This window comes from Vibrio sp. CAU 1672 (assembly GCF_029223195.1).
GTDB lineage: Bacteria > Pseudomonadota > Gammaproteobacteria > Enterobacterales > Vibrionaceae > Vibrio.
Window position 1 is genome coordinate 50,044 of record NZ_JARHUF010000014.1, and the last position, 57,671, is coordinate 107,714.

Annotated in this window: 49 protein-coding genes and 4 tRNA genes; 34 read left to right on the forward strand and 19 right to left on the reverse strand. The window is 51.9% G+C overall.

What is annotated here, in order from left to right; translation table 11 throughout:
- Positions 1 to 35 precede the first annotated feature (35 nt).
- The 5 genes from P2G85_RS13645 to orn form a co-directional block, all read right to left on the reverse strand.
- Positions 36 to 112 (reverse strand) — tRNA-Met (locus P2G85_RS13645).
- A gap of 42 nt (positions 113 to 154) precedes the next feature.
- Positions 155 to 230: transfer RNA gene (locus tag P2G85_RS13650), tRNA-Gly, on the reverse strand.
- Between the two features lie 30 nt (positions 231 to 260).
- A tRNA-Met gene (locus P2G85_RS13655) sits at positions 261 to 337 on the reverse strand.
- Between the two features lie 42 nt (positions 338 to 379).
- Positions 380 to 455 (reverse strand) — tRNA-Gly (locus P2G85_RS13660).
- Positions 456 to 610: 155 nt separating this feature from the next.
- Positions 611 to 1,156, reverse strand: a complete 546-nt coding sequence (orn, locus tag P2G85_RS13665; protein ID WP_275864632.1) for an oligoribonuclease — start codon at positions 1,154 to 1,156, stop codon at positions 611 to 613.
- A gap of 126 nt (positions 1,157 to 1,282) precedes the next feature.
- On the opposite strand from orn, the gene rsgA reads away from it, so the two are divergent.
- The 5 genes from rsgA (at position 1,283) to P2G85_RS13690 (ending at position 8,066) form a co-directional block, all read left to right on the forward strand.
- Positions 1,283 to 2,347, forward strand: coding sequence for a small ribosomal subunit biogenesis GTPase RsgA (rsgA, locus tag P2G85_RS13670; protein WP_275864633.1), 1,065 nt, complete (start codon positions 1,283 to 1,285; stop codon positions 2,345 to 2,347).
- 99 nt (positions 2,348 to 2,446) lie between these two features.
- Positions 2,447 to 3,304, forward strand: a complete 858-nt coding sequence (asd, locus tag P2G85_RS13675; protein ID WP_275864634.1) for an archaetidylserine decarboxylase — start codon at positions 2,447 to 2,449, stop codon at positions 3,302 to 3,304.
- A gap of 168 nt (positions 3,305 to 3,472) precedes the next feature.
- Entirely contained in the window at positions 3,473 to 4,888 is a 1,416-nt protein-coding gene (locus P2G85_RS13680) for an SLC13 family permease (RefSeq protein WP_275864635.1), read from the forward strand.
- A gap of 284 nt (positions 4,889 to 5,172) precedes the next feature.
- Positions 5,173 to 7,053 carry a methyl-accepting chemotaxis protein gene (locus tag P2G85_RS13685; RefSeq protein ID WP_275864636.1) on the forward strand — a complete coding sequence of 627 codons (1,881 nt, stop codon included), beginning with the start codon at positions 5,173 to 5,175 and terminating at the stop codon, positions 7,051 to 7,053.
- A 125-nt stretch (positions 7,054 to 7,178) separates the two neighbouring features.
- Entirely contained in the window at positions 7,179 to 8,066 is an 888-nt protein-coding gene (locus tag P2G85_RS13690; RefSeq protein WP_275864637.1) for a DMT family transporter, read from the forward strand.
- A gap of 143 nt (positions 8,067 to 8,209) precedes the next feature.
- On the opposite strand, the gene gpmM is transcribed toward P2G85_RS13690, so the two are convergent.
- Positions 8,210 to 9,742: a 2,3-bisphosphoglycerate-independent phosphoglycerate mutase gene (gpmM, locus tag P2G85_RS13695; protein ID WP_275864638.1), complete on the reverse strand. Its 1,533-nt coding sequence runs from the start codon at positions 9,740 to 9,742 to the stop codon at positions 8,210 to 8,212.
- Positions 9,743 to 10,198: 456 nt separating this feature from the next.
- Between gpmM and P2G85_RS13700 the strand changes: the two genes are divergently transcribed.
- From P2G85_RS13700 to P2G85_RS13720, 5 genes are all read left to right on the forward strand, one after another.
- Positions 10,199 to 10,633 (forward strand): rhodanese-like domain-containing protein, encoded by a 435-nt coding sequence (locus P2G85_RS13700; protein ID WP_275864639.1) that lies wholly within the window; start codon positions 10,199 to 10,201, stop codon positions 10,631 to 10,633.
- A 206-nt stretch (positions 10,634 to 10,839) separates the two neighbouring features.
- Complete coding sequence (gene secB, locus P2G85_RS13705) at positions 10,840 to 11,304, forward strand: protein-export chaperone SecB (protein WP_275864640.1); 465 nt, start codon at positions 10,840 to 10,842, stop codon at positions 11,302 to 11,304.
- Positions 11,305 to 11,511: 207 nt separating this feature from the next.
- Entirely contained in the window at positions 11,512 to 12,549 is a 1,038-nt protein-coding gene (gpsA, locus tag P2G85_RS13710) for an NAD(P)H-dependent glycerol-3-phosphate dehydrogenase (protein WP_275864641.1), read from the forward strand.
- 77 nt (positions 12,550 to 12,626) lie between these two features.
- Positions 12,627 to 13,448 carry a serine O-acetyltransferase gene (gene cysE, locus P2G85_RS13715; protein ID WP_275864642.1) on the forward strand — a complete coding sequence of 274 codons (822 nt, stop codon included), beginning with the start codon at positions 12,627 to 12,629 and terminating at the stop codon, positions 13,446 to 13,448.
- A 29-nt stretch (positions 13,449 to 13,477) separates the two neighbouring features.
- Positions 13,478 to 14,626 (forward strand): murein hydrolase activator EnvC, encoded by a 1,149-nt coding sequence (locus P2G85_RS13720; protein ID WP_275864643.1) that lies wholly within the window; start codon positions 13,478 to 13,480, stop codon positions 14,624 to 14,626.
- Positions 14,627 to 14,692: 66 nt separating this feature from the next.
- On the opposite strand, the gene P2G85_RS13725 is transcribed toward P2G85_RS13720, so the two are convergent.
- The 3 genes from P2G85_RS13725 to epmA form a co-directional block, all read right to left on the reverse strand.
- Positions 14,693 to 15,649, reverse strand: a complete 957-nt coding sequence (locus P2G85_RS13725) for a DHH family phosphoesterase (RefSeq protein WP_275864644.1) — start codon at positions 15,647 to 15,649, stop codon at positions 14,693 to 14,695.
- Between the two features lie 153 nt (positions 15,650 to 15,802).
- Positions 15,803 to 16,438 (reverse strand): TetR/AcrR family transcriptional regulator, encoded by a 636-nt coding sequence (locus P2G85_RS13730; RefSeq protein ID WP_275864645.1) that lies wholly within the window; start codon positions 16,436 to 16,438, stop codon positions 15,803 to 15,805.
- A gap of 189 nt (positions 16,439 to 16,627) precedes the next feature.
- Positions 16,628 to 17,599: an elongation factor P--(R)-beta-lysine ligase gene (gene epmA / locus P2G85_RS13735; RefSeq protein WP_275864646.1), complete on the reverse strand. Its 972-nt coding sequence runs from the start codon at positions 17,597 to 17,599 to the stop codon at positions 16,628 to 16,630.
- A 442-nt stretch (positions 17,600 to 18,041) separates the two neighbouring features.
- Between epmA and frdA the strand changes: the two genes are divergently transcribed.
- Genes frdA through frdD form a run of 4 tightly spaced genes read left to right on the forward strand, consistent with a single transcriptional unit; the run spans position 18,042 to position 21,396 of the window.
- A complete protein-coding gene (frdA, locus tag P2G85_RS13740) occupies positions 18,042 to 19,862 on the forward strand; it encodes a fumarate reductase (quinol) flavoprotein subunit (RefSeq protein WP_275864647.1) in 1,821 nt (606 codons plus the stop codon).
- On the forward strand, positions 19,862 to 20,620 hold the full coding sequence (locus P2G85_RS13745) for a succinate dehydrogenase/fumarate reductase iron-sulfur subunit (RefSeq protein ID WP_275864648.1): 759 nt from the start codon (positions 19,862 to 19,864) through the stop codon (positions 20,618 to 20,620). The genes frdA and P2G85_RS13745 overlap by 1 nt, the downstream gene beginning before the upstream one ends.
- Before the next feature lie 2 nt (positions 20,621 to 20,622).
- Positions 20,623 to 21,006: a fumarate reductase subunit FrdC gene (gene frdC / locus P2G85_RS13750; RefSeq protein ID WP_275864649.1), complete on the forward strand. Its 384-nt coding sequence runs from the start codon at positions 20,623 to 20,625 to the stop codon at positions 21,004 to 21,006.
- Between the two features lie 12 nt (positions 21,007 to 21,018).
- Entirely contained in the window at positions 21,019 to 21,396 is a 378-nt protein-coding gene (gene frdD, locus P2G85_RS13755) for a fumarate reductase subunit FrdD (RefSeq protein ID WP_275864650.1), read from the forward strand.
- A gap of 109 nt (positions 21,397 to 21,505) precedes the next feature.
- Here frdD and efp read toward each other — a convergent pair whose 3' ends face one another.
- The gene (efp, locus tag P2G85_RS13760) at positions 21,506 to 22,072 is read right to left on the reverse strand and encodes an elongation factor P (RefSeq protein WP_275864651.1); all 567 of its coding nucleotides are present in this window, start codon (positions 22,070 to 22,072) and stop codon (positions 21,506 to 21,508) included.
- A gap of 32 nt (positions 22,073 to 22,104) precedes the next feature.
- On the opposite strand from efp, the gene epmB reads away from it, so the two are divergent.
- Positions 22,105 to 23,127 (forward strand): EF-P beta-lysylation protein EpmB, encoded by a 1,023-nt coding sequence (gene epmB / locus P2G85_RS13765; RefSeq protein WP_275864652.1) that lies wholly within the window; start codon positions 22,105 to 22,107, stop codon positions 23,125 to 23,127.
- Positions 23,128 to 23,212: 85 nt separating this feature from the next.
- Entirely contained in the window at positions 23,213 to 23,716 is a 504-nt protein-coding gene (locus P2G85_RS13770; protein ID WP_275864653.1) for an MgtC/SapB family protein, read from the forward strand.
- Between the two features lie 183 nt (positions 23,717 to 23,899).
- On the opposite strand, the gene P2G85_RS13775 is transcribed toward P2G85_RS13770, so the two are convergent.
- The 3 genes from P2G85_RS13775 to P2G85_RS13785 form a co-directional block, all read right to left on the reverse strand.
- Entirely contained in the window at positions 23,900 to 24,463 is a 564-nt protein-coding gene (locus P2G85_RS13775) for a phaC PHA synthase (protein ID WP_275864654.1), read from the reverse strand.
- 254 nt (positions 24,464 to 24,717) lie between these two features.
- Positions 24,718 to 26,364 (reverse strand): chaperonin GroEL, encoded by a 1,647-nt coding sequence (groL, locus tag P2G85_RS13780; RefSeq protein WP_275864655.1) that lies wholly within the window; start codon positions 26,362 to 26,364, stop codon positions 24,718 to 24,720.
- A gap of 52 nt (positions 26,365 to 26,416) precedes the next feature.
- On the reverse strand, positions 26,417 to 26,707 hold the full coding sequence (locus P2G85_RS13785) for a co-chaperone GroES (RefSeq protein ID WP_107351003.1): 291 nt from the start codon (positions 26,705 to 26,707) through the stop codon (positions 26,417 to 26,419).
- Between the two features lie 328 nt (positions 26,708 to 27,035).
- Here P2G85_RS13785 and P2G85_RS13790 point away from each other — a divergent pair, with 328 nt between their 5' ends.
- On the forward strand, positions 27,036 to 28,415 hold the full coding sequence (locus P2G85_RS13790) for an MATE family efflux transporter (protein ID WP_275864656.1): 1,380 nt from the start codon (positions 27,036 to 27,038) through the stop codon (positions 28,413 to 28,415).
- Between the two features lie 60 nt (positions 28,416 to 28,475).
- On the opposite strand, the gene pfkA is transcribed toward P2G85_RS13790, so the two are convergent.
- The 3 genes from pfkA to P2G85_RS13805 all read right to left on the reverse strand — a co-directional run bounded on the left by pfkA (position 28,476) and on the right by P2G85_RS13805 (position 31,249).
- Entirely contained in the window at positions 28,476 to 29,438 is a 963-nt protein-coding gene (gene pfkA, locus P2G85_RS13795) for a 6-phosphofructokinase (protein WP_275864657.1), read from the reverse strand.
- 282 nt (positions 29,439 to 29,720) lie between these two features.
- Positions 29,721 to 30,629: a CDF family cation-efflux transporter FieF gene (fieF, locus tag P2G85_RS13800; RefSeq protein ID WP_275864681.1), complete on the reverse strand. Its 909-nt coding sequence runs from the start codon at positions 30,627 to 30,629 to the stop codon at positions 29,721 to 29,723.
- A gap of 116 nt (positions 30,630 to 30,745) precedes the next feature.
- Positions 30,746 to 31,249 (reverse strand): CpxP family protein, encoded by a 504-nt coding sequence (locus P2G85_RS13805; protein WP_275864658.1) that lies wholly within the window; start codon positions 31,247 to 31,249, stop codon positions 30,746 to 30,748.
- Between the two features lie 217 nt (positions 31,250 to 31,466).
- On the opposite strand from P2G85_RS13805, the gene P2G85_RS13810 reads away from it, so the two are divergent.
- From P2G85_RS13810 to trmL, 3 genes are all read left to right on the forward strand, one after another.
- On the forward strand, positions 31,467 to 32,153 hold the full coding sequence (locus tag P2G85_RS13810) for a response regulator (protein ID WP_275864659.1): 687 nt from the start codon (positions 31,467 to 31,469) through the stop codon (positions 32,151 to 32,153).
- Entirely contained in the window at positions 32,153 to 33,556 is a 1,404-nt protein-coding gene (cpxA, locus tag P2G85_RS13815; RefSeq protein ID WP_275864660.1) for an envelope stress sensor histidine kinase CpxA, read from the forward strand. The genes P2G85_RS13810 and cpxA overlap by 1 nt, the downstream gene beginning before the upstream one ends.
- 78 nt (positions 33,557 to 33,634) lie before the next feature.
- Positions 33,635 to 34,114, forward strand: a complete 480-nt coding sequence (gene trmL, locus P2G85_RS13820) for a tRNA (uridine(34)/cytosine(34)/5-carboxymethylaminomethyluridine(34)-2'-O)-methyltransferase TrmL (protein ID WP_275864661.1) — start codon at positions 33,635 to 33,637, stop codon at positions 34,112 to 34,114.
- Positions 34,115 to 34,181: 67 nt separating this feature from the next.
- Here the strand turns inward: trmL and P2G85_RS13825 are convergent, their stop codons facing one another.
- Positions 34,182 to 34,694 (reverse strand): FxsA family protein, encoded by a 513-nt coding sequence (locus P2G85_RS13825; RefSeq protein WP_275864662.1) that lies wholly within the window; start codon positions 34,692 to 34,694, stop codon positions 34,182 to 34,184.
- 305 nt (positions 34,695 to 34,999) lie between these two features.
- On the opposite strand from P2G85_RS13825, the gene aspA reads away from it, so the two are divergent.
- The 8 genes from aspA (at position 35,000) to P2G85_RS13865 (ending at position 45,292) form a co-directional block, all read left to right on the forward strand.
- A complete protein-coding gene (aspA, locus tag P2G85_RS13830) occupies positions 35,000 to 36,451 on the forward strand; it encodes an aspartate ammonia-lyase (protein ID WP_275864663.1) in 1,452 nt (483 codons plus the stop codon).
- 177 nt (positions 36,452 to 36,628) lie between these two features.
- On the forward strand, positions 36,629 to 37,936 hold the full coding sequence (locus P2G85_RS13835; protein ID WP_275864664.1) for an anaerobic C4-dicarboxylate transporter: 1,308 nt from the start codon (positions 36,629 to 36,631) through the stop codon (positions 37,934 to 37,936).
- A 150-nt stretch (positions 37,937 to 38,086) separates the two neighbouring features.
- On the forward strand, positions 38,087 to 39,898 hold the full coding sequence (locus tag P2G85_RS13840; RefSeq protein ID WP_275864665.1) for a protein-disulfide reductase DsbD: 1,812 nt from the start codon (positions 38,087 to 38,089) through the stop codon (positions 39,896 to 39,898).
- Positions 39,899 to 40,093: 195 nt separating this feature from the next.
- On the forward strand, positions 40,094 to 40,729 hold the full coding sequence (locus tag P2G85_RS13845) for a response regulator transcription factor (RefSeq protein ID WP_275864666.1): 636 nt from the start codon (positions 40,094 to 40,096) through the stop codon (positions 40,727 to 40,729).
- A gap of 254 nt (positions 40,730 to 40,983) precedes the next feature.
- A complete protein-coding gene (locus P2G85_RS13850; protein ID WP_275864667.1) occupies positions 40,984 to 41,247 on the forward strand; it encodes a DUF4212 domain-containing protein in 264 nt (87 codons plus the stop codon).
- 12 nt (positions 41,248 to 41,259) lie between these two features.
- Positions 41,260 to 42,987 carry a sodium:solute symporter family protein gene (locus P2G85_RS13855; RefSeq protein ID WP_275864668.1) on the forward strand — a complete coding sequence of 576 codons (1,728 nt, stop codon included), beginning with the start codon at positions 41,260 to 41,262 and terminating at the stop codon, positions 42,985 to 42,987.
- 110 nt (positions 42,988 to 43,097) lie between these two features.
- Positions 43,098 to 43,580 (forward strand): hypothetical protein, encoded by a 483-nt coding sequence (locus P2G85_RS13860; RefSeq protein WP_275864669.1) that lies wholly within the window; start codon positions 43,098 to 43,100, stop codon positions 43,578 to 43,580.
- A gap of 326 nt (positions 43,581 to 43,906) precedes the next feature.
- On the forward strand, positions 43,907 to 45,292 hold the full coding sequence (locus P2G85_RS13865) for a class II fumarate hydratase (protein WP_275864670.1): 1,386 nt from the start codon (positions 43,907 to 43,909) through the stop codon (positions 45,290 to 45,292).
- 21 nt (positions 45,293 to 45,313) lie between these two features.
- On the opposite strand, the gene P2G85_RS13870 is transcribed toward P2G85_RS13865, so the two are convergent.
- Both P2G85_RS13870 and P2G85_RS13875 read right to left on the reverse strand, forming a co-directional pair.
- Positions 45,314 to 48,745, reverse strand: a complete 3,432-nt coding sequence (locus P2G85_RS13870; protein WP_275864671.1) for a PAS-domain containing protein — start codon at positions 48,743 to 48,745, stop codon at positions 45,314 to 45,316.
- 114 nt (positions 48,746 to 48,859) lie between these two features.
- Positions 48,860 to 50,050: a 3-phenylpropionate MFS transporter gene (locus tag P2G85_RS13875; protein ID WP_275864672.1), complete on the reverse strand. Its 1,191-nt coding sequence runs from the start codon at positions 50,048 to 50,050 to the stop codon at positions 48,860 to 48,862.
- Between the two features lie 258 nt (positions 50,051 to 50,308).
- On the opposite strand from P2G85_RS13875, the gene P2G85_RS13880 reads away from it, so the two are divergent.
- The 6 genes from P2G85_RS13880 (at position 50,309) to accC (ending at position 57,653) form a co-directional block, all read left to right on the forward strand.
- On the forward strand, positions 50,309 to 52,135 hold the full coding sequence (locus P2G85_RS13880) for a DUF294 nucleotidyltransferase-like domain-containing protein (RefSeq protein ID WP_275864673.1): 1,827 nt from the start codon (positions 50,309 to 50,311) through the stop codon (positions 52,133 to 52,135).
- 33 nt (positions 52,136 to 52,168) lie between these two features.
- A complete protein-coding gene (locus P2G85_RS13885; protein WP_275864674.1) occupies positions 52,169 to 52,801 on the forward strand; it encodes a 3'-5' exonuclease in 633 nt (210 codons plus the stop codon).
- A gap of 257 nt (positions 52,802 to 53,058) precedes the next feature.
- Positions 53,059 to 55,008 (forward strand): acetate--CoA ligase, encoded by a 1,950-nt coding sequence (acs, locus tag P2G85_RS13890; RefSeq protein WP_275864675.1) that lies wholly within the window; start codon positions 53,059 to 53,061, stop codon positions 55,006 to 55,008.
- Positions 55,009 to 55,318: 310 nt separating this feature from the next.
- The gene (gene aroQ / locus P2G85_RS13895; RefSeq protein ID WP_275864676.1) at positions 55,319 to 55,768 is read left to right on the forward strand and encodes a type II 3-dehydroquinate dehydratase; all 450 of its coding nucleotides are present in this window, start codon (positions 55,319 to 55,321) and stop codon (positions 55,766 to 55,768) included.
- Positions 55,769 to 55,827: 59 nt separating this feature from the next.
- Complete coding sequence (gene accB, locus P2G85_RS13900; protein WP_275864677.1) at positions 55,828 to 56,295, forward strand: acetyl-CoA carboxylase biotin carboxyl carrier protein; 468 nt, start codon at positions 55,828 to 55,830, stop codon at positions 56,293 to 56,295.
- A gap of 14 nt (positions 56,296 to 56,309) precedes the next feature.
- Positions 56,310 to 57,653 (forward strand): acetyl-CoA carboxylase biotin carboxylase subunit, encoded by a 1,344-nt coding sequence (gene accC, locus P2G85_RS13905; RefSeq protein ID WP_275864678.1) that lies wholly within the window; start codon positions 56,310 to 56,312, stop codon positions 57,651 to 57,653.
- Positions 57,654 to 57,671: the final 18 nt, after the last annotated feature.

The window sequence follows — 57,671 nt, forward strand, 5'->3', positions numbered from 1 at the left end:
GTCGCATATCAACAGCCGTTGCTATTGATGAAATTTGGTTGCGGGGGCCGGATTTGAACCGACGACCTTCGGGTTATGAGCCCGACGAGCTACCAAGCTGCTCCACCCCGCGTCCGTATTGTGCCACCGTTAGGTACGATGCAGACCATTAAACTGGAGCGACACACGAGGTTCGAACTCGTGACCTCAACCTTGGCAAGGTTGCGCTCTACCAACTGAGCTAGTGTCGCATATCAACAGCCGTTGCTATTGATGAAATTTGGTTGCGGGGGCCGGATTTGAACCGACGACCTTCGGGTTATGAGCCCGACGAGCTACCAAGCTGCTCCACCCCGCGTCCGTATTGTGTCACCGTTAAGCACGATGAAGGCTATCAAACTGGAGCGACACACGAGGTTCGAACTCGTGACCTCAACCTTGGCAAGGTTGCGCTCTACCAACTGAGCTAGTGTCGCATCAACAACGTTTCCGTCGTTTAGGGCTGCGAATTATAAGAGCATTTTTTTGTGATGCAAGTCCTTCTGGCAAAAAAACTAGTTTTTTTTATCGATCGATGAAAAAGCAAGCAAAACTATCATGAATTACAAGTGCTTGAGTCACCGCCTCACGACTAAATGTTAAAAATTGTCTCGCGATAATACTTAAGCTCAGCAATTGACTCACGGATGTCATCCAACGCCAGATGGGTACCTTGCTTGGAAAAACCATCTAAAATTTCTGGCTTCCAGCGACGGGTTAGCTCTTTCAGGGTGCTCACGTCAATATAACGGTAATGGAAATATTGCTCGAGATCCGGCATATGCTTGTACAAAAAGCGGCGATCCTGGCCAATACTGTTACCACAAATCGGTGACGCGCCTTTGGGGACCCACTTTTCAAGGAAGGCGATAGTTTGAGCCACAGCGTCTTGTTCTGAAATGGTCGAGTTATTAACTCGTTCAACCAATCCGCTGGCAGTGTGGGTATTGGTACACCACTCATCCATTTTTGCCAGTTCTGCCTCTGGTTGATGAACGGCCAATACCGGACCTTCAGCCAAAATGTTAAGCTCACTGTCGGTGACAATTGACGCAATTTCGATGATTTTGTGCACTTCAGGATCAAGTCCTGTCATCTCTAAATCAACCCAAATTAAATTTTGATCGCTAAAGGACATGGTTGCGCTGCCTATTTGTTTGTCGATAAAAAAGGTACTATACCTCAAAATACCAGAAACACGATACTTGCGTACTTGGGCAATGAGACTTAAGTAACTGGGTAAACTCATATTTAGTAAAATATTGTGGCAAAAAAGAAAAAGTTAACCAAAGGTCAGGTGCGTCGCGTACGCAGCAACCAACAAAAACGTCTTAAAAAACAGGAAGACTCTGTGCAATGGGACGAACACATGCTTGGTGCCAGCAAACAAGGTCTGGTCATCACCCGTTTTGGTCAGCACGCCGACATCGAAGATCTCGAATCGGGTGAAATCCAACGTTGTAACTTACGTCGTGGCATTGAGTCGCTGGTTTCCGGTGATCGCGTATTGTGGCGCGAAGGGCTGGAGTCGATGGCCGGTATCTCTGGCGTCGTTGAGGCGGTCGAGCCACGCAGCTCGGTCTTGACCCGCCCTGATTACTACGACGGACTCAAACCTGTCGCGGCCAATATCGACCAAATGGTGATCGTCTCTTCAGTGCTGCCAGAGCTGTCACTGAACATCATTGACCGCTACCTGATTGCTGCCGAAACCCTGCATATCGCACCATTATTGGTGCTGAATAAGGTCGATCTGCTGGAAGCCGAAGACCGCCAGCGCTATGCCGACTGGCTGGCCGAATACCAGCGCATTGGTTACCAGGTGCTGTTTGTCAGTAAGCAATCCGGGGAAGGCATCGCAGAATTAGAGCAGCATCTGCGCGAGCGCATCAATATCTTCGTCGGCCAGTCAGGGGTCGGAAAATCGAGCCTGGTCAATGCTCTGATGCCTGAACTGGAGCAAGAAGTAGAAGAAGGTGCGGTTTCTGAAACCTCGGGGCTGGGTCAGCACACCACCACAGCCGCGCGCCTGTACCACATTCCGACCGGCGGTGATCTGATCGATTCTCCGGGCGTGCGTGAATTTGGCTTGTGGCACCTGGAAGCCGACGAGGTTACCGAGGCGTTTGTCGAGTTTCGCCCTTATTTGGGTGGCTGTAAGTTCCGCGATTGTAAACACCTTGATGACCCGGGCTGCATTCTGCGTGAAGCCGTGGAAAACGGCGAGATCAGCGAGGTTCGTTTTGAAAGCTACCACCGCATTTTGGAAAGCATGGTCGAGAACAAGGCTAACCGGCAATATTCACGCAATAAAAAAGCCGATCTTTAATTGTGTGAAAATTCACCACTCAGTGCTGACAAGCTGGTGAAATTTAAGTAACATCACGCGCCTTAAAACGAGAACCTAACAGAAGTACCGGAATAAAAGATGGACAAGATTAAAGTTGGACTGCAGTACTGGATCCCACAACACGGCCTCACCCGCCTGGTGGGGAAACTGGCTTCAGCTAAGGCTGGCAGTCTGACAACCGCAGTCATTCGCTGGTTTATCAAACAATACAATGTGAACATGGATGAGGCAAAGCATTCTGATCCTAAGCACTTTCAAACATTTAACGAATTTTTCGTTCGTGAACTGAAAGATGATGCACGTCCAATCGCAGCAGGCGAAAGCGTGATCACCCACCCGGCCGACGCTTGTGTCAGCCAGTTCGGTCCGATCGAAGACGGCCAACTGATCCAGGCCAAAGGTCACAACTTCTCAGCGCAAGAGCTGCTTGGTGGTGATAAAGCACTGGCTGCAGAGTTCCAGGACGGTTCATTTGCTACGCTGTACTTGTCACCGCGTGATTACCACCGTGTCCACATGCCGTGTGACGGTACACTACGCCAGATGATTTATGTTCCGGGCGATCTGTTCTCGGTAAACCCTTTAACCGCGGAAAACGTGCCGAACTTATTTGCCCGTAACGAGCGTGTGGTGTGTATCTTCGATACAGAATTTGGCCCGCTGGCACAGGTATTGGTTGGCGCTACCATAGTCGGCAGCATCGAACAGGTTTGGGCAGGCACCATCACCCCACCGCGCGGTAACTCCGTTTACAAATGGGACTACCCAGCCGAGGGGGACAAAGCGGTAATTCTGAAGAAAGGTGAAGAAATGGGCCGCTTCAAGCTGGGCTCTACCGTGATTAACCTGTTTGCCAAAGAGGCGATTCAGTTTGATACCAGTATGGCAAATGGTAAACCGACCGTGATGGGCACACCATACGCCCACAAACTGTAAAAGCTAATAACTGGATCAGCCCTCGCAATGCGGGGGCTTTTTATTGATGAAAAACAACATTCTGTGCAAAATTTAGCCTCATTGCTTCAAACTCATACTTCCCTCTAAGTAACTAAAAGCACAATCATTTACTCTACGTTCAGGGATGAATTTGTAGAGGAACTGCCAATGCCAAAGAAGAGTCTGAACACACTGGTGAGTTTACTGGTGTGTTTTTTGATACCACTTGGTGTCTTGCTGATGCCGATCGATGCGATACCGATTGACGGCCTGACCCTAATCCAACATCGTTTACTGGCCATTTTCCTCCTTGCCGCGCTATTGTGGGTACTGGAACCGGTCCCGGTTTTTGCCACGTCGATCCTTATCATCGCCCTGGAGCTGATCATGATTTCAGACAAAGGTCTGCATCTTTTCCGTGCCCCGCCTCCGGGCCATGATCTTGGCGAACTTATCCCTTACACTGACATTTTTTCCTCTTTCTCCTCACCGATCATCATCCTGTTTATGGGAGGGTTCGCTCTGGCCATCGCCGCGTCCAAGTATGAGCTGGACAATAACCTGGCACGGGTACTGCTCAAGCCATTTGGCCACCAGCCGAAGTTCATCATGCTTGGGCTAATGCTGATCACTGCGGTGTTCTCCATGTTTATGTCCAATACCGCCACCACAGTGATGATGCTGGCATTACTTGGTCCGATTGTCGCCTCTGCGCCCAAAGGCGATCTCGGCGTCAAAGCGTTGGTACTGTGTATTCCCATCGCCGCCAATACCGGTGGGATCGCGACCCCGATTGGTACTCCGCCCAACGCCATTGCCCTGCAATATTTGACCGGTGAGAACAGCATCGATTTCCTGAGCTGGATGATGATGGGATTGCCGTTTGTCCTGGTGCAATTGAGCCTTGCCTGGCTATTGCTACAAAAACTTTTCCCCTCCAGTGAAGCGCAGATGACACTCAAGCTGGATGGTAAATTTAAACGTAGCTGGCGCGCGATGGTGGTGTACATCACCTTTGCTGTGACTATTTTGCTGTGGATGACGACCAAAGTGCACGGCATGAACACCTATGTCGTATCGATCATCCCTCTCGCTGTCTTTACCCTGACCGGCATCATGGGCAAAGAGGAACTGAAAATGATCAACTGGGATGTATTGTGGCTGGTTGCCGGCGGGATCGCCATCGGCATTGCGCTGGATAAAACCGGCTTGGCAGAAGCCCTGGCCCATGCCATTGATTATGAAGCACTGTCGCCATTCGCCGTCGTCGTGGCGTTGTCGATCGTGTGCTGGCTGATGGCCAACTTCATGTCCAACACCGCCACCGCCAACCTGCTGATGCCGATTGCGGCAGCAATTGGTACGTCAATGCCCAGCCTGGTGGCAGTTGGTGGCTTACAGGGCCTGCTGGTTGTGGTCGCCTTCTCCGCCTCACTCGGAATGATTTTACCGGTATCCACACCACCTAACTCTCTTGCCTACTCTACCGGTCTGATCGAAAGCAAAGACATGGCTAAAGTGGGGCTGATTATCGGCTTAGTTGGCCTGGTGATTGTCTATGGTGCCGTTCTGGTTCTCACTTAGTTCCCTTGGCTGCGATGGCATATTGCTATTGCAGTCTCTTCAATTTAAGTGGCCAATATTTGGGCACGACATCACAGTCGCCAATAAATTCTCACTCACCAATATGAAACATGTTTATAATTAGCCGTCATGAACACAAATTCAACAATAATACTTAATTTCAACCAGATCGTGCCGATAAAGCAGCCATAGCTTTTGATGTCGCCAACCACACCTGAATCGTCTTAAGCCATTAATATTAAAACATTTGCTGTCGATCTTTTTGTCTATTCTGAGGTAAGGCAATGAGAAATACCATTAAACTAAAGATCCAGATTGCGATTGCAATCATTATCGCCATTGTCAGTGGCGTGCAAGCCTGGAACTCCATCTCCCAGTTAAAACAAGAAACCACCGAAGGAATCAATCGTGAGTTAACCAATGTGAGTGCTGCCACCAGCCGTTATATCAGTAGCTGGTTAGACACGCGCAGCGCAATGATGCTCGCGAACGAAGCGCGGATCGCCAGTGGGCAAAATACTGACCGTGAAATGCTTGTCACCAAAACATCGGGTAACTTTTTATCTGTCTATGTCGGTTTTGACGACGGCAGCATTGCCTATGGTGATAAAACTGAGGAGTGGCCGGAAAACTACGATCCCCGCACCCGCCCTTGGTACCAAGAAGCCATGCGCCGGCAGGAACTGGTACTCACCGCCCCATATGTCGATACCACCGGCAGTGTGGTAGTGAGCTTTGCCAAGGCATTCAGCCAGGCAAGAACAGGGGTGCTTGCCGCTGACCTGACCGTAACCAATATCATTGATGAAGTGCTAAGCGTCAAGCTCGACAATGATGGATTTGCCTTCCTGGTTGACGGTAACAACACCATCGTCGCCTACCAGGATGCCAACCTGAGCCAGCAACCACTAACAACACTTAACCCTCAGCTTACTGACGGTTACATGGAGGAGCTGGTGCAGTCAGCAAAAATTCATACGATAAGCTGGCCAAAACAAGGGGACAAAGTGCTGTATGTGACCAACATTCCTAATACGGACTGGTCACTCGGCATCGCAGTCGACAAGTCTCTCGCTTATGCGTCAGTCTCAGCACAAATTACCTTCACCACCATTGCTTCTATCGTACTGTATTTACTCATTGCCGCCATCAGTACCCTGGTAATTACGCGTTTGTTAAAACCACTGCAAACCTTATCCAACGCCTTGGAAGAACTGTCTCAGGGGCAAGGCGATTTGACACAACGCATTGAGATCGAGCGCATGGACGAGATTGGTGAACTGGCGACCCATGTCAACCAATTCCTGGCACAGATGCAGTCAATGCTAAAAGGCATTGTTGAAAACAGCCGGCAGCTTTCTGAACAGGCCAACCAGGCCAACGAGCTTTCGAGCATGGCAGCAGAGCGGGTGGAGAACCAGCAAAACGATGTTAACCAGATCGCCACCGCGATCCATGAAATGTCCGCCACCGCAGCCGAGGTCGCCAGTCATGCGGAGCTGACCGCAAGCGCTTCACAAAACTCAGCGTCAGCCTGTCAGGACGGCCAATTAGTGATTCAGAAGAACCGTGAATCCATTGTTGAACTGGCGCAGCAGGTCAGCGACGCCGCTAATGTGATCTCTGAACTGGAGTCAAACGCGCAGAGCATCAACCAGATCTTGTCTACCATTCAGGGTATTGCCGAGCAAACCAACTTACTGGCACTTAATGCCGCCATTGAAGCGGCACGCGCGGGAGAGCAAGGCCGTGGTTTTGCTGTGGTCGCCGATGAAGTACGCGTTCTCAGCCAGCGCACCCATGGCTCAACCGAAGAAATTCGCACCATGATCGAAACGCTGCAAGGCAACACCAAACTGGCAGTCAACAGCATGCAAACCAGCACCGGTCTGGCGGATACCAGTGTCGAGTATGCTCAGCAAGCTTATGACCGCCTGAGCCGCATTACGACGGCTATTACCGAGATCAACGACATGGCCATGCAGATCGCCAGTGCCGCAGAAGAGCAGCGCGCAGTAAGTGAAGACATCAGCCGCAACACCCAGGGCATTAAGGACGATGCCGACGTCATTGCCGGGCAAGCGCTGAAGAGCAATGAAGGTTCACGGCAAATGTATGATACCGCCAATACCATGCGAGACAATATCAGTCGCTTTAAAGTCTGATGTCCTTTTTAAAAGCAGCTCATTGAGCTGCTTTTTTTTATTGCGCCCCATTCACAGCTTTGCCATCCAGAATATTTCATGCATATTAAAGCCTCTATCCCACTCAACAAGGACGCTGTTCAATTATGGGCTACGAATGGCTCGCTCTGGCTGCCGCTTTTCTCTGGGCAGTTTCCAGCCTCATTTCAGTAATTCCCGCCCAGCACCTGGGGGCCTTTTCTTACAGCCGCTGGCGGATGGGGTGCACGGCGGTGATCCTCTCGACGATGGCCTGGCTCACCGGGGGGTGGCTGAGTGTGTCAAGCCAGCATGTTCTGCCTATGATGGCATCCGGCCTGGTCGGTATTTTTGTCGGTGATACCGCACTGTTTGCCTGCCTGAACCGCATGGGGCCACGGCAGGCAGGGTTACTGTTCTCCTGCCATGCGGTATTCTCAGCCGCTTTAGGCTACTTCTTGTTCAGTGAAAGTATGACTGCGCCGGAGCTGTTTGGGGCCGCTTTGGTATTTGGCGGCGTGGTGATGGCAATCTTCTTCGGTCGTCGCGGGCACACCAGCAACGCTTTAGAAGAGATCAAAGGCAATGTCTGGCTCGGTGTCGGCCTGGGGCTGCTTGCCGCACTGTGCCAAGCTCTTGGCGGAATTATTGCCAAACCAGTGATGCTGACCAACATCGATCCGGTCGCCGCGTCGGCGATGCGCATGATCAGCGCCTTTGTGGCCCATTGCCTGCTGTTACTGCTTGGCGTCAAGGTGGCGCGCGCCACCCAAAGGATCTCATGGAAAGTATTTGCGATTACGGCTCTGAATGGCTTTTTGGCTATGGCAGTGGGTATGACCTTAATCTTGTATGCCCTGCGTGAAGGCAATGTCGGTATGGTGGCCCTACTGTCTTCGACCACGCCGATCATGCTGCTGCCGTTGCTGTGGATATACACCAGGAAACGCCCGAACCGCTTTGCCTGGCTTGGGGCACTGCTCGCCGTTATTGGCAGCGGCATTTTGCTTCAGTAACAGATGAATACCAACCGACAACGCCGTTATCAGCGGTTTTGACCAGAAAGAATGATCAGATACTTATCCAGCTTGATATAAAACCGCAGAAACGAAAAAGCCCGAGCTAAGCTCGGGCTTGGATGATTCAGGATAGTGGCTGATTACTTAACCAGAACTTCACCTGTCATTTCTGCTGGGATCTCCAGACCAGTCAAAGCAAGCATGGTTGGCGCCAGATCAGACAATTTACCGCCTTCTTTGAACTCAACCTGTTTGTCACCCACGTAAATTAGCGGTACTGGCAGGTTAGTGTGCGCAGTGTGGGTACCGCCGGTTTCCGGGTCTACCATCATTTCTGCGTTACCGTGGTCAGCAGTGATCAGCATTTGACCGCCCACTTCTTCAATCGCAGCAACGATTTTAGCCACGCAGGCGTCGATCGCTTCGATCGCTTGCTCGGCGGCTTCGTAAACGCCAGTGTGACCGACCATATCTGGGTTCGGGTAGTTACAGATGATCGTGTCGTACTTACCAGACTTGATAGCGGCTACCATTTTTTCAGTTAGCTCTTCAGAACTCATCTCTGGCTGTAGGTCGTAAGTGGCTACTTTTGGAGAAGCAACCAGTTGACGCTCTTCGCCTTCAAACTCGTTCTCAACGCCACCGTTGAAGAAGAAGGTTACGTGGGCGTATTTCTCAGTTTCAGAGATACGTAGCTGAGTTTTGCCTTGCTTAGATAGCCACTCACCGTAAGTGTTCTCTAGAGACGCTGGTGGGAATGCGACTGCCAGAGGGATGTCTGCAGCATATTGCGTTAGCATTACAAAGTTAATTGCCGGGAATACCGCGCGCTCGAAACCATCAAATGCAGGTACGAAAGTACGCGTGATTTGACGTGCACGGTCTGCACGGTAGTTCATGAAGATCACCGCATCGCCATCTGCAATAACAGCATCTTCCTGACCTTCAGCTTTGATCGCTGTTGCTTTAACGAACTCATCGTTCTCTTCACGTGCGTATGCCGCTTCAAGGCCAGCAACCGCAGAATCGTAAGTGAACTCTGCTTTGCCTTGAGTAAGCAGATCGTATGCTACCTGTACGCGATCCCAGTTGTTGTCACGGTCCATTGCGTAGTAACGGCCCACCAGAGAAGCCACGCGGCCTTTACCTAGTTTAGCGAATAGCTCGTCAAAACGTTTTAGTGAGTTCTCTGCACTACGTGGCGGAGTATCACGGCCGTCCAGGAAGCAGTGCAGGTAGATTTTTTCCGCGCCACGTGCCGCTGCCATTTCAACCGCTGCGTAGATGTGATCTTCGTGAGAGTGTACGCCACCAGGAGACATCAGGCCCATGATGTGTACTGCTTTTTCAGCTTTAACCGCAGCATCAATCGCTTCAACCAGCGCCGGAGTTTCAGCAAACTCACCGTCAGCGATAGATTTGGTGATACGAGTTAGATCCTGGTAGACCACGCGACCAGCACCAATGTTAGTGTGACCAACTTCTGAGTTACCCATTTGACCATCAGGCAGACCCACGTCCATACCTGAAGCAGAGATTAGAGTGTTAGGGTTGTTAGCAAACAGACCGTCTAAAACAGGCGTTTTTGCATTCGCGATCGCGTTGCTTGCTGTGTCTTCACGGTGACCGTAACCGTCAAGAATAACTAGAGCCATTGGCTTCTTAGCTGACATAGTGATGACCTCGTCAAATTTAAGTAACTTTCGGTGCAGAGCGGAAGAGCCCCTTCTCACCTTGAAACAAAACTAGCGTAATTTTACTACACTTTTTAACCAAAACTGTAGGTTAAGATCAAATAATGTTTGCGATTTAATGTTGCTATCTTACAAGCTGGTCAGCAAACGTGTTTTCAAGCATAGCCACTTTCACCGCGCTTTGTACACTAAAGCGCTCCAGTCAGACCTGCCGGGTTATTGTGGCTGACCTGCCACCCATAAAGAAGCCAGCGCTACCTATTAGTCTCATTGGAAAAAACGATAACAGCTGTCAGGCCCGGACCAAAATCAGACAAGAATGGCAATCTGCCAGATCCCAATTATTAGTTAGAAAATTTTAACCCTCTCGCTTAAGGCGAGTAACCTCGCTATACTCCTGCTTTATTTTTTCACCAATAGTGTAGAGCTCAAGACATGCAAGAGTACTTTGAATTTTTCCAACAAAACACGATTCTCTCTTTAGTGTGGGTCGGCCTGGTAATTGCCCTTATCATAAACATCGTGAAGTCTGCTACTGCGGCCTACAAAGAAATCGACGTGAACCAAATGACGCATCTTATCAACCGTGAAAACGGTGTGGTGCTGGATATCCGTACCAAAGATGAGTTCAAAAAAGGTCACATCACTGACTCAGTTCACATTTTGCCGTCTGAAATCAAAGCCGGTAACGTCGCCAGCCTTGAAAACCACAAATCAGACCCAATCATTGTGGTATGCAAAACGGGCCAAACCGCGCAAGAAAGCGCTAACCTGCTCGCCAAAGCAGGCTTTGCTAATGTCAACCTGCTGAAAAACGGTTTGGTTGCCTGGAACGAAGCGAACCTGCCACTGATCCGCGGCAAAAAATAAAGGACGCGGTAAAAACGTAGTTTTGCCAGGCTTGGCGGGCTTAAACTGAGCAAATAGAAAGCGGTTGAAGCGCTAAGATGTGACACTTTGCACGTAATACGCGCTTCATCTAGTGTTTGTAAATTGACTCGGTTAGTCTCAGAACAAAGAGCATTTCTGGGGTTAGTGTTTACTAAACCCAACATACGATTATTAAGGATTTAAAAATGGCTGAAGCAGCACCACAAGCAGCACAACAAAACTTCGCAATTCAACGTATCTTCCTAAAAGACCTGTCTTTTGAAGCGCCAAACTCACCAGCAGTTTTCCAAAAAGAGTGGAAACCAGATGTAAAACTGGATCTAGACACGCAAAGCCGTGAGCTGGGTGAAGGCGTTTACGAAGTAATTCTGCGTCTGACTGTCACAGTGAAAAACGAAGAAGAGACCGCATTCCTGTGTGAAGTGCAACAAGGTGGTATCTTCACTGCTGAGCAGATGGAAGCAGGCCAACTGGCGCATTGCCTGGGTGCCTTCTGCCCGAACATCCTATTCCCTTACGCTCGTGAGACTATCTCTGGCCTGGTAGTTAAAGGTACTTTCCCACAACTGAACCTTGCACCGGTTAACTTTGATGCCCTGTTCATGAACTACCTTCAGCAGCAAGCTCAGCAAGACGAAGCTAAAGCGTAATTCAAATCAAGCGAGTGACGTGTTGCGTAAACCTGCGTAACGCGGGACACAGCACGAAGCTCAAAAATGCACAAAGCGCCCGCCACCGGGATGCGTTGTGCATTTTTTTCTTTCTGACATCAGGCTCTAGTTCCTAACCTCTAGAAATCGTAAAATCTGGTGATTATGAACTAGATTCTACTAGTAGCAAGACTATCAGGCGGTAGCATGACACAAGCAAAATCACACAATGCCTACGGAAAAGACATTGCAATGACGGTTATTGGCGCAGGCTCGTACGGCACCTCATTGGCAATTTCACTGGCACGTAACGGTAGCAACGTAGTCCTGTGGGGACACGAGCCGGAGCATATGGCACGCCTGGAAGCCGATCGGGCCAACCACGAGTTTCTGCCGGGAGTGGATTTCCCAGAAAGCTTAATCGTTGAGTCCGATCTTGAGAAAGCCGTCCAGGCCAGCCGGGATCTGCTGGTTGTCGTGCCAAGCCACGTGTTTGGCATTGTTCTGAACAGCCTCAAACCATACCTGCGAGAGGATAGCCGTATTTGTTGGGCGACGAAGGGCCTGGAACCGGATACCGGCCGCCTGCTCAAAGATGTCGCACATGACATCCTCGGCGCACAGTATTCACTGGCCGTTTTGTCAGGGCCAACCTTTGCTAAAGAGCTGGCGATGGGCCTGCCAACAGCCATCTCGGTCGCATCCCCTGATGCGCAGTTTGTCGTGGATCTGCAAGAAAAAATCCACTGCAGCAAAACATTCCGTGTCTATGCCAACAGTGACTTTACCGGCATGCAGCTTGGCGGAGCGGTGAAAAATGTCATCGCCATCGGCGCAGGTATGTCCGACGGCATTGGATTTGGCGCCAATGCCCGCACCGCCTTGATCACTCGCGGGCTGGCTGAAATGAGCCGCCTCGGTGCCGCTCTGGGAGCACAACCAGAAACCTTTATGGGTATGGCAGGTCTGGGCGATCTGGTGCTGACTTGCACCGATAACCAGTCACGCAACCGCCGTTTTGGTTTAGCCCTGGGTCAGGGTAAAGATGTGGATACCGCCCAGCAAGAAATTGGTCAGGTGGTCGAAGGTTACCGCAACACCAAAGAAGTCTGGCTGCTGTCCCAGCGTATGGGAGTTGAGATGCCGATTGTTGACCAAATTTATCAAGTATTGTATCAAGGAAAAGATGCCCGCCTGGCAGCACAAGATTTACTGGCTCGCGACAAGAAAGCCGAAGGTAAGTAACGCTCAGCTTCATTTAGCGTCTCCGCTGAGCAGAAAGAAGTAGTCGGGTCACGGATGAACCACTCAGGATATTGAGAATGAAACACTGCGAAAAACAGAAAGTCTGGCACAAAATAGTGGCAGAAGCCCGCGAAATGTCTGAGCAAGAGCCGATGCTGGCCAGCTTTTATCATGCCACCATCATCAAGCATGACAGTTTATGCGCCGCACTCAGCTACATTCTGGCCAACAAACTCAACACCGCCTCTATGCCAGCGATGGCCGTGCGCGAGGTAGTAGAAGAAGCATTCGCTGCCGACCCCACCATCACCGATGGTGCCGCGTGCGACATTTGTGCAACCGTCAACCGTGACCCGGCGGTGGCGATGTATTCAATCCCGCTGTTGTACCTGAAAGGCTACCATGCCCTGCAAGGCTATCGTGTGGCAAACTGGCTGTGGAAACAGGGCCGTCATGCCCTGGCTACCTACCTGCAGAACCAGATTTCAGTGGCCTGTCAGGTCGATATTCACCCGGCGGCCCGTATTGGCAGTGGCATCATGCTCGACCACGCTACAGGCATCGTGATTGGTGAAACCGCCGTGGTTGAAAATGACGTCTCGATTTTGCAGGACGTAACATTAGGCGGTACCGGGAAAGAGAGCGGTGACCGGCACCCGAAAATCCGCGAAGGGGTGATGATTGGTGCCGGAGCCAAAATTCTTGGTAATATTGAAGTCGGTGAAGGTGCGAAGATTGGTTCGTGTTCCGTGGTATTGCAGGCGGTTCCGCCCCATACCACTGTCGCAGGGGTACCGGCAAAAATTGTTGGCCGGCCGAAAACCGACAAGCCATCGCTGGATATGGATCAGGGCTTTAATGGCAAATCGCAAAGCTTTATCCACGGAGATGGCATTTAAGCACTCTCCTCGGTTCACTTAACATTGATGTGGCAGGTAATTCTCAGGTGAAAAATATAAATCACGCGCTGTTCCGTTCGACGCTGTTAATCACTTGCGCATTATCTGCCTGCCCCCCACCCACGGCCTTCGCCGCCAGTCAACAAGAGCTGAAAGGCGTCACCAGCGAGATCAGCCGGCAGAAGCAATCCATCTCCTCACAGGAACAACAGCTGAATAAGCTGCAAAAATCCCTCAAGGATCAGGAGCTGGGTATTGTCCGGCTGGAAAAGGCGATCGCCCAAAGCAAAACGGACTTAACCAAGACCAAGCGTAACATCAGTCAACTGGAAGAAAAGATCTCCCGTCAGGAAGCCCGTCGCCAGCAGCAGGAACAAGAGCTGAAACAGCTGCTGCAAACGTATTACCTGACCCAACGCGCCAAAGCCAATGGACACCTGCTCAACCAAGGCATTGAGGAAGATCGCATCAGCCAGTATTTCCAGCATCTGGCCAAAGCGCGGGCCAAAGTCATCAAAGAGATGACCGACACCAGCGAAGCACTGGCTCACAACAAACAGCAGCTTGAGCTGGAAAAAGCCCAGATGGAAACCCTGTTGACCCAACAGTCAAACAAACGCAGCCAACTGGCCGGCACGCAAGCACAACGCCAGAAAACACTCAGCAAAATCCAGAGCAGCATTAAAAATGATCAACGCTATCTGGCGGAGTTGCAACGCAATGAAACCCGCCTGAAAGCCGAGATCGCCAAGGCCGCCAAACGTAACGCGGTGCCGATGGATGGCCTGAGTAAACAGAAAGGCAAACTGCCCTGGCCGATCAAAGGACGGGTATTGCACAGCTTTGGCTCCCGCCAGACCGGGCAAATCAACTGGAAAGGTATGGTGCTGACGGCCGATTATGGCGAACAGGTCAAGGCGGTCTACCCCGGCACTGTGGTGTTTGCCGAATACCTGCGTGGTTACGGCCTGGTCGTATTGCTCGATCATGGCAAAGGCGACATGACCCTGTATGGCTATAATCAAGCCCTGACCAAAAAAGAAGGGGACAAAGTCACGGCCGGTGAAGTGATCGCCCTGGCCGGCGATACCGGCGGTCAGGACAGAGCGTCACTGTATTTTGAAATCCGCCGCAACAGTGAAGCACAAAATCCAAAATCCTGGTTAAAACGGCTGTAATCCACTGCCCAGCCTGGAAAAAACGCCGATGGCGCCCTTGGGCGATGGGTTCTTCCCCCGGTGCAATCAGGCATAGTAAATCTCAACCGCATCAATAAACCCACTGATGTCCTCTTTCTTCAGCGCATTAACTCCGGCCGCGGCTTCCCGCCCTCCTCCGGTCGGAAACTGGCTGCAAACCGCAGCAGCCCCATGTTTATTATTCAGCGGGGCACGCAAAGAAACAGTGTAACGGCCATCCGGATTTTCCGTTAATACGGCATGGGCAGCGTCCGGATTTTGGTTTGCCAGCCAGTTACCATACACACCACTAATACGCCGTGACGCCGCGTCATTTGGCAGCACAAACAGCTGCAATTTGTCGCTGGCATACGTCACGGGCACCGATAATGCGCTTTCCAAATCGGCCTGGTAAGCGGCTTGCAGGGTATAAAACGGGGAGGCCGGATCGGCGATCACCTCTAATGGCGAGAGATAGTGACGCAAAGCGTGATAAAGGTCTGCAGGGTGATAATGTAAATCTGCGACCGTTGTGCCGTAACCATTGTAGTTAATCAAGGTACCCAGCTGTTTCAGCTGCATCTTTTGCTCAGCACTGAGCCCTGCCTGATCGGCCAGTTCATCGGCTGTTGCGATCAGGTTATCACCGTAGGCAGCCGTGATGGCCCATAGGTGGTATTGCCGATCCAGCAGCTGGTCAATAATCAATGCGGTACAAGTGTTGGCATCCAGGTCGATGTGCGCCTGCAGATTGGAATGCTGCGGAATAACCCCGGCTTTATGGTGATCAGCATAGAAAACCTGCGCACCCTGCGCCAGCGCCTGCGATAAAGCGGTGATATTCTTTTCCATAGATATATCGAGTATGGTCAGGCTATCCCCGGCTCCGGCCTTAACCTTTTCCACCAGTTGAATGTCTCGCTTGACGCCCGTCACTAATTGCGCCGCTCTCGGACAGGCAAAGCGCAGCTGCAACAAAGCAATGATGCCATCCGCATCACCATTAAAAATGTCGTAATCCATGGCGCGATAGTTCCTTTATCTTCCGTGCTGCCAGCTATTGTGCGTAAGTGGGCCAACAAGTCAACCAACACAGCCATCGACCAAGCCAACTAACCATCGGTGCCTGGCGCCAATGGTATCCGTTCAGAGATCAAGAAAAAGGCCGGCTGACTGTTAGCCCGGCAGCTGGCCCATCGACTCCTCCAGCAGTTCGAGTTGCTCCAGGCCTTGTTCACTGGCCAGGGGCTTGACCACGGTAAGCATCTGTAACATCCCCTGTTTGACCATTTGCTCAGTGATCATCGTCTTGGGTGACATCGCCGCCTGATAAGCGAGCCAGCTACAGGCAATCAGATGCAGTGTGCGCACCAAGGATGTCAGCTGTTGCTGATCCACTTCCAGCAGCTCAAGATCGACGAACTCCTGCACGATGACGATCAAGTTGGCCTGCAGTTTCTCTTGAACTTTGATGTAGTCTTCATGTAACTGTGCATCCCGCGATAAAATCTCCGGCAGATTGGCGTAGAAAAAGCGGTATTTCCACATCAGGGTAAAAATCGAGTCCAGGTAACTTTTCAGCATCGTCAGGCTCTCCTGAGCACCTTGGATGGGGGTAAACCTCTCCAGTAACTCACTGGAGTAGAGAGTGAAAATCTCGCGCACTATCTCTTGCTTATTACGAAAGTGGTAGTAAAGATTCCCCGGGCTGATTTCAATATACTCAGCAATATGGTTGGTGGTGATATTGCGTTCACCATGCTGGTTGAACAACTCCAATGCCGCATAGACGATCTTCTCGCGCGTTTTCATCGTAATTCCATTCTTTCGCTTCTGACTTTTCGAGTATAGCGACTTCGCCTGGCCAGATCGATAAGGGCTCCCGATACAATAACATAACAGACCAGTTTGAACGCCACCGGCTCTGCCGACACTCCCCCACAAAGCACTGTACGCGGCATGGCCAGCAAAGCACACTGCTTGTTGGGGAATTAACGTCCTTTAGGCGATCGGAAACGGAAAAGCCGTCACCTGATCGATATGATCACAACCAAGCGCCAGCATAATCAGGCGGTCAACGCCGAGCGCTACGCCAGCACATTCCGGCAACCCTGCCTCCAGCGCCGCAATCAGATGGCGATCAATCGGCTGCGGCGCCAGGCCCATTTCGACCCGCTTCGCGTTGTCTTGTTCAAACCGGGCCAACTGTTCGGCCGGGTTATCCAGCTCATGGAAACCGTTGGCCAGTTCGATACCTTTAAAATAGACCTCAAAGCGATCCGCCACCCGTGGGTCCTGGGAATTAAGTTTCGCCAGCGCCGCCTGCGAAGCCGGGAAATCATACACAAAGGCGGGTACTTGCTGGCCGATCTTGTTTTCCACCCCAACGCTAAACAGCAATTGCAGCAAAGTATCACGATCTTGCTCTGGCTCGGCGATGTCACTCAAACCGAGTTGGCCCGCCACCAGTTTAAGTTCTTCCATCGAGCCTTCCAGCGGGCAAACGCCAAGCACATTGATAAAGGCTTGCTGATAAGTCATTCGCTCTGCGGCTGTGCAGCCAAGTACCAACTGTAACAGCACATCCATTTCATCCATCAGTTGGTGATGGTCGAAGCCAACCCGGTACCATTCCAACATGGTAAACTCCGGATTATGGTAGCGGCCGTTTTCCTCATTACGGAAAGCTTTATTGATTTGATAGATACTGCCACTGCCGGCCGCCAGCAACCGCTTCATGTGGAACTCCGGACTGGTCATAAAATACAGCTTACGCCCGTCGGCATAACCCGGCCCGACAAACTCAGTTTGGAAGGTATGCAGATGAACGTCCGTCACCGTCGCATGGCTCATTGCTGGTGTATCCACTTCCAGCACGTTTCGCTCGGCAAAGAAATGACGGATCTGACCAATAAGGCCAGCGCGTTGTCGTAATTGTTCTATCGATGCAGTTGGTCGCCATTCGGCACACATAAAAAGATCCCCAAAACTCAACAGGTTGAAAAGGCTATTTTGACATGCTTCGTGTAACGCGACGAGAGGGAATTCACCCTCCGCTCGGCCAAGCGGCCCTGGGTGAGAATCCAGCCAGTTATGAAGCGTACATTTCACGTATTACAACACAAAGAACCTAGCTGATTGCTTTCTCATTAATGACATAAATGTGGTGCAACAGGCCGGTAACATGACCGGTATTTATGTTTATACGGCAACCGTTTCTTGCCGTGATAACAGTCACATAACCTATATTTTCTATGACCTTGTGTGCATTACCGAAGCAAAAACCTAATTACATCAATTTTTCTGCCATGCCCGTCCTCTACACTACCGCTAATACTTTTGGGGGAGCCGCTATCGCTGCGCCCCCGCACTCACTATAACAAGCGGATTTCCGCACACACACTGGAGGATAACTGTGCAAACTATCACCACAGATATCGCAGTCATCGGCGCCGGCGGCGCTGGTCTTCGTACTGCTATTGCAGCGGCAGAGGCAAACCCAGACTTAGAAGTCGCTCTGATTTCTAAAGTTTATCCAATGCGTTCCCACACGGTTGCTGCAGAGGGTGGCTCCGCAGCAGTTATCAAGGATGAGGATAGCCTGGACAACCACTTCAACGACACCGTTGGCGGGGGCGACTGGCTATGTGAACAGGATGTAGTTGAATACTTTGTTGAGAACTCAACTCGCGAAATGATCCAGATGGAGCAGTGGGGCTGCCCATGGAGCCGTAAAGAGAACGGCGAGGTCAACGTCCGCCGCTTTGGTGGTATGAAGGTTGAGCGTACCTGGTTCGCGGCAGATAAAACCGGCTTCCACATGCTGCATACCCTATTCCAGACCTCAATGAAGTACAGCAACATCAAACGCTTTGACGAGTACTTCGTGGTGGATCTGCTTGTTGATGACGGTGAAGTGCAAGGCCTGATCGCCATCCACATGTCGGAAGGTGAACTGGTCACCATCAAGGCTAAATCGGTCGTGCTGGCCACCGGTGGTGCGGGCCGTGTTTACCACTGCAACACCAATGGTGGTATCGTCACCGGCGACGGTATGGCGATGGCTTACCGTCATGGTGTTCCGCTACGTGATATGGAGTTTGTTCAGTACCACCCGACCGGCTTGCCTGGCACCGGTATCCTGATGACCGAGGGTTGTCGTGGTGAAGGCGGTATCATTGTCAACAAAGATGGTTACCGTTACCTGCAAGATTACGGCATGGGGCCTGAGACTCCTGTCGGTGAGCCGAAAAACAAATACATGGAGCTGGGTCCGCGTGACAAAGTTTCTCAGGCTTTCTGGCATGAACAGCAAAAAGGCAACACCATCAAACACCCGCTTGGCGATGTAGTGCATCTGGACCTTCGCCATCTGGGTGAAGAGTACCTGCAAGAGCGTCTGCCGTTCATCTGCGAGCTGGCTAAAGCCTACGTCAACGTAGATCCAGCCAAAGAGCCAATTCCAATTCGCCCGACCGTTCACTACACCATGGGGGGGATTGAAACCAACGGCGTCTGTGAAACGCGGATTAAAGGCCTGTTTGCCGTCGGTGAATGTGCGTCTGTGGGTCTGCATGGCGCCAACCGCCTGGGTTCAAACTCACTGGCAGAGTTCGTCGTGTTTGGCCGCGTAGCCGGTGAGCAGGCGGTGAAACGCGCCGCAGAATTCAAAGGCTGGAACGAGGAGTCTATCGCCGCTCAAGTTAAAGCGGTGGAAGAACGTATCACTGCGCTGCTGGATCAGGAAGGTGATGAAAACTGGGCCGACATCCGTACTGAAATGGGTCACACCATGGAAGCTGGCTGTGGTATCTACCGCCAAGAAGACTTGATGCAAGCCACCATCGACAAAATCACCGAACTGAAAGAACGCTACAAGCGCATCAGCATCAAAGACAAAGGTAAAGTATTCAACACTGACCTGCTGTACGCTATCGAAGTTGGCTACGGCCTGGAAGTGGCAGAAGCGATGGTGCACTCCGCGATTTTGCGTAAAGAGTCTCGCGGTGCCCACCAACGTCTCGACGAGGGTTGTACAGAGCGTGATGATGTGAACTTCCTTAAGCACTCGCTGGCTTTCTTCCAAGAAGATTCCGCACCAAGTATTGACTACAGCAATGTGACCATCACGAAGTCACAACCGAAAGCCCGTCTGTACGGTGAAGCAGCAGAGAAAGCGGCAGCGGAAGAAAAAGCTGCCGAAGCAGAAGCGAAGAACTCAGAGGAGCAAGCATAATGTCAGCCAATCGTATTCAAAAAGTCGACATTCTGCGTTATGACCCAGAGAAAGACGCAGAGCCGCATTTACAAACCTTCGAAGTGCCCTTTGATGAAACCATGTCCGTGCTTGACGCGATTGGCTACATCAAAGACAACCTGGATAAAGATCTCTCCTACCGCTGGTCTTGCCGGATGGCGATTTGCGGCTCATGCGGCATCATGGTCAACGGCGTGCCGAAACTGGCCTGTAAGAGCTTCCTGCGTGACTACCCGGATGGGCTGACCATCGAACCGCTGGCCAACTTCCCGATCGAGAAAGACCTGATTGTCGACATGACGCCGTTCATCGAGCGTCTGGAAGCGATCAAACCTTACATTATCGGTAACGACCGTAAACCAGAAGATGGCACCAACCTGCAAACGCCGGAACAGATGGCGAAGTATAAGCAGTTTGCCGCCTGTATCAACTGTGGCCTGTGCTACGCAGCATGTCCTCAGTTTGGTCTCAATCCGGAGTTCATCGGCCCGGCAGCACTGACACTGGCGCACCGCTACAACCTCGACAGCCGTGACAACGGTAAAGCAGAACGAATGGCACTGATCAACGGTGAAAACGGCGCATGGGGCTGTACCTTCGTCGGTTACTGCTCTGAAGTGTGTCCGAAGAGCGTCGATCCTGCGGCAGCGGTCAACCAGGGCAAAGTAAAATCATCAATGGATTTCGTTATTGCGATGCTAAAGCCTGATGGCAAACCAGTCAAAGAGGAGGCATGAGGATGAGTAATCGTAAACCTTACGTTCGTGAAGTAAAACGCACCTGGTGGAAAGATCATCCGTTTTACCGATTCTACATGTTACGTGAAGCCACCGTGCTTCCGCTGATCCTGTTTACCCTCTTCCTGACCTTTGGTCTCGGAGCGCTGGTGAAAGGCCCGGAAGCATGGCAAGGTTGGCTGGAGTTCATGGCCAATCCAGTGGTCGTGGCGATCAACATCGTGGCACTCGCGGGTAGCCTGTTCCACGCCCAAACCTTCTTCAGCATGATGCCACAGGTGATGCCGATCCGTCTTAAAGGCAAACCAGTAGACAAGAAAATCATCGTCCTGACTCAGTGGGCCGCCGTCGCGTTCATCTCACTGGTCGTTCTCATCGTGGTGTAAGGAGCTTGAAAGATGAAACCAAATTATAGTGTAGACAGAGCACCAAAACGTTCTGATGAGCCGGTCTGGTGGGGGTTGTTTGGCGCGGGCGGAACCTGGTTTGCCATGCTCACGCCGATCACCATTTTGGTGTTGGGTATCCTCGCCCCACTTGGCATCATTGACGCCGAAGCGCTGAGCTACGAGCGCGTGGCGGGCTTTGCCACCAGTATCATCGGCGCCTTGTTCGTCATTGGCACACTTGCGCTCCCGATGTGGCATGCGATGCACCGCGTTCACCATGGTATGCACGATCTGAAGTTCCACACTGGTGTGGTCGGTAAAATCGCCTGTTACGCCTTTGCCGGAATCATCACGGTACTGGCCATCGTGTTTGTGTTTATGATTTAACCGATAGCGCTAGAGACACCACAAGCCGGCGAATCATCCCCGGTTTGTGGTACATCCAGCCACAAAAAAGGCCGCATACGCGACCTTTTTTTAGTTCAGGCTGGGGTGATTACTTCACACGACCAACGTATTCGCCGCTGCGGGTGTCCACTTTAACCACTTCGCCGATTGAAATGAACAGAGGAACACGCACCACGGCACCAGTTGCCAGCGTTGCTGGTTTACCACCAGTACCCTGAGTGTCGCCTTTCAGGCCAGGGTCGGTATCAGTCACTTCTAGCTCAACGAAGTTTGGCGGAGTAACCACGATTGGGTTGCCGTTCCACAGTGTCAGCATACAGGTGTCATTTTCTACCAGCCATTTTGCGTTGTCGCCAACCGCTTTGGCATCGGCCGCGATCTGTTCGAAAGTTTCCGAGTTCATAAAGTGGTAGAATTCGCCGTCGTTATATAGATAATCGAGGTCGATATCCATTACGTCTGCAACTTCACAAGTTTCGCCAGACTTAAAGGTTTTCTCTAGCACTTTACCAGAAAGAAGCTTACGAATTTTTACACGGTTGAACGCTTGGCCCTTACCTGGTTTCACGTATTCGTTTTCCAGGATAACGCAAGGCTCGTTATCAAGCATAAGTTTCAAACCGCCTTTAAATTCATTGGTGCTAACAGTAGCCATTTTTTCCTCTTACATTCTTAGAGCTAAATTCAATGCCGCACATAATAACCCGAAAAGTCGAATCTGTTGAGCAAAACTGGCTCAAACAGTTAGCGAATGGGATCTCAGATCCCGCAACCTTGCTCAATTGTTTGGATATCGATCCTACGCCCTGGCAAGAAGGGTTTGCAGCACGCAAGCTGTTTGCACAGCGTGTACCCCAAAGTTTTGTCGAGCGGATGGAAAAAGGCAATCCCAACGATCCACTATTACGCCAGGTACTCCCGCTGAGTGAAGAGTTCGAGGTTCACCCTGGTTTTAGCCAGGATCCACTTGAAGAGCAGGACAACCCGATACCTGGCCTGCTGCACAAATACCGTAATCGTGCGCTGATGATCGTCAAAGGCGGCTGCGCGGTAAACTGTCGCTACTGCTTCCGCCGCCATTTCCCTTACCAGGATAACAAAGGCGGTAAGCAGACCTGGATGGCCAGTCTTGACTATCTGCAAACCCGACCAGAGCTGAATGAAGTGATCTTCTCCGGTGGTGACCCACTGATGGCGAAAGATGACGAGCTGCAGTGGTTGATCACTCACCTTGAGGCAATCCCTCACCTCAAACGCTTACGCATTCACAGCCGCCTGCCGGTGGTCATTCCGGCCCGCATCACCGATGCCCTGTGCGAGATGCTACAACAGACACGTTTACAGGTGGTACTGGTATCGCACATCAACCACGCTAATGAAATCAATCACGAACTGACCAGCCAGTTAAACCGGCTTAAACAAGCCGGTGTCACCCTGCTGAATCAGGCCGTGCTGCTCAAAGGGGTCAACGACAGTGAAGACGCCCAGGTAGCACTCAGTGAAGCACTGTTTGATGCCGGTATTCTCCCATACTATCTGCACGTGTTGGATAAAGTACAAGGTGCCGCACACTTTTTGGTCTCGGATGACGAAGCCAGAGCCATCATGCGCGGGCTGATCCGCCGCGTGTCAGGTTTTCTGGTCCCCCGATTGGCGCGAGAAATCGGCGGAAGACCGAGTAAAACCCCGCTCGATTTGCATCTCGAATAACCTCGATCATTTATCGTCACCAGTAAAAGCTTTTGTTCGCTAAACCGGCCCTCGCTGGGCATACTCCGAGTTTTGAGAGGACGAAATGCACGCAACACTAGCCCAAGTGCTCGATCTGGGCCCATTCAGCTGGCTGGCATTACTATGCTGCGCCATTGATGGGCTGATGATCGGCATCGAACGTCAAACCCGAGGCAAACCGGTCGGTATTCGTACCGCCATTTTAGTGATTGCCGGCACTTATCTGTTTATGTCGATGGCGGTCTCGCTATCCCCCAACACACTCGATCAGGCACGGGTATTAGGCCAGATAATTACCGGGGTCGGTTTTCTCGGTGCGGGGGTAATGATGACCCAGGATGGCAAAATCCACGGTGTCACCTCTGCGGCTGTGATCTGGCTGCTCGCAGGATTAGGCCTCATGATTGGCCTAGGTTACCTCGTCCAGTCGATCGTCATAACCACGTTGGCCCTAAGCGTATTACTCGGTGTTGATAAAGCGGAAAACCGGCTGAAAATACTGCGTCGGGGAGTGCACCAAAAATTCCAACAACGCAAAATTTCATCCCGGCTCATCAAGTCACAATAGCTCCGCCCACACCGTCATGGGGCAAGCTTGCCACAGGCCAAGCGGATAAATATCGCGCTTAGAACCGCGTCAACAGCAACCACGGGCAGTGTGGCTGCACGATTTTTACTTCCAGACGAACAAAACAGCCCCGGTACTGACACCGGGGCTGATGGTATTCACACTCGCTCAATCACAGTGTGACTATTTAGCAAAGTTGATGATTGGAAAGCATGGGAAGAAGCCGTTATCAGCACAGTTGAGCAGGCCAATCTGAACACCGTCAATCTGCTCTGTCTTGTTGAAGAAACCAAGTTGGAAGTTAGACTTTTTCGAGATACTGGCTAAGCCAATATCGGCCATGGTGTAGCCTTGCGAGTAATTGACCGCGCTCCAGTTCAAGCCTTCCACATTATTGGTCACGTTGACCGCACCAAGGTTAACCCCGGTTGTCTGGCCTTCGTTCCAGTTAAACAGGCTTAAAGAGACACCTTTCATCTCTTGGTTCACTTTAGACCCGCCGAAAAACAGACCAAAGTTAACCCCGGTGGTGCGGTCAGTTTCCGACATTCCTAACAAGGAAAAGTCTACCCCTTTCACTTCGGCAACCTGACCGTGCAATACTGACAGGCGAACGCCACCCACAGAATCACCGGCCGGGGCATTGGTATGATCCAGTGTTGAAAACATAACTGGGGTAGTGTCTGCAAGCGCCATCGGCGAAGCGATCGCAGCGGCCATTGCCACTGATGTCATAAGCTTTTTCATTTTTATCTCCAAACTGGTTTCATCAATATACAACAATATGTAGTGCGCTGATTTTGATTCATTTTAACCGGTGTAATGTTAGCCGAATGTCATATGTCATTAACTGATATTATTGAAACCCAGTACCCCACTCGCGGTTATATTGACCGCTCGGCTGGGAAACAACTGCTTTTCTGCCCCCAACCTGACGCATAAAAAAACCGAGGCATAAGCCTCGGTTTGGGTATATCAGTCAGACGGGTGCGTCAAACGGCTTACATCATGCCGCCCATACCACCCATGCCGCCCATGCCGCCCATATCAGGCATTGCTGGCGCATCTTTCTGTGGTAGATCGGTCACCATCGCTTCGGTGGTGATCATCAGGCCCGCAACCGATGCTGCGAACTGCAGTGCAGAGCGGGTTACTTTGGTTGGATCCAAAATACCCATTTCCAGCATGTCACCGTATTCACCGGTCGCTGCGTTGTAACCATAGCTGCCTTCACCCGCTTTCACGTTGTTCGCAACCACAGACTCTTCATCACCGGCATTCTTGGTGATTTGACGCAACGGCGACTCCATGGCACGCAGTGCCACACGGATACCCACGTTCTGCTCTTCGTTGTCACCTTGCAGGTTTTCAATTTTAGAAGCCGCACGGATCAAGGCAACACCACCACCGGCAACCACACCTTCTTCAACGGCGGCGCGAGTCGCGTGTAGCGCATCTTCTACGCGATCTTTCTTCTCTTTCATTTCAACTTCAGTCGCTGCACCAACTTTGATTACCGCAACACCGCCGGCCAGTTTCGCCACGCGCTCTTGCAGTTTTTCTTTATCGTAGTCTGAAGTTGCTTCTTCGATTTGCTGACGGATCTGAGCCACACGGCCCTGGATCATCGCTTCTTCACCCACACCGTCGATGATGGTGGTGTTTTCTTTAGTGATCGCAACACGCTTCGCCTGACCCAGGTCTTCTAAAGTCACTTTCTCCAGATCCAGACCCACTTCCTCAGAAATCACCGTGCCGCCAGTCAGGATCGCGATATCTTGCAGCATAGCCTTACGACGGTCACCAAAGCCAGGCGCTTTCACTGCCGCCACTTTAACGATGCCACGCATGTTGTTGACAACCAGTGTTGCCAGCGCTTCGCCTTCTACATCTTCCGCAATGATCAGCAGAGGACGAGAAGCCTTCGCCACGGCTTCCAGAGTTGGCAGCAGTTCACGGATGTTCGATACTTTTTTGTCGATCAACAGGATGAATGGGTTTTCCAGATCAACCGAGCCCGCTTCTTGATTGTTGATGAAGTAAGGAGACAAGTAACCGCGGTCGAACTGCATACCCTCAACCACATCCAGCTCATCTTGCAGCGCCTGACCTTCTTCAACCGTAATCACACCATCACGGCCGACTTTTTCCATCGCTTCAGCAATAATGTTACCCACGGTATCATCTGAGTTCGCCGAAATGGTGCCCACTTGCGCGATGGCTTTTGAATCTGCACACGGTACAGACAGGGTTTTCAGCTCTTCAACTGCCGCAGCAACCGCTTTGTCAATACCGCGCTTAAGATCCATCGGGTTCATGCCTGCCGCAACCGCTTTCAGGCCTTCGTTGACGATAGACTGTGCCAGTACCGTTGCGGTAGTGGTACCGTCGCCCGCAGCATCATTCGCCTGGGACGCGACTTCTTTCACCATTTGTGCGCCCATGTTCTGGAACTTGTCTTCCAGTTCGATTTCACGCGCAACAGACACGCCATCTTTGGTGATGGTTGGTGCACCAAAAGATTTGTCCAGTACCACGTTACGGCCTTTAGGGCCCAAGGTAACTTTTACCGCATCAGCCAGAACGTTGACACCTTCCAGCATTTTTACACGTGCGTCATTACCAAATTTAACGTCTTTAGCAGCCATCTTATCTTCCTTTCTAAATTCGATTATCTTTGTCGTTGTGATTCAGAACGAATTACTCAACGATTGCCATGATGTCGTTTTCAGACATGATCAAAACTTCTTTACCGTCGATCTTTTCAGTTTTGGTGCCGTAACCTTCTGCAAAGATAACAGTATCACCAACTTTTACGTCCAGTGGCTGTACCGTACCATTCTCAAGGATGCGGCCTTTACCCACAGCAAGTACAACGCCGCGAGTCGATTTTTCTGCAGCAGAACCTGTTAGAACAATGCCACCCGCTGATTTAGACTCAACTTCCTGGCGCTCTACGATAACTCGGTCATGTAATGGACGAATGTTCATCGGTCGTCTCTCCTGAAAATTTCCATGTTATTTGATAATTAACCCCGAAATCGGGCTTCAAGGCCTTGTGCTAACTATATAAGGTGCATTAACAGCAATCCCAAGGGGTAAGCGTGAATTTTTTGTGATTTAGTTAAAAGAACCAGCATATTCAGGCACTTTTTGTTCATTGGTCAATAATCCACCCGGTCACACTCCCGCAAACACGCCCCTCCCACGCAGGACCCGGTTTAAGCATTATCAATACGGGCCGACCGAATAACCGCCACTCGCCGCGGCTGCCGCTTTTTAGTATCCTTGCCTTTTCCCCTTCAAACCAGATATCAAAATGCAGCCAAAGAACAAGCCGACGGGCCATGCCCCAGACAAACACGGATTGTTAACCGCGCCGATCGCCGAAACTCTGCGCAAGATGACCCTGCCGATGACCATGGGTATGATCGCAATTTTGATGTTTAACCTGGTCGATACCTTTTTTATCTCATTGCTCGGTACAGATGCTCTGGCTGCGGTCACCTATACCTTTCCGGTAACTTTTGCGGTGAACTGTATCACCATGGGCATCGGTATGGGGTTATCGACCAGCATTGCCCGTCTGCTTGGCCAGGGCCATGCCCCGCAGGCGGCACGCTTTTCCAGCCACGGCTTGCTGCTGGCGTTATTGCTGGTCAGCATTGCTTCATTATCAGGCTTTTTCACTATCGAACCGCTATTTCGCTTACTTGGTGCCAAAGCGGAACTGCTGCCTTTGATCGCCCAGTATATGCAGGTATGGTATGTCACCATCCCGTTGCTGGTGATCCCGATGGCCGGTAACAGCGCCATCCGGGCGACCGGTGATACCAAAACCCCGGCTCAGATCATGATGCTGGCCGGCCTTATTAATGGCATTCTCGATCCCCTGCTGATTTTCGGCTTCGGCCCTTTTCCCGAGCTGGGGATCCAGGGGGCGGCTATCGCCAGCGCATTTAGCTGGCTCGGGGCATTGTTTGGCTCTTTTTATGTGCTGGTGAAGCGGGAAAAGCTGTTAGCCCCGCCGGAATGGGCGTTTCTCCATCAGGACTGGCAGCAAATTTTGAAGATTGGTACTCCGGCAGCCCTGTCAAATGCCATGACCCCGCTCTCTGGAGCCATTCTGATGATGCTGCTCTCCAGCCAAGGTACCGCCGCAGTTGCGGCTTACGGTGCGGCACAACGGATTGAGTCCATTTTGATCCTGGTCTTGATGTCATTGACTTCAGCACTGACACCTTTTATGGCGCAAAACCTGGGGGCCAATAACGCACCAAGGGCTTTTGCCGGCTTGTTTTTGAGTATGCGCTTCTCTGTGGTTTTTCAGGGAATGATTTTCCTGGCTATGGTACCGCTAAGCATCCCGTTGGCGGCCGTTTTTTCCCAGGAACAAGCGGTAAAAGATCTGTTATGGCACTATTTGCTGGTGGTACCGGTTAGTTACGGATTCCAGGGTATTGTGATGATGCTGATCAGTGGGCTTAATGCGATGCATAAACCACTGCATGCCTTTCAGTGGAGCTTTATGCGTTTGTTTGTCTTTACCCTGCCGGCTGCCTGGATCGGCAGCAAATTATTTGCTACCGAAGGGCTGTTTGTCGGCATCGCAGTGGGCAATGTACTCGGCGGCGTTATGGGCTATCTGTTTGCCCTACGCGAACGCCGCTTATGCGCCCAGGCTAATCACAGGCAATGACAACCTCCTATTGGGCAAAAAAAACCGCGCCATCGCGCGGTTTTTTTGGATTTCGGTAGCTTAGAACAGCTCTTCCGCAACTTTGAACAAATCGTTGCGCACTGGACGCTTCATGTTCTCAATCGCATCGATGATATCGTGGTGAACCAGTTGTTCTTTCTGGATGCCCACACAGCGACCACCGTGACCTTCCATCAGCAGATGAACGGCATAGTTACCCATACGTGACGCCAGTACGCGGTCAAATGCCGTCGGGCGACCGCCACGCTGGATATGGCCCAGAACCGTTGCACGAGTTTCACGGCCAGTAGCCGTCTCGATCTCTTTGGCCAGCTCGTTCGCATCCATCATCAGCTCAGTTAGCGCGATGATCGCATGCTTCTTGCCTTTCTTGATGCCGTCTTGAATGTTGCTGATCAGCTTCTCTTTATCCAAACCGGTTTCTGGAGTGATAATGTACTCACAACCACCAGCAATCGCAGACATCAGAGTCAGGTCACCACAGTGACGGCCCATGATCTCAACAATTGAAATGCGTTGGTGTGAAGAAGACGTATCACGCAGACGGTCAATTGCATCAATAACCGTATTCAATGCGGTCAGGTAACCAATGGTGTAGTCAGTACCCGCGATGTCGTTATCAATCGTACCTGGCAGACCAATACATGGGTAACCCATTTCTGTCAGCTTCTTCGCGCCCATGTAAGAGCCGTCACCACCAATCACAACCAAAGCGTCGATACCGTGCTTTTTCAGGTTCTCGATCGCTTTCTCACGCACTGCCACATCCCTGAATTCAGGAAAACGTGCAGAGCCTAAGAAAGTACCGCCCTTATTAATCACATCAGAAACACTAGAACGATCTAGTTTCTCAATGCGATCTTCATAAAGGCCTAAGTAGCCGTCAAATACACCAAATACTTCCAATCCCTCAGACAGCGCTGTGCGTACCACACCGCGTACTGCAGCGTTCATACCTGGGGCATCACCGCCACTCGTTAAAACACCGATCTTCTTAATCATGCTCACCCTCGATCTTTGGCAATCAAATATTTAATTTTCTTTTAGGTTACTTGTTAACAAGCAACCTGCATAATCTAGAACTGTGCGTTATGTTACATTTCCTCTTCAGGAATACCAATGAAAACGCACGTTTTATGTAAGTTTTCTACTTATGTAAGAGTATTACAGGTTCCTGATCCAACTTCGTTGATTCACATCAGGATCACGATTTTTTGCTCAACAGTGATGGAAAGATAGTCAATAAGCGCGCATTTGTCGTTACATCGCAAGAAATTTGCCTATTCACCAATCCTGCATTTTCTGCTCACGCTCAGGGCCAAATACCACTGAGAGCGGATCCTGATGGATTAAAACGTCCGCGCCGGGAAAACGCGCCAACAAGCGGTCTTCAACTTTATCGGCAATATAGTGCGCCTCAATCAGACGCAGATTATCATCAAGTTCTAAATGAAGCTGAATAAAACGCGTCGGGCCGGACATACGGGTGCGCAGCTGATGTACGCCCAACACCCCTTCCACCATCAGGCATTCGGCACGAATTTGTTCCAGCTCATCATCCGGCAACTTGCGATCCAATAACGTATTAATCGCCTCAGTGACCATTTTGAACGCGCTGAATAAAATATACGCGCCGATCGCAATTGCAAACACCGCATCAGCCTGCGTCACACCAAAATAGCTCAGCCCCAGCGCCACCATGATCGCAGCATTCATATACAAGTCAGTCTGGTAGTGCAGAGAGTCTGCGGCAATCGCCTGGCTACCAGTCACCCGCACCACATATTTTTGGAACGTCACCAGGGCAAAGGTAACAATCAGGGCAAAAATAGAGACGTAAACACCTAACTCAGGTGAGTGAAGCTCATGGGGGCGAAAGAAACGATCGATACCGTTAAGGATCAGAAATACCGCCGAGCCGGAAATGAACATCGCCTGGGCTAATGCCGCCAGGGATTCCGCTTTACCATGGCCGAAGGTATGTTCCCGGTCAGCGGGCTGCAAAGCAAAGCGAATGACAAATAAGTTGACCACCGATGCCGCAATATCGAGCATCGAATCAATCAAGGATGCCAGCAAGCTGACCGAACCGGTCACCCACCATGTCGCCACTTTGACGATTAAGAGAAGGGTCGCCACCAGAGTTGCCGTCCAGGCAGCCGTAGTCACAAGACGTGCGTATTGATATTTCATCATCACAGAGTTAACTCAAACCATGGCTTGAGTATACCCTGAGAATGGTTGAATGAATATTAAATCAACAACCTAGTAAAAAGGCAGCCTCAGGCTGCCTTGGAAAAAGAACGTACTCAGCCGTTATTGTCGCGCTTTTCCATCCGTCTTTGCATATTATGGCCACAGTCCTGCCAGCGTTCATTTTGCAGCTCAACAAAGCGGGCCTTTTGCTCCGGCGTCAAAATGCTCAGCATTTGATGCCTTCTTTCCAGCATCTTAACCCGGCGCTCAGTCTGGATATCCACCATTTCCTGAGCCAGAGCATTCGCTTCGGCCTGGTCAAAATTATCCGCCAGCATTAGGGCTTGCATCCGGTTGTGGTGTGCCTGGCGCTGGCCTTGTCCGGCAGCAAACTGCTCTCTCATCTCTGCACGATGGGCAGAACGTAAGTCTTGCAACTGCTCTCTCTGCGCATCCGTCAGGTCAAGTTGGCGCATCAGGCCACGCTCCATGCCACGGCCACACTCTTCTCCAGGACCAAAGTGGTGCCCCTTTCCGCCAAAGGCATACGCGCTTGCGGTGCCCAACATCAGAGGCAGCGCAACCGTCGCCAGCACCAGTTTTTTAACAGTTTTCATCTTCGACTCCTTACACAATTAAGTGATTCATTTGAGCGGTTTTCATAACGCTTGATAATAGAATACGACCTGGCAGGTAAAGCGACGTATAGTGAGCGTAAATAATCGTAAAGAGTGATAATCACACGCATCACTCCCGGCAATTCCAAGGTAATATTACACCCAGAGTCCAAGGTAATATTTAGAAGCAACGCGCAAATTAGATAGGCAGCAAGCAATGGCAAACATTCTTCTTATTGACGACGACACTGAGCTAACCGGCTTACTTAAAGAAGTGTTGAGCTTTGAAGGCTATCAGGTCTGTGAAGCCAATGATGGAGAGGCCGGGTTAGCCGCCATCCATGAGGACATTGACTTAATCCTTTTGGATGTCATGATGCCCAAGCTCAATGGAATTGATACCTTACGCCGGCTGCGAGAGCAATGGGAAACCCCGGTACTGATGCTCACCGCCAAAGGTGAAGAAATCGATCGCGTCATCGGCCTGGAGCTCGGTGCGGACGATTACCTGCCCAAGCCGTTCAGCGACCGGGAGCTACTGGCCAGGATCCGCGCAATTCTGCGCCGAACCAGCAGCCAAAAGCACACCAAAGCCAGTGATTGTATCGAATACCAGGATGTCCGGCTGTTTCCCGGCAAACAAGAGGCGTATTGCCAGCAGCAACCGCTGGATTTAACCACCACCGAGTTCGCCCTGCTGTCACACTTTGTCCAGCATCCGGGTCAAGTGCTGACCAAAGACACCCTGAGTTTAGACGTACTGGGCAAGCGCCTGGCCGCATTTGACCGCGCCATCGATATGCATGTCTCCAACCTGCGTAAAAAACTGCCCGACCAGAGCAATGGCAAACCACGGATTAAAACTCTGCGCGGCCGCGGTTATATGTGGGTGGAGGAGGACTAATGCGCCCTTCACGCTTCAAGCTTCCTAAGATCAACAGCCTGTATGGCCGCATCTTTACCATTTTTTGGTTCACGATGTTCCTGGTACTGATGGCGGTGCTGGCCTTACCCCACTTAGACCCGCGCAAAGCCCGCGACCTGCCGCAAGAACACCTGCAGCGCATGGAACAGATGCGTGATGACATCCAGGCTCGTTTTCGCCATGAGTCCGATTTAGGCCGGATCCTGTTTCGCCTTGAGGGAACCAGGCGCGGCAGGCACGATCCCCGCCCGCGGGTATTTGTGACCGATCAGGCCGGTAACATTATCAGCGCAACTCAACCGCAGGAGTTCCACCAGCGGGCAATGAAAAACTTCGTGTCCATGATTGATAACCACCAGCAGCCCAAGCAGCGTTTATACGGACGTTTCATGCTTGCCGGACCGGTACCAATCACCCTGGCCGGTTCTGACCTGTATATGTATGTCGGCTTTAAATGGACTCAGCCACCACCGTTCCTGCTGCGCCTGTTCGATCATCCGCTGCAGTTGCTGCTGGCCGTCATGGTTGTCAGCACCCCGTTACTACTGTGGCTAGCCTGGGCACTTAGCCAGCCGGCTCGTCGGCTGGAAAGCGCGGCCCAGCGGGTTGCCAAGGGCGAGTTTGTCATCGACCCGAGCCTGGAGAAAGGCCCTTCAGAGTTCCGCCAGGCGGGCAGCAGCTTCAACCAGATGGTCGAAGCCGTCAACCAGATGATTTCCGGCCAGCAGCGCCTGCTGTCCGACATTTCACATGAGCTGCGCTCACCCCTCACCCGCCTGCGCATGGCAAACGCACTGGCGACCCGCAAACAGGGCGAAAGCCCGGAGCTGGCACGTATCGACACCGAAGCCCAGCGGCTTGAACATATGATCAATGAACTGCTTGAGCTGTCACGAATGCAAGCCAATAGCCACATGACCCGTGAGTCCCAGCCGGTTGCCAGCCTGTGGGAGGAAATCATCAAAGACGCGCAGTTTGAAGCGGGACAGATGGGCAAAACGCTCTGCTATTCGGAACTGCCTGAGCGAACCATCTCCGGCAACCCCAAACTGTTGATGAGCGCCGTGGAAAACGTCATCCGTAATGCGATTTATTATGGTAAAGATCAGGTCAACATCGACCTTCGCGCTCAGGCAGACCGCTTAGACATCACGGTGGACGATAACGGCGAAGGCGTACCGGAAGAGGAAATAGACGCGATTTTCCGCCCCTTCTACCGCGTATCCACTGCCCGCGATCGCCACTCCGGCGGAACCGGGCTGGGCCTGACGATCACCGCCAGTGCGATTCGCCAGCACAGCGGCACCATCCAGGCCAGCCGCAGCCCACTGGGAGGCCTGCGCATCGCCATCACGTTACCACTATTGCCCGTGGCAAGATAAGTGCGGTGAAGGTGGTTGGACTCACAGCCATCACCACCTTATACTCTCTGCACTTTTTGACCACTGAATTTCACCAGCATGTTTGATATCGCCCTATACGAACCCGAAATTGCGCCGAACACCGGCAACATCATCCGCTTATGTGCCAACTGCGGCGCTAACCTGCACCTGATTGAACCACTCGGTTTTGATCTGGAAGAAAAAAAAGTACGCCGTGCGGGGCTGGATTATCACGATCTGGCTCGGGTCACGCGGCATAAAAACTATCAAGCCTTTCTCGACTACCTGGAAAAAGAGAAACAGGGCCAGTACCGGCTGTTTGCCTGCACGACCAAAACCACCGGTCACCATGTAGATGCGCAGTACCAAGCCGGTGATGTGTTGATGTTTGGTCCGGAAACGCGTGGCCTGCCCGCTGAGATTATTGAAAGCCTGCCAATGGCACAACGCATCCGCATTCCGATGATGCCCGATGCACGCAGCCTCAACCTGTCAAATGCCGTGGCGATCATTGCGTTTGAAGCATGGCGGCAAATGGGCTTTGAGGGTGCGCTCTGACACCTATTCCCTCCAGATAAACAAGCGGGGCGCTATCATGCGCCCCGAGGTTAAGATATCGTCATCATCAGTTGAGCTTATTGCGCTCATCATCCTCTTTACGCTCGTATTCGCCTTCGAAGGTATGGCCATTCGACTGAGAATCGGAAGGGCCGCGGCGAAACGGGTCGTGCTCAAACGGCTCCTGACTGGAATAGTGACCGTGAAAGCCCCCGCCAACGGTTTTGACCACCATTTTGCTCATCAGGTATTTGGCGATCGCTGCACGCGGAGCCGGCAGTAGCACCACCATCCCTAACGCATCGGTCATAAAGCCCGGTGTCAGCAGCAACACCCCGGCCACGGCCAGCATGACCCCTTCAAAGATTTGTTGTGCCGGAATTTCACCCTGGTCGAGCCGGCTTTGCACCGACACTAAGGTTTGCAATCCCTGGCTGCGGACTAACGAAGCCCCGACAAATGCAGTGACCAGCACCAGGGCGATTGTGGGCCATAAGCCTAAAAAGCCCCCCACCTGAATAAACAGGCCGATTTCAATAATTGGGACGAAAATAAACGCCAATAATAAGATAAGAAACACACGCCCTCCTTTGTTGAATTCAGTGTAATGGTAAAAACCCGCTAAGCTCAAATGAATCCTGTAAAAAAGCGTGTCTTTTTCCTGCGTGAAACGGCGATGGAACGCCGCTTCATAGTTTGCAAAATATTGACGGATAAATAACTCAAAAGGTGATCCAGTTACTATTTTTATACGTTAGGTCAAGTATGATGTGCTACATAAGTCAGGATGGATTCACAGCCAAAAATTCTGATGAATGGATTCTAGATTGCAGAAATGGCTAAATAATAATTAATTTGTCAGAACTATCATCTAAGGATCCTGTTATGGCTACCCTATCTGATGCTGCAAAAACAGCAAACCAAGCCACCCGTATTGAAGAAGATCTGCTCGGTCAACGTCATGTCCCTGCCGATGCCTACTATGGCATCCATACCCTGCGCGCGATCGAGAACTTCAATATCTCCAACTCAACAATTTCTGACGTGCCTGAATTTGTTCGCGGCATGGTGATGACGAAAAAAGCCGCCGCACTGGCCAACAAAGAACTGGGTGCGATTCCGAAAGAGGTGGCTAACTACCTTATTCAGGCGTGTGATCTGATCCTTGAAACCGGTAAGTGTATGGATCAATTTCCCTCGGACGTTTTTCAGGGAGGGGCAGGCACCTCGGTCAACATGAATACCAATGAAGTGATCGCGAACGTTGCCCTCGAGCTGATGGGCAAACAGAAAGGCGAGTACGAGTTTGTTAACCCGAACGATCACGTCAACAAGAGCCAGTCAACCAACTGCGCTTACCCGACCGGTTTCCGCATCGCGGTTTACAACAGTGTACACAAACTCATGGAAGCGATTGAGTACCTGAAAGGCGCTTTCGAACTGAAAGCCGTCGAATTCAAAGACATCCTCAAGATGGGCCGCACTCAGTTGCAAGATGCGGTGCCGATGACAGTCGGCCAGGAATTTCATGCCTGGGCAGTCACGCTGAATGAAGAGATCCGCGCACTGGATTACACCTCTAAACTGCTGTTGGAAATCAACCTAGGGGCGACGGCCATCGGCACCGGCTTGAACGCTCCGGTCGGCTACCAGACTCTGGCTATCAAACATCTGGCAGAGGTGACCGGTCTGGAGGTCGTGCCTGCAGAAGACCTGATCGAGGCGACCTCTGACTGCGGTGCCTACGTAATGACCCATGGCGCCCTCAAACGCCTGGCAGTGAAACTGTCTAAGATCTGTAATGATCTTCGCCTGTTATCTTCCGGCCCTCGCGCAGGCCTGAACGAACTGAACCTGCCAGAAATGCAGGCTGGCTCTTCGATCATGCCGGCCAAAGTCAACCCGGTGATCCCGGAAGTGGTCAACCAGGTCTGCTTCAAAGTCCTCGGTAATGACAACACGGTGTCTTTTGCCGCAGAAGGTGGCCAGCTACAGCTGAACGTGATGGAGCCGGTGATCGCCCAAAGCATGTTTGAGTCCATTTCTCTGTTGCAGAATGCCTGTATCAACTTGCGTGACAAGTGCATCGATGGCATCACCGTCAACAAAGAGACCTGTGAAAATTACGTCTATAATTCAATCGGTATCGTAACTTACCTCAACCCTTACATCGGCCACCATGAAGGTGACATCGTCGGTAAAATCTGCGCCGAAACGGGTAAGAGTGTACGCGAAGTGGTACTCGAGCGCGGCCTGCTCACCACAGACGAGCTCGACGAGATTTTATCCGTTGATAACTTCATGCGCCCGATTTACAAAGCGAAACGCTATGAATAATTCATAAATGTTGGGGGCAGTTAGCCCCCTTTTTTTGGCTTGCGAACGGTGACCCCCTTTTTATTCAAACTTTTATTACCGTAAGCCTGTGCCGTTCTGATTTCTTGAATATTTAACCACCCGGCTGAATGTTCAAAAAATCAGAATCAATAAAACGACAAAATAGAGGTATCAATTATGGTAATACTGGAACTCTTTGTGGTTCTGTTCTTCATTTATTTGGGGGCCAGGATCGGAGGTATCGGGATTGGTTTTGCTGGCGGTGCGGGGGTGATAGCACTCTCACTCATCCTTGGCGTCCCCACCAGCCAGGCATTCATCCCGGTCGATGTCATCCTGATCATCATGTCAGTGATCACCGCCATCGCCGCGATGCAGGTGGCGGGCGGCCTTGACTGGATGGTTCAGGTAGCAGAAGATTTTTTACGCAAGCACCCTGAGCGCATCACCTTTTATGCGCCGATCGTTACCTTCCTGATGACCCTGATGGCCGGCACCGGACACACCGCCTTCTCGACTCTGCCAGTGATTGCCGAAGTAGCCAAAGGTCAAGGGGTGCGCCCTTCACGCCCGTTGTCAATTGCGGTGGTCGCTTCACAGATCGCCATCACTGCCTCACCGATTTCCGCCGCCGTGGTGGCCTTTGCCGCCATGCTGGCACCGTTTGGGGTTGATTACCTGACCCTGCTTGCGGTCTGCATCCCGACCACATTTATCGCGTGTATGGTTGGTGCCTTTGTTGCGAACTTTATGGGCAGCGAGCTAAAAGACGATCCGGAATACCAACACCGTATGGAGCATGGTTTGATCAAGCTCTGCGGTACTAATCAACGCAATATTCTACCGACCGCGAAAAAAGCGACCTTTATCTTCCTTGGTGCGATTGCCTTTGTCGTCTGTTATGCGGCCGCAATATCCAGCTCAGTTGGGCTGATTGAGAACCCGGCACTGGGGCGCAATGAAGCAATCATGACGGTCATGCTGGCCGCCGCGGCCACCATTGTGCTGTTAACCAAAATCGATGCGGCGGATATTCCTTCCGCCACCACATTCCGCTCGGGTATGACCGCCTGTGTCTGTGTGCTCGGTGTCGCCTGGCTGGGTTCCACGTTCGTCAACGCCCACGTTGATGACATCAAAGAAATCGCCGGCGCACTACTGGAAGATTACCCATGGATGCTGGCACTGGTACTGTTCTTTGCTTCCATGCTGCTCTATTCCCAAGGCGCCACCACCGTGGCCCTTATGCCGGCAGCGCTGGCAATCGGTGTAGCGCCATTAACCGCGGTCGCCTCGTTTGCGGCGGTCAGCGCGCTGTTCGTACTACCCACCTATCCAACCCTGCTGGCTGCGGTGGAAATGGATGACACCGGTTCGACGCGTATCGGTAAGTACATCTTTAACCACCCGTTCTTCTTACCCGGCGTGGCAACGATTTCATCTGCGGTTGCGCTCGGTTTTGCGTTTGGTGGCCTGCTGATTTAGCCAGCGCTTTTCTAACCCGGGGAGCTTCGGCTCCCTTGTTAGTTAGCCAGATCCGGCCATATCCTCAACAAGCATGAAACTAATTCGCGCCTGACGCGGTCTGATTGAGGTACACTAAGCTGAATCACCACAAGACAAACTCGATACCTTATGCGCGCACTTTTTTCTATTTTCTTGCTTGGCGTTCTCTCTTTTTCTGCGCCATCACTGGCCTTGTTTAATAACAATCAGGCCAATAGTTTCGGTAACAGCCAAGATCGCTTTGTCCCGGTAGATCAGGCGTTCCCTTTCAATTTCTACCAGCAGGGTGACTCACTGGAGCTTGACTGGCAGGTGCGCGACGGTTACTACCTGTATCAGGAGCGGATTTCGATCTCAGCCGAAAACCTGACCCTCGGTCAGGTAGACATTGAGCCCGGCACTCCCTACCGGGATGAGTTTTTTGGCGATGTACACATTTACACCACCCCCCTGTTTGTCAGCGTGCCGCTGCAAAACTGGCAACAAGGGGCTCGGGTGATTGTCCAGTATCAGGGCTGTGCAAAAGCCGGATTTTGCTACCCGCCAGAAACCCGGGTGATCCCTGTCAGCGCCTTTACTGCACCTAAAGCCAGCAACGGCCCGACTGCCGCTGCGGCCACTAACAGTGACGTCGCCGCCTCGCCGTCAAAGCCTTCACTTTCCGGCACCGCGCAACCAGCCGCACCGCTCACCAAGCAAGACTCACTGGCGGCAAACTTAGCTGATAACTGGTGGACACCACTGCTGTTTCTGGCATTGGGTATCGGGTTAGCGTTTACCCCCTGCGTCCTGCCGATGTACCCGATTTTAACCAGCATTGTCCTGGGCAGCGGCAAACTCAATCCCCGCCGGGCATTCGGGCTGGCGTTTGCCTATGTGCAGGGTATGGCGCTCACCTACACCCTGCTGGGGCTGGTGGTGGCTTCCGCTGGCATGCAGTTCCAGGCAGCAATGCAACACCCTTACGTACTAATCGGCCTGAGTGGATTATTTATCGCGCTCGCCTTATCGATGTTTGGGGTTTATACCCTGCAACTGCCAAGCGGCATGCAGACCTGGCTGAATAACATCAGCAATCAACAGCAAGGCGGCAGCAGTGTCAGTGCCTTTACCATGGGGGCAATTTCCGGATTAGTCTGTTCACCATGTACCACCGCACCTCTGTCCGGCGCTTTATTATACGTTGCCCAGAGCGGAGACCTGCTCACCGGCGGGGTGGCGCTGTATGCGCTGGCCCTCGGGATGGGCATCCCATTGATTGGTGTTGCGGTATTCGGTAATAAGCTGCTGCCACAGGCCGGAAGCTGGATGGAACGGGTTAAGACGCTGTTTGGCTTCATTCTGCTTGCCGCACCACTCTTCCTGCTTGAACGCATTTTACCGGATGTATGGGCGACCGGGTTGTGGTCTGCACTCGGCCTTGCCGCTTTCGGCTGGCTCTATCATGTAAAAAATTCGCTTGAGTTTGGCGGCTGGAAGCAAAGTATCGTCGGCATCATTGCCGTTCTGGGTTTACTGGCCTCAGCGCAACCTGCTCTGGACTACTGGTTTGGCGATGGCTCTGCTCAGTCGCAATCTGTAGGCATAAGCTTCACGCGCATTACCAACGTCGCAGAGCTGGAAGCGCAGCTCGCCTTAGCCCGACAAGCGGCTAAGCCGGTCATGCTCGATTTCTATGCCGACTGGTGTGTGGCATGCAAAGAATTTGAGAAATATACCTTCCATGACCCGAGTGTCGCCGCCAAACTCAACGAGTTTGTCTTATTGCAGGCTGACGTGACCAAAAACCAAGTGCAAGATATCGAACTCCTGCAGCGAATGAATGTGCTCGGCCTGCCGACCATTGAGTTCTGGGACGCAGAAGGCAACCACATTTCAAACGCGCGCTTAACCGGATTTATACCCGCCGAGCCTTTCCTGACGCATATCAAGCAGCTCTAACCAGCTTCGATCCCAACGCCGGCGCGCAGCAGCGGCCGGCGTTTGATCGCAGTAACGTCGCGACCTGCCAAGTTTAATATGCAATTTTTCTAATAAAAGTCGATTTGGTTCAGACTTTTAGCGGATGATTATTGTCCACTGAGTGAAAGCTGGACAATAATTCTGTTAACCAAATAGACAAAAGTGCTTAACGTCATGGACTCGACCTACACCATCATCATTGCTGATGATCACCCGCTGTTTCGTAACGCCTTATTCCAATCGATACACATGGCCATCAGCGGAGCCAATCTGCTTGAAGCCGATTCACTCGATGCCCTGCTGGCATTACTGGCAAAGGAAGATGAGCCTGATTTGCTGTTACTGGATCTGAAAATGCCGGGGGCCAACGGAATGTCAGGCCTGATCCAACTGCGTGCCGAATATCCCGACTTACCAATCGTGGTGGTATCCGCGAGTGAAGAGCCAGCGGTGGTCACTCAGGTTAAAAGCCATGGTGCGTTTGGTTTTATTCCCAAATCGAGTGACATGCGTGAGCTGGTTAACGCACTCAATCAAGTACTAAATGGCGACCCATACTATCCTGAGGGATTGATCACCAACAACGCGGCCTGTAACGATCTGGCACAAAAAATTGCCACCCTGACCCCCCAGCAATACAAGGTGCTGGGCATGCTCTCAGACGGTCTGCTCAATAAGCAAATTGCCTATGAGCTCAACGTGTCAGAAGCCACCATCAAAGCGCATATGACAGCGATCTTCCGTAAACTCGGGGTGAAAAACCGTACCCAGGCCGTCATTCTGCTGCAGCAGATGGAACCCGAGCAGTAGCAGCGTCGCCCCTGACAACCTGCTGCCCGGAATGAACGTTTTTTATTTCTGAGCACCACCAGGCGTTAGACTTTAGGCTAATTTAACAACATATTAACATCACACAAACCCCACCCACTTTCGCTAAGCGCCCAATATTCGGGCGTTTTTTATTTTTCAGCGCGCGACTAAAGTTGAAATGAGTTATCGGCACACTCTTGCTATCGTTAAGCTCGAAACACTTTATTAACAAACAACCGCGTAAGGAGACGGCAATGGCGTTTGAAAGTGAAGAAAGAGCCAAAGCCTATTGGGACAAAAATGTAAAACTGATGACCATGCTGATGGTGATTTGGTTTGTAGTGTCTTTTGGCTGTGGGATCTTATTTGTCGACGTACTCAATCAATTTCAGTTGGGCGGCTATAAGCTTGGGTTCTGGTTCGCCCAGCAGGGATCCATTTATTCATTCTTAGGCATTATTTTCTACTACGCGTGGAAAATGCGTCAGATAGACCGCGAATTTAACGTAGACGAGTAAGGAGCACTCGAGATGGATCTTAAAACTATTACATATCTCGTCGTCGGCGCCACCTTTGTCCTGTACATCGGTATCGCTATTTGGGCCCGCGCCGGATCAACCAAAGAGTTCTATGTGGCCGGCGGAGGCGTCAACCCCATTGCCAACGGCATGGCCACAGCGGCTGACTGGATGTCGGCGGCATCGTTCATTTCCATGGCCGGCTTGATTGCCTTTATGGGCTATGGCGGCTCAGTCTTCCTCATGGGCTGGACCGGCGGTTATGTACTGCTGGCACTGTTGCTCGCCCCCTACCTACGTAAATTTGGTAAGTTCACTGTGCCAGAGTTCGTCGGCGAACGTTTCTACTCGAAAGCCGCACGTATCGTTGCAGTAATCTGCCTGATCATCGCGTCGGTCACTTACGTTATCGGTCAGATGAAAGGGGTCGGCGTGGCGTTTGGCCGCTTCCTCGAAGTGGATTACTCAACCGGACTTCTGATTGGTATGTGTATCGTCTTCATGTATGCCGTTATGGGTGGCATGAAGGGTATCACCTACACGCAGATTGCTCAGTATTGCGTCCTCATTCTGGCTTACACTATTCCAGCAATCTTTATCTCTCTGCAGCTAACCGGTCATCCTCTGCCACAAATCGGCTTAGGTAGTACCATTCAAGGCACCGATGTCTATCTGCTCGACCGGCTCGACCAAGTGGTGACCGAACTGGGCTTTAGTGAATACACCACCCAGGTCCGCGGCGATACCCTCAACATGTTCGTCTACACCATGTCACTGATGATTGGTACCGCAGGTCTGCCACACGTGATCATCCGTTTCTTTACCGTACCTAAGGTACGTGACGCACGTACCTCAGCAGGCTGGGCACTGGTCTTCATTGCTATCCTGTACACCACCGCGCCAGCTGTATCAGCGATGGCACGTCTCAACCTGATGGACACGGTCAACCCGGCACCAGGCCAGCACCTTGCTTATGACGAGCGTCCTGACTGGTTCAAAAACTGGGAGAAAACCGGCCTGCTCGGCTTTGATGATAAGAACGGCGACGGCTTGATTGCCTATACCTCAAACCCGGCGACTAACGAACTGAAAGTTGACCGTGACATCATGGTATTGGCCAACCCTGAAATTGCCAAGCTGCCTAACTGGGTCATCGCCCTGGTTGCCGCCGGTGGTCTTGCGGCCGCGCTATCCACCGCCGCGGGTCTGTTGCTGGCGATTTCTTCGGCAATATCGCATGACTTAATCAAAGGCGTCATCAACCCGAATATCTCCGAGAAGAAAGAGTTACTCGCCAGCCGGATTTCCATGGCCGTAGCTATTGCGGTAGCCGGTTACCTCGGCCTCAACCCACCCGGGTTTGCCGCCGGTACCGTAGCCTTGGCTTTTGGCCTCGCGGCTTCGTCCATCTTCCCAGCATTGATGATGGGTATCTTCAGCAAAAACATCAACAAAGAAGGCGCTATCGCCGGGATGATCACCGGTATCAGTATCACCCTGTTCTACGTCTTCCAGCACAAAGGCATCCTGTTCATTGCTGACTGGAAATATCTGGAAAGCTGGGGCAACAACTGGTTCCTGGGCATTGAGCCAAACGCGTTTGGTGCGATTGGTGCGTTGTTTAACTTCACCGTGGCCTTCGCCGTCTCTAAAGTGACCGCGGAAACCCCACAAGAAGTGAAGGATCTGGTGGAACACGTACGTGTCCCTGCTGGCGCAGGCGGTGCCGTTGACCACTAAGCTGTAAGGCAAAACCATAAAAGCCCCAACTGGAACTACCCGCTCGGGGCTTTTTTATTGCTTATTTTTCAGTTACCGTTATTGCAGACTGTTGTTGCAAGGAAGCCAAGATGTTTAAAAACAAGCACTTTCTCATCGCCCTGTTAATCGCTCCTATTCTTTCTTTGATCGCCTATTTCGGTACCGACCTGGCGCTAAGCGAAAAGCCTCATGCGGCTAAAGAAGGCGCAAGCTACAAGCTGGTAAGTAAATCCAATTGCCGTTATACCAGCGGTTTGTGTGATATGGAAAACGGCGATTTCAAAGTTAAGTTTCGTTCAGAAAAACTGACCCAGGATAGTCTGGAGCTGTCACTCCACGCCGCTTACCCGCTGGAAGGGGTCAAGATCTCCGTGGTTGATAGTCAGGAACAGAATGCCCAGCCGATTGATATGACGCGTGATGATCAGGCAGGTCAGAACTGGTACGTCACCTTACCCAAGCCCACATCAGCAGAGAGCTGGCTCAGAGTCGCGATTCAGGCGGACGGTACGCTCTACTACGGAGACACACAAACCGCCTTCGTCAAATACGAAACCTTGTTTAGCGAATAGATCCCCTATGGCTGGCCAGTGGTTATCCATTGGCCTTTTGATAACCGCCACAGCCGGTCAGTCAGAGACCGAACTGCACGCTCAATTATTCACCCCATCCACCTTACCAACAACTGCCACACGACCTCTATAGCACTCTCGCCTTTCTAATGAGAGAGTAATTCAAAGCCTCCCGAAAGCTTACTTTTCCGCCGCGATGCCACCGAAACGGCACCACCTGGCCAAAACAAAGCTATGCTCAGTAAGAAACCACGCAGTGAAATGAATCTCATGACAGCGATTACATCTGCTCTAAACTACACTTGATGAAACGAAAGGATCCCACCATGACAGCGGAAATCCGGATCGAAACCGACAGCATGGGCGAAGTCCAAGTCCCGGCTGATGCTTTATATCAGGCACAAACACAACGCGCGCTGAACAACTTTTCCATCAGTCAACACACCATGCCAGCGGCGTTTATTCAGGCGCTGGGCTACATTAAGCAAACCGCCGCCCTGACAAATATGCAGCTCGGTGTACTCGATGATGAGGTTGCTTCCGCCATCGCCGACGCTGCTCAGGCAATCATAGATGGCCAGTTTCTGGATCAGTTTCCTATCGATGTATTCCAAACCGGCTCTGGCACCAGTTCCAATATGAACGTCAATGAAGTGATTGCCACCCTGGCATCACGCCAGCTTGGTGAGACGATTCAGCCCAATGATCACGTCAACATGGGCCAGAGCAGTAATGATGTTATTCCCAGCGCCATCCAGATCAGCGCTGCCATTTCAATTGAACATCAGTTACTGCCGGCACTGATCTACCTCGCCGAAGTCTTGGAACGCAAGGGACAGGAGTTGCACTACGTGATCAAAACCGGGCGCACCCATTTGATGGATGCGATGCCGATTTCATTGGAGCAGGAGCTGGGAGGCTGGCAATACCAGATTGAACATGCCCAGCAAGCGATCGAAAAGACCCTACCAGCGGTTAAAGCACTGGCCCAGGGCGGAACTGCCGTAGGTACCGGGATCAACGTTGATCCCCGTTTTGCCCCGCTGTTTGCCGAAAACCTGACGTTAGCTACTCAGGTGCATTTCACCACCAGCGAGAACTTCTTTTTTAACCTCAGCTGCCAGGATGCGATCGTGGCGCTGTCAGGACAACTAAAAACTGCCGCCGTCGCGATCCTTAAGATCGCCAATGATTTGCGCTGGATGAACTCCGGTCCATTAGCCGGGCTGGGGGAGATTGAACTACAAGGCCTGCAACCGGGCTCCTCGATCATGCCCGGCAAGGTTAACCCGGTGATCCCGGAAGCTGCCGCAATGGCCGCGGCGCAGGTGATCGGCAATGATACGACCATTACCGTCGCGGGCCAGTCAGGCAACTTCCAGCTCAACGTCATGTTGCCGGTGATTGCCTATAACCTGCTGGAAAGCATTGAATTACTGACAAACTCTGCCATCGCGCTGGCTGATAAGGCGGTAGCGCCGTTCCGGATCCGCAAAGACAACCTGGCACAGGCGCTGGCGAAAAACCCGATTTTGGTCACTGCCCTGAACCCGGTGATTGGCTATCTGAAAGCGGCGGAAATTGCCAAAATCGCCTATCAGCAGGGACGGCCGATTATTGATGTCGCAGAGGAAGAAACCGAACTGGATCGGGCCACGCTGGAAGAACTGCTCGACCCAAGCCGGTTAACCCAGGGCGGTATCGCCAAATAACCTGGCACCGCATCATCCTGCTTAAGCCACCCGGTTAAGTATCGCACGCAACTTGAGTGGCTTAACCGGCTTGGCGATAAACTTAAAGCCGTTGGCCTTGATGCCATCCATCATATCTGCGGTGCGATCCGCACTGATGATGACCCCTTCAAAGCGGTTTCCCAGGCGCAACCGGCACTGCTGGAGTACCTCCAGGCCGGTCCGGCCATGATCGAGGCGGTAATCAGACAAAATCACATCCGGTACCCAGTCTTCTTCTATCGCTTTCAGGCTCTCAACAATGTCGGTTGCCAGGCGGATCTCACACCCCCAGCGCGAGAGTAGGTTTTCCATACCGACCAAGATGTCAGGTTCATTATCCACACACAGCACCCGCAGGTGACTCAGATCAGATTGCGGTCCGCTTGGTATTAGCACTGGCGCCACATGCACCTGCTCCGCTTTTTCCAGGGTAATCGAGAAGACACTGCCCCTGCCCACCCAGGAACGCATCGAAATCTCATGCCCCAATACCTGGGCAATGCCTTTGGAGATCGCCAGCCCCAGACCGAGCCCCTGGTCGGATCGCACCTGGGTACCCCGGCTGAACTCTTCAAAGATTTCCTGCTGTTTTTCCTCTTCAATTCCCATGCCGTTATCCCAGACGTCGATCCGGACTTGCCCTTGCACCCGGCGCGCCCCGAGCACCACCTTACCTTGCGGGCAATAACGAAACGCATTGGTTAAAAAGTTTTGTATCACCCGGCGCAGCAACTTAGGGTCAGATTTGACCTTCAATGACGACGGGATCATGCAGAACTCTATCTGCTGCTGCTTGGCCAGCGCACTAAACTCGGCGCTCAGGTTGGCCAGTACATCATTCACGGCAAAGCCATGCACATTGACATCCAGTTTGCCTGATTCCAGGCGTGAAATATCCAGCAAGTCGCCAATCAGGTCTTCTGCTGCGCCGAGCGCACTTTCGATATGGGCCGATAGTTGCTGGATTTCAGCATCTTTCGCCACCTCCGATAATGATGAGGCAAACAGGCGCGCGGCATTCAGCGGCTGCATTAAATCATGGCTTACTGCAGCGAGGAAACGGGACTTGGACTGCGACTCATGCTCAGAACGCTGGGTGGCATTCACCAACTGCTTATTGAGTTTTTCCAGTTCACGGGTACGCAGATGCACACGCTCTTCCAAGGTTTCATTGGCCTCTTTCAACGCTTGCTCCGCATCGCGGAACACCGTAATGTCAGTAAAACTCATCACAAACCCACCGCCCGGCATTGGGTTACCCTGTACTTCGATCACCCGCCCGTCGGGACGAACCCGCGACGAGGTATGCCGCGTGCCTTGCTCCAGGTGATAAACCCGCCGGCGCACGTGGTCTTCCGGGTCGCCGGGGCCGCACAGCCCCTGCTCGGCATTGTGGCGGATCACATCGGCAATCGGGCGCCCGACCTGGATCAGGCCGGGCGGAAACTCAAACAGCTCCAGGTAACGCTGGTTCCAGGCCACCAGCCGCAGCTGTTTATCCACTACCGCAATTCCCTGGCCGATGTGTTCTATCGCCCCCTGTAACAGGCCGCGGCTAAAGTCATACAGCTCTGAGGCTTCATCCACAATGGTGGCCACCTCCTCCAGTTGCATATTTCTGCCCTGCAATGCCGAAGTGAGCACTAACTTAGCTGAAGAGGCGCCAAATACCCCAGCCAGTACCCGTTCGGTGTGGCGGATCAGAGTGGCCGGCGCCTGCTGGTTAGGCATGAGCTCTTCGCGTTGCTGGCTCCAGTAGTTCTTAAACGCTGAACGCACCCGCTTGCGTCCGACAAAGCGTGACGCGAGCATCTCCAGTTCACCCACCGTCACCCGGCTCTGGTACAAGCTGATGTTTTCACTTTCCGGTAACGGCGCCCCGACAAACGATGCCGATTGTAAGCGCTCACTCAGGCTTGGGCGCGTCAGCAGTGAAACCAGAAAATAACAGCCGGTATTAGCCGCCACGCTCAGGATCATCCCCCAGTCAGAACTGTTCACCTCCCACTCTCCCAACAGTGCCGGCGGGGTGATCAGCCAGATAAGCAAGTTGTTACCAGCATCTCCGGCCAGCATATCGGTCTGGCTCATCAGGGTGATCAGCCATAACGCAAAACCCACGGCCAGGCCGACATACACTCCTTTGCGATTCCCCTGTCGCCAGTACATGCCCCCAATCAAAGCCGGGGCAAACTGGGTGATCGCAGCAAAAGAGAGAAAGCCAATCACCGAGAGTGAGTGGATACTATCCAATGCCTGATAAAAGCCCCAGGCACCGATGAGCAGGAGCAGGATCAGCGCGCGGCGAATACGCAGCAGCAGTTGCGAAAAGTGTTGATGATTACGCTGCGAGAGGCGCATCCGGCGCAGCAACAGCGGCATCACCAAATCGTTAGACACCATGATGGCCAGTGCTATGGTCGAGACAATCACCATGCCGCTGGCAGCGGAGGTGCCACCGACAAATGCCAGCAACGCGATATCACTGGCACCGACCGCCATCGGCACACTGATCACAAAGGTGTCGGCCGGACTGCTGCCGAGCAGGCTCTGCCCGACCCAGGCAATCGGCAACACAAACAACCCCATCAGCATCAGGTATAGCGGAAACAGCCAGCGTGCCGTATGCAAATCCTGCGGACGTTCATTTTCGACCACCATGGTATGAAACTGACGCGGCAAACAAACGATCGCCAGCATGGTTAACACCGTGTGGATAAACAGGGAAAAATAATTGGGGGATTGATAGCTTTGTGCGGCGGTTTGCCAAAGCACAATATCATCGGAGCGAATGGCCAACCAAACGATAAAGATCCCCACCACTAAGAACGCCACCAGTTTGACGATCGATTCAAAAGCGATCGCCATCATCATCCCGCGGTGATGCTCGGTATTATCAATATGGCGGGTACCGAACAACATGGTGAACATCGCCAGCGCCCCGACCACGAACCAGGAAACCCGATCTTGCTGATAGCCAAAATCGGTGGCGAGATTCGGCGCGATAATTTCCAGGCCCATGGTGATACCGCGCAACTGTAAGGCAATATAGGGCAAAATCCCGACCACGGCGATCATGGTCACCACCACCGCCAGCCCTTGCGACTTGCCGTAGCGTGCTGCGATAAAATCAGCGATGGAAGTAATATGCTCACGCTTGGCGATCAGGATCAAACGCCCCAGCAGCCGCCAGCCCAGGGTAAACACCAGAATCGGTGCGATATAGATAGGCAAAAATGACCAGGGATTGCTGCTGGCCTGGCCTACCGTGCCGTAAAACGTCCAGGAGGTACAGTACACGGCAATCGACAAACTGTAGATCCACGGCCGCCAGCGTGCCAGCCAGCTTTTCTGCTGGTCGCCATACCAGGCAATTAAAAACAATGCCCCCAGATACGCCAGGGAAACGGGTACCACCAGCCATCCTTGCATTCGATATCCTTCATCTTGGTCAATAAAAAAACCTCTCCGCTATGGGAGAGGTTTCATTTAACTATGTAATCTCCAAAGAGACAAAGGTTAGTTGTTAACCTTGCTCACAGAAGCTCAATTCAATGCTTCCGCCTCTTGGCTGGCCAGATCAACCACATTACATTGCGACTCCTGCGGCTCAAGTTTAATGAACAAGGCCAGCAAACCCATGACGGCCATGGCCCAAAACACGTTAGCGCCCCAATGTTCGTAACCCCAACCACTGATCACGGTCATCATCGCAATAAATGCTCCCAGCGGTATTGCATTATACAGCGCCTGCAACGCCACCATCTTATTCTCCGCCGAGTTCTGGATGTACTGGATCGCCGCGATGTGTGCCATCGCAAACGTCACGCCATGCAACATCTGCACGATAACCAGCGCGACAATCGAGGTGGTCGTTGCGGTCATCCCCCAACGAGCCATCACCCCACAGGCCGCCACCACAAACATCATTCGTAATGACCAGCCAGAAAACAAACGCTTACTTAAAGCAAACACCGCCACTTCAGCTGCTACCCCGAGGCTCCACAGGTAACCAATCACATTTTCTGAATGGCCGGCGGCTTTCCAGTGAATGGCGCTGAAGCCATAGTAAGCGGCGTGACTGCCCTGAATTAACGCCACCAGCAGCAAAAACTTCACCACCGCGCGCTCAGTGAGCAGTGCAGACAATTTTGGCCGCTCGCTATGCTGCTCGCCGCGCGTAACCGGCATCGGGTTGGTATTGCGCATCGCCAGCAACAGAGAAGCCAACACCCCAACCATGGCGGTGTAGAGGATCATGTCTGAGCCATATTCGGCGACCATAAAGCCAACCACGGTAGAACCGGCAATAAAGGCGATCGAGCCCCATAAGCGGGTCCGGCCGTAATCAAGCATCTTCAAGCGCGCATAATAATTGGCCATCGCATCAGACAATGGTACCACCGGGCCACAGCAGAGGTTAAACAACACGGTAGCCAGCGCCATCAGCCAGAAACTGCCGCCGGTAAAAAAGTGAAAACCAACAAAAATCAAGGCGGCAAAACTGAGCCAACGCAGCGCGGGCATTAAATACTCGACTCGGTGCAGCCGTGGCGTAATCACCAGATTGGCAACACAGCGTGTTGCCAGCCCCAAACCAACCAGCAGACCGATGTCTGTCGCAGAGACCCCCTGCTCTTCAAACCACAATGACCAAAAAGGCAGATACACGCCATAAGCAAAAAAGAATCCGAGAAAGTACTGGGAAATCCAGCCATACGGAGAGGGTTTCAACATCACTGACATCCTAATAAGGGGATAAAAGACCATCGCACCAGATAAACATTTGGGCTGGTGAATTATGGATCGCATTGCGTAATAGAAAAAGGGAAGAATCGTCAACTGAGCGTTTCCTCAATGTCACAGGCAGGCGTTGGCGGAATAGACTGGCCTCTGGGCACTCTATTCACACAGCCTTAGACCAAAGTCGTCTGGTGACCTGCCCGTTTTTTGTCAGACTTAACAGACCAGCACTGTGTAACCCTGAGCCCTGCTATGCCTGATAAATTTAACATGCAATCACCGCCGTTTGATCGACTGAGCGAAGCACAGCAAACCCGGCTGCGCTCGTCGCTGGATGTGGCCTATTACCGCACCCGGGATGTGATCCTGTCTGCCGGGCAGGGTAATGCTCATTTACACATCCTGATCAAGGGAGCAGTGGAAGAGCGTTCAGTGGACGAGCAGGAGGTGTTCGCCCATTATGCCAATGACGACATGTTTGACGTCCGTTCGCTGTTTGAGGAGAGCGTAAAACACCACTATGTCGCACTGGAAGACACCCTGTCTTATCTGCTGCCCAAAGAAGTGTTTTTGCAGCTCTACAACGAAAACGGCCAGTTTGCCGCCTATTTTGACAATAACTTAGCTAAACGCCAGGCGCTGATCGAGGCTGCACAGCAGCAACAGAATCTGGCGGAGTTCATTCTGACCAAAGTCGACCGCTCCATCTACCATCCACCGATGATCCTGCCGCCAGAGATGGCGATCAATGAGGTCACGCGAACCCTCAAAGAAAACGGCATTGATGCCGCGCTGGTGCGCCTGCATGATGACGACCCACGTGTGCTGGCTCAGCCGGCTGCCCATCCTTACGCCATCGTCACTCGCACCAACATGCTGCATTCGGTAATGATTGACAACCATCCGCTCGATGCCCCGGTGGGCGACATCGCCACCTTCCCGGTCTGTCATGTCGACGATGGTGACTTTCTGTTTAACGCTATGATCACCATGACCCGCAACCGGATGAAACGGCTGATGGTGTGCGACGGTAACCAGGCGGTGGGCATGCTGGACATGACCCAAATCCTCAGCGCCTTCTCCACCCACTCCCATGTCCTGACCTTAACCATTGCCCGGGCGACCAGCGTTGAAGAGCTGGCGCTGGCCTCCAACAAACAACGCCAGCTGGTAGAAAGCTTATTGAAAAACGGCATTCGTACCCGCTTCATTATGGAGCTGATTTCCGCCGTCAATGAACAGATCATTGAGAAAGCGTTTGAACTGGTAGTGCCGCCGGCACTGCATGACCACTGCTGCCTGATCGTACTCGGATCCGAAGGACGCGGTGAGCAAATTCTCAAAACCGATCAGGACAACGCCCTGATCATTCAAGATGGGCTGGAGTGGCACCACTGCAGCAGCGTCATGCAGTCACTGAGCCACACCCTGCAGCAGCTTGGCTATCCACTCTGTCCAGGCAATGTCATGGTCAACAACCCCAAATGGGTCAAAAGCCAACAAGAATGGATAAACACCCTGTCTGGCTGGATTGAAAAAGCCCAACCGGATCAGGTGATGGATCTCGCTATTTTCAGTGATGCCCACGCCGTAGCCGGTAACCGGCAACTGCTCGAGCCGGTAGCCAATCACCTGCGTGACACGATGAAAGAGCGCATGTTGGTGTTATCGGAGTTCACCCGCCCGGCGCTACAGTTTTCGGTACCATTGACCCTGTTTGGCAACGTCAAAAGTGCCAAAGATGGTCTGGACATCAAGCGGGGGGGAATTTTCCCGGTAGTCCATGGCATCCGGACTCTGGCGCTCGAGTACGCTATTGAGGAGAAAAACACCTTCGAACGGATTGAGGCGCTGCGCAATAAGCGCATCCTTGAAGCAGAAACCGCCGACAACCTGGCCGAAGCCCTCAAGTTGTTTTTTAAAATTCGCTTAACCCAGCAGCTCGACACGCAAGGGGCGGTCAATACGATAAATATCAAAAAACTCGACCGCACTGAGCGTGATTTGCTCCGCCACAGCCTGCATGTGGTAAAAAAATTCAAACAGTTTCTTGGTTTCCACTACCAGATCCGCGATTGAGGCTGACTTGAGCGCTAAGTAAGGAGTACAGGTTTGAACTGGCTAACACGCAAATATTGGTACTACCGGTTAAAAGAGTCACCATACCGTCCCCTGTTTGCTGGCGTCGACCACAGCGAATATGTCTCGCTCGATTGCGAAACCACCAGCCTGGATCCCAACTGTGCCGAGTTGGTCACCATTGCGGCAACCAAAATCATCGGCAACCGCATCCTGACCAGTAAGCCGTTTGAAGTGCGCCTGCGCGCACCTCAGTCGCTCGACTCCGGCTCAGTCAAGATTCATAAAATCCGCCACCAAGATCTCGCCGATGGTATCAGCGAGTGTGAAGCGCTGGTCAAACTGCTGGCCTTTATTGGTAACCGGCCACTGGTCGGTTACCACATCCGCTATGACAAAAAGATCTTGAATCTCGCCTGCCGGCGTCATTTAGGCTTCCCGCTGCCTAACCCTTTGATTGAAGTCAGTCAGATCTATCATGATAAACTCGAGCAACATTTGCCCAACGCTTACTTCGACTTAAGTCTGGATGCTATCTGCAAACATCTTGAACTGCCGATACAAGATAAACACGATGCCCTGCAAGATGCCATTTCCGCGGCTTTAGTCTTCGTCCGCCTGACCAAAGGGGACTTACCCTCGCTATCGGTACCTTATACGCAATAACCTGGTTAGCCCGCTCGAAAGCTGAAGAATTTCACGTTATATCAATCACCTCCACGCCACTTTCCACCTATCATCCTAAAGTCTAATTGTAGAAAACCGTCCAGTGGTTGACAGTTATAGGCACAAGTTTGAAGTCACTAAGCATAGTGGCACGGCAACAGCCCGATTACGAACCACAGACCTGTTAGAACCCACAACGTCAGTTGACTAGCTTGACAGGTCCAAGGCCGAAAAATAAAGGCACAAGGAGAGAAGCCATGAGCGAAGCCCACGTTTATCCGGTAAAAGAAAATATTAAAGCGCAAACGCACGCGGATAATGATACTTACCTAGCCATGTACCAGCAGTCGGTAACGGATCCTGAGGGCTTCTGGGGCGAGCACGGAAAGATCGTTGACTGGATCAAACCGTTCAGCACGGTAAAAAGTACCTCATTCGATACCGGCCACGTTGACATCCGCTGGTTCGAAGACGGCACACTGAATGTGTCAGCCAACTGTATCGACCGTCATCTTGCTGAGCACGGGGATGATGTGGCGATCATTTGGGAAGGAGACGATCCGGCCGACGATAAAAGCCTTACCTTTAACCAACTGCACCAGGAAGTGTGCCGCTTTTCTAACGCCCTCAAAGAGCAAGGCGTGCACAAAGGCGATGTCGTCTGTCTGTATATGCCAATGGTACCTGAAGCCGCCATCGCTATGCTGGCCTGTACCCGCATCGGCGCCGTGCATACGGTCGTGTTTGGTGGTTTCTCACCCGAGGCCCTGTCAGGGCGCATCATTGATTCCGACGCCAAAGTGGTCATCACCGCCGATGAAGGTGTCCGTGGTGGGCGTGCTGTGCCACTGAAAAAGAACGTCGATGAAGCCCTGACCAATCCCGAAGTAAAAACCATTGAGAAAGTCATGGTGCTAAAACGCACCGGTGGCGCGATTGACTGGCACGATCACCGTGATGTGTGGTGGCACGAAGCCACTGCCAAAGTCTCTGATCACTGCCCGCCAGAAGAAATGAAAGCCGAAGACCCGCTGTTCATCCTCTACACCTCAGGGTCGACGGGTAAGCCTAAAGGTGTGCTGCACACCACGGGGGGCTACCTGGTCTATGCCACGATGACCTTCAAATATATCTTCGATTACCAGCCAGGCGAAACCTTCTGGTGTACCGCAGACGTTGGCTGGATTACCGGTCATACCTACCTGATTTATGGCCCGCTATCAAACGGAGCTAAAACCATTCTGTTTGAAGGGGTACCTAATTACCCCAATACCAGCCGGATGAGTGAAGTGGTCGACAAACATCAGGTCAATATTCTCTACACCGCCCCGACAGCCATTCGCGCCCTGATGGCTAAAGGCGACGAAGCCGTTGAGGGCACCACACGTGACAGCCTGCGCATCATGGGATCAGTGGGAGAGCCAATCAATCCCGAAGCGTGGGAGTGGTACTACAAGACTATTGGTAACGAAAAATCGCCGATTGTTGACACCTGGTGGCAGACCGAAACCGGTGGGATCCTGATCAGCCCGCTACCTGGAGCGACCGAACTCAAGCCAGGCTCGGCAACCCGCCCTTTCTTTGGCGTGCAGCCAGCCCTGGTTGATAACATGGGTAATATTGTGGAAGGTGCCACCGAGGGTAACCTGGTCATTCTCGACTCCTGGCCGGGCCAGATGCGTACCGTGTATGGTGATCATGACCGCTTTGAACAGACCTACTTCTCGACTTTTAAAGGCATGTACTTTACCGGTGACGGTGCACGCCGTGATGAAGACGGTTACTACTGGATCACCGGCCGGGTAGATGACGTACTGAACGTATCGGGCCACCGCATGGGAACGGCAGAGATCGAATCCGCCCTGGTGGCACATGGAAAAATCGCCGAGGCGGCTATCGTCGGTATCCCGCATGACATCAAAGGCCAGGCGATCTACGCTTACATCACCCTTAACGATGGCGAGTTCCCTTCCGCGGAATTGCACAAAGAAGTCAAAGACTGGGTGCGTAAAGAGATTGGGCCAATCGCAACACCAGATGTACTGCACTGGACAGATTCACTGCCAAAAACCCGTTCCGGTAAAATCATGCGCCGTATCCTGCGGAAAATTGCTACCGGCGACACCAGTAACCTGGGCGATACCTCGACCCTGGCCGATCCGAGTGTGGTTGATAAACTGATTGCTGAAAAAGCTGAACTGCTCTAATTCATTTCGATTTAATCCACCTGCATGAAAGGCCGCCATAGATATTGGTGGCCTTTTGCTTTCAGCGTCAACAAACTCCTGTTGCTATACTGGGCATTATAAAAAAGGATTGTTTTTGTTAACTCGGTTACATAATCACAATAGCGAGATGGGTGATTAGACCAGTAAATTGCTGCTAATTGCGCTGAATTAGCTATAATCTTGGTCGATCTTAAAAAAGAAGCCCGATTTTGACAAAAAAATCGTGCTGAAATATCGGATATTTGGGAATATAAACATTCCACTCACGATAAAGGAAGATGGCCACATAATGTCTGCAAAATCACGAATTCTAGTTCTAAACGGCCCAAACCTTAACCTATTGGGTCTGCGCGAGCCTGCACATTACGGCTCACTCACACTAGCACAAATCGTTAAGACATTGACAGATCAGGCGCACAAGTCAGGCATTGAGCTTGAACACCTGCAATCCAATCGTGAGTATGAACTGATTGAGGCCATCCACGCTGCATACGGCCAGGTGGACTTCATTATTATTAATCCGGCTGCGTTTACTCACACCAGTGTTGCCCTGCGTGATGCGCTGCTGGGTGTCGCAATCCCATTTATCGAAGTGCACCTGTCTAACGTGCACGCTCGTGAACCGTTTCGCCACCACTCTTATCTGTCTGATAAAGCAGAGGGGGTGATTTGTGGCCTCGGTGCACAAGGTTATGAATTCGCTCTGTCTGCTGCTATTAATAAATTGCAGGCAAAGTAACCCAACACTCTGCAACCCACACGGGTTGTCTTACTCACAAGATAAAAGAGAAAGAAAAGATGGATATTCGTAAAATCAAGAAGCTAATCGAATTAGTTGAAGAATCTGGTATTGCTGAGCTAGAAATCTCTGAAGGTGAAGAATCGGTACGCATCAGTCGCAACAGTCCAGCAACAGCAGCTGCTCCAGTTCATTACGCAGCAGCACCCGCTCCAGTTGCAGCGCCAGCTCCGGCGGCAGCGGCAGCGGCGGAAGCTCCAGTTGCAGAATCGGCACCAGCCGCAGCGCCAACCGGCCACCAAGTTCTTTCTCCAATGGTTGGTACTTTCTACCGCTCTCCTAGCCCAGACGCTAAATCATTTATCGAAGTTGGCCAGAGTGTTAACGCTGGCGATACCCTATGTATTGTTGAAGCGATGAAAATGATGAACCAAATCGAAGCGGACAAATCTGGTGTTGTAACCGCAATCCTGGTTGAAGACGGCCAACCAGTGGAATTCGACCAACCACTTGTTGTCATCGAGTAAGCGGGGCTCGCCTTATGCTAGATAAAGTAGTCATCGCGAACCGAGGTGAGATTGCACTTCGTATTCTTCGCGCCTGTAAAGAATTGGGCATTAAGACCGTAGCAGTACATTCCACTGCAGACCGCGATCTTAAGCACGTACTGTTAGCAGATGAAACCGTCTGTATTGGTCCAGCCCGTGGTATCGACAGCTACCTGAATATCCCACGCATCATCTCAGCAGCAGAAGTGACGGGGGCTGTCGCGATTCACCCGGGTTACGGCTTCCTGTCTGAGAACGCTGATTTTGCAGAACAAGTAGAGCGAAGTGGCTTTATCTTTGTCGGCCCGAAAGCCGAAACCATCCGCATGATGGGTGATAAAGTCTCTGCGATCACGTCAATGAAGAAAGCTGGCGTGCCATGCGTGCCAGGTTCAGACGGCCCACTGGACGACGATGAAAACAAGAACAAAGCCCATGCAAAACGCATCGGCTACCCTGTGATCATCAAAGCATCAGGTGGCGGCGGTGGCCGCGGTATGCGTGTTGTTCGCGCAGAGAAAGACCTGATCGAAGCGATCGCCATGACTCGTGCGGAAGCCAAAGCCGCATTCAACAACGACATGGTTTACATGGAAAAATTCCTGGAAAACCCACGTCACGTAGAAGTACAGGTTATTGCTGATGGCCAGGGTGGTGCGATTCACTTGGGTGAGCGTGACTGTTCGATGCAGCGCCGTCATCAAAAGGTTGTTGAAGAAGCACCAGCTCCGGGCATCACTGAAGAAATGCGTAAGTACATCGGTGAGCGTTGTACTCGTGCCTGTATCGAAATCGGTTACCGCGGTGCAGGTACGTTCGAATTCCTATACGAGAACGGTGAGTTCTACTTCATCGAAATGAACACTCGTATTCAGGTTGAGCACCCAGTAACAGAAATGGTTACCGGTGTTGACCTAATCAAAGAACAGCTACGCGTAGCAGCAGGTCAGCCACTGTCATTCACTCAAGATGACATCAAGATCCGCGGCCATGCGATTGAGTGTCGTATCAACGCAGAAGACCCAGAGCGCTTCCTGCCATCGCCGGGTAAAATCGAACGTTTCCACTCGCCTGGCGGGATGGGGGTTCGTTGGGAATCACATATTTACTCTGGCTACACCGTACCACCGCATTATGACTCCATGATCGGTAAACTGATCACTTATGGTGAGAACCGTGATGTTGCCATTGCGCGAATGAAGAATGCGCTGGGTGAGATGATCATCGAAGGTATTAAGACCAACGTTTCGCTGCAGGAATCCATCATGAATGATGAGAACTTCCAGCACGGTGGCGCTAACATTCACTACCTCGAGAAGAAACTCGGCCTACAGTAAGCCAGCCCGAGTTTACCT

Excerpts from the sequence above, each read along its gene's own strand:
- orn (WP_275864632.1), bottom strand. The coding sequence starts at position 1,156 with ATGTCCTTTAGCGATCAAAATTTAATTTGGGTTGATTTAGAGATGACA.
- asd (WP_275864634.1), top strand. The coding sequence starts at position 2,447 with ATGGACAAGATTAAAGTTGGACTGCAGTACTGGATCCCACAACACGGC.
- P2G85_RS13680 (WP_275864635.1), top strand. The coding sequence starts at position 3,473 with ATGCCAAAGAAGAGTCTGAACACACTGGTGAGTTTACTGGTGTGTTTT.
- P2G85_RS13685 (WP_275864636.1), top strand. The coding sequence starts at position 5,173 with ATGAGAAATACCATTAAACTAAAGATCCAGATTGCGATTGCAATCATT.
- P2G85_RS13690 (WP_275864637.1), top strand. The coding sequence starts at position 7,179 with ATGGGCTACGAATGGCTCGCTCTGGCTGCCGCTTTTCTCTGGGCAGTT.
- gpmM (WP_275864638.1), bottom strand. The coding sequence starts at position 9,742 with ATGTCAGCTAAGAAGCCAATGGCTCTAGTTATTCTTGACGGTTACGGT.
- P2G85_RS13700 (WP_275864639.1), top strand. The coding sequence starts at position 10,199 with ATGCAAGAGTACTTTGAATTTTTCCAACAAAACACGATTCTCTCTTTA.
- secB (WP_275864640.1), top strand. The coding sequence starts at position 10,840 with ATGGCTGAAGCAGCACCACAAGCAGCACAACAAAACTTCGCAATTCAA.
- gpsA (WP_275864641.1), top strand. The coding sequence starts at position 11,512 with ATGACACAAGCAAAATCACACAATGCCTACGGAAAAGACATTGCAATG.
- cysE (WP_275864642.1), top strand. The coding sequence starts at position 12,627 with ATGAAACACTGCGAAAAACAGAAAGTCTGGCACAAAATAGTGGCAGAA.
- P2G85_RS13725 (WP_275864644.1), bottom strand. The coding sequence starts at position 15,649 with ATGGATTACGACATTTTTAATGGTGATGCGGATGGCATCATTGCTTTG.
- P2G85_RS13730 (WP_275864645.1), bottom strand. The coding sequence starts at position 16,438 with ATGAAAACGCGCGAGAAGATCGTCTATGCGGCATTGGAGTTGTTCAAC.
- epmA (WP_275864646.1), bottom strand. The coding sequence starts at position 17,599 with ATGTGTGCCGAATGGCGACCAACTGCATCGATAGAACAATTACGACAA.
- P2G85_RS13745 (WP_275864648.1), top strand. The coding sequence starts at position 19,862 with ATGTCAGCCAATCGTATTCAAAAAGTCGACATTCTGCGTTATGACCCA.
- frdC (WP_275864649.1), top strand. The coding sequence starts at position 20,623 with ATGAGTAATCGTAAACCTTACGTTCGTGAAGTAAAACGCACCTGGTGG.
- frdD (WP_275864650.1), top strand. The coding sequence starts at position 21,019 with ATGAAACCAAATTATAGTGTAGACAGAGCACCAAAACGTTCTGATGAG.
- efp (WP_275864651.1), bottom strand. The coding sequence starts at position 22,072 with ATGGCTACTGTTAGCACCAATGAATTTAAAGGCGGTTTGAAACTTATG.
- epmB (WP_275864652.1), top strand. The coding sequence starts at position 22,105 with ATGCCGCACATAATAACCCGAAAAGTCGAATCTGTTGAGCAAAACTGG.
- P2G85_RS13770 (WP_275864653.1), top strand. The coding sequence starts at position 23,213 with ATGCACGCAACACTAGCCCAAGTGCTCGATCTGGGCCCATTCAGCTGG.
- P2G85_RS13775 (WP_275864654.1), bottom strand. The coding sequence starts at position 24,463 with ATGAAAAAGCTTATGACATCAGTGGCAATGGCCGCTGCGATCGCTTCG.
- groL (WP_275864655.1), bottom strand. The coding sequence starts at position 26,364 with ATGGCTGCTAAAGACGTTAAATTTGGTAATGACGCACGTGTAAAAATG.
- P2G85_RS13785 (WP_107351003.1), bottom strand. The coding sequence starts at position 26,707 with ATGAACATTCGTCCATTACATGACCGAGTTATCGTAGAGCGCCAGGAA.
- P2G85_RS13790 (WP_275864656.1), top strand. The coding sequence starts at position 27,036 with ATGCAGCCAAAGAACAAGCCGACGGGCCATGCCCCAGACAAACACGGA.
- pfkA (WP_275864657.1), bottom strand. The coding sequence starts at position 29,438 with ATGATTAAGAAGATCGGTGTTTTAACGAGTGGCGGTGATGCCCCAGGT.
- fieF (WP_275864681.1), bottom strand. The coding sequence starts at position 30,629 with ATGAAATATCAATACGCACGTCTTGTGACTACGGCTGCCTGGACGGCA.
- P2G85_RS13805 (WP_275864658.1), bottom strand. The coding sequence starts at position 31,249 with ATGAAAACTGTTAAAAAACTGGTGCTGGCGACGGTTGCGCTGCCTCTG.
- P2G85_RS13810 (WP_275864659.1), top strand. The coding sequence starts at position 31,467 with ATGGCAAACATTCTTCTTATTGACGACGACACTGAGCTAACCGGCTTA.
- cpxA (WP_275864660.1), top strand. The coding sequence starts at position 32,153 with ATGCGCCCTTCACGCTTCAAGCTTCCTAAGATCAACAGCCTGTATGGC.
- trmL (WP_275864661.1), top strand. The coding sequence starts at position 33,635 with ATGTTTGATATCGCCCTATACGAACCCGAAATTGCGCCGAACACCGGC.
- aspA (WP_275864663.1), top strand. The coding sequence starts at position 35,000 with ATGGCTACCCTATCTGATGCTGCAAAAACAGCAAACCAAGCCACCCGT.
- P2G85_RS13835 (WP_275864664.1), top strand. The coding sequence starts at position 36,629 with ATGGTAATACTGGAACTCTTTGTGGTTCTGTTCTTCATTTATTTGGGG.
- P2G85_RS13840 (WP_275864665.1), top strand. The coding sequence starts at position 38,087 with ATGCGCGCACTTTTTTCTATTTTCTTGCTTGGCGTTCTCTCTTTTTCT.
- P2G85_RS13845 (WP_275864666.1), top strand. The coding sequence starts at position 40,094 with ATGGACTCGACCTACACCATCATCATTGCTGATGATCACCCGCTGTTT.
- P2G85_RS13850 (WP_275864667.1), top strand. The coding sequence starts at position 40,984 with ATGGCGTTTGAAAGTGAAGAAAGAGCCAAAGCCTATTGGGACAAAAAT.
- P2G85_RS13855 (WP_275864668.1), top strand. The coding sequence starts at position 41,260 with ATGGATCTTAAAACTATTACATATCTCGTCGTCGGCGCCACCTTTGTC.
- P2G85_RS13860 (WP_275864669.1), top strand. The coding sequence starts at position 43,098 with ATGTTTAAAAACAAGCACTTTCTCATCGCCCTGTTAATCGCTCCTATT.
- P2G85_RS13865 (WP_275864670.1), top strand. The coding sequence starts at position 43,907 with ATGACAGCGGAAATCCGGATCGAAACCGACAGCATGGGCGAAGTCCAA.
- P2G85_RS13870 (WP_275864671.1), bottom strand. The coding sequence starts at position 48,745 with ATGCAAGGATGGCTGGTGGTACCCGTTTCCCTGGCGTATCTGGGGGCA.
- P2G85_RS13875 (WP_275864672.1), bottom strand. The coding sequence starts at position 50,050 with ATGTTGAAACCCTCTCCGTATGGCTGGATTTCCCAGTACTTTCTCGGA.
- P2G85_RS13880 (WP_275864673.1), top strand. The coding sequence starts at position 50,309 with ATGCCTGATAAATTTAACATGCAATCACCGCCGTTTGATCGACTGAGC.
- acs (WP_275864675.1), top strand. The coding sequence starts at position 53,059 with ATGAGCGAAGCCCACGTTTATCCGGTAAAAGAAAATATTAAAGCGCAA.
- aroQ (WP_275864676.1), top strand. The coding sequence starts at position 55,319 with ATGTCTGCAAAATCACGAATTCTAGTTCTAAACGGCCCAAACCTTAAC.
- accB (WP_275864677.1), top strand. The coding sequence starts at position 55,828 with ATGGATATTCGTAAAATCAAGAAGCTAATCGAATTAGTTGAAGAATCT.
- accC (WP_275864678.1), top strand. The coding sequence starts at position 56,310 with ATGCTAGATAAAGTAGTCATCGCGAACCGAGGTGAGATTGCACTTCGT.